The 57,671-nt window shown below is 60.9% G+C and carries 43 protein-coding genes and 2 rRNA genes (2 of these 45 running past the window's edge); 37 read left to right on the plus strand and 8 right to left on the minus strand.

Going from position 1 to position 57,671, the window contains the following annotated elements:
• The 8 genes from NWV16_RS04370 to NWV16_RS04405 all read left to right on the plus strand — a co-directional run.
• Positions 1–2,231: ribosomal RNA gene (locus tag NWV16_RS04370) — 23S ribosomal RNA — on the plus strand; it begins 660 nt to the left of the window's first position.
• Between the two features lie 150 nt (positions 2,232–2,381).
• Positions 2,382–2,497: ribosomal RNA gene (gene rrf, locus NWV16_RS04375) — 5S ribosomal RNA — on the plus strand.
• A gap of 153 nt (positions 2,498–2,650) precedes the next feature.
• Entirely contained in the window at positions 2,651–6,103 is a 3,453-nt protein-coding gene (gene recC, locus NWV16_RS04380; RefSeq protein WP_260522106.1) for an exodeoxyribonuclease V subunit gamma, read from the plus strand.
• A complete protein-coding gene (gene recB / locus NWV16_RS04385; protein ID WP_260522107.1) occupies positions 6,100–9,789 on the plus strand; it encodes an exodeoxyribonuclease V subunit beta in 3,690 nt (1,229 codons plus the stop codon). The genes recC and recB overlap by 4 nt, the downstream gene beginning before the upstream one ends.
• The gene (recD, locus tag NWV16_RS04390; RefSeq protein ID WP_260522108.1) at positions 9,786–11,894 is read left to right on the plus strand and encodes an exodeoxyribonuclease V subunit alpha; all 2,109 of its coding nucleotides are present in this window, start codon (positions 9,786–9,788) and stop codon (positions 11,892–11,894) included. The genes recB and recD overlap by 4 nt, the downstream gene beginning before the upstream one ends.
• 119 nt (positions 11,895–12,013) lie before the next feature.
• A complete protein-coding gene (locus NWV16_RS04395) occupies positions 12,014–12,589 on the plus strand; it encodes a YfiR family protein (RefSeq protein WP_260522109.1) in 576 nt (191 codons plus the stop codon).
• Entirely contained in the window at positions 12,586–13,854 is a 1,269-nt protein-coding gene (locus NWV16_RS04400) for a diguanylate cyclase domain-containing protein (RefSeq protein WP_260522110.1), read from the plus strand. Before NWV16_RS04395 ends, NWV16_RS04400 begins: the two co-directional genes overlap by 4 nt.
• Positions 13,855–13,906: 52 nt before the next feature.
• Positions 13,907–14,353 (plus strand): OmpA family protein, encoded by a 447-nt coding sequence (locus tag NWV16_RS04405; protein WP_404820986.1) that lies wholly within the window; start codon positions 13,907–13,909, stop codon positions 14,351–14,353.
• Here NWV16_RS04405 and NWV16_RS04410 read toward each other — a convergent pair.
• Positions 14,350–15,297, minus strand: coding sequence for a LysR family transcriptional regulator (locus tag NWV16_RS04410; RefSeq protein ID WP_260522111.1), 948 nt, complete (start codon positions 15,295–15,297; stop codon positions 14,350–14,352). The two genes, NWV16_RS04405 and NWV16_RS04410, sit on opposite strands and share 4 nt — an antisense overlap.
• A gap of 148 nt (positions 15,298–15,445) precedes the next feature.
• Here NWV16_RS04410 and NWV16_RS04415 point away from each other — a divergent pair, with 148 nt between their 5' ends.
• Both NWV16_RS04415 and mmsB read left to right on the plus strand, forming a co-directional pair.
• Complete coding sequence (locus NWV16_RS04415; protein WP_065261042.1) at positions 15,446–16,972, plus strand: CoA-acylating methylmalonate-semialdehyde dehydrogenase; 1,527 nt, start codon at positions 15,446–15,448, stop codon at positions 16,970–16,972.
• A 9-nt stretch (positions 16,973–16,981) separates the two neighbouring features.
• Positions 16,982–17,869, plus strand: coding sequence for a 3-hydroxyisobutyrate dehydrogenase (gene mmsB / locus NWV16_RS04420; protein WP_260522112.1), 888 nt, complete (start codon positions 16,982–16,984; stop codon positions 17,867–17,869).
• Between the two features lie 76 nt (positions 17,870–17,945).
• Here the strand turns inward: mmsB and NWV16_RS04425 are convergent, their stop codons facing one another.
• On the minus strand, positions 17,946–18,290 hold the full coding sequence (locus NWV16_RS04425) for a cupin domain-containing protein (protein WP_065261044.1): 345 nt from the start codon (positions 18,288–18,290) through the stop codon (positions 17,946–17,948).
• A gap of 523 nt (positions 18,291–18,813) precedes the next feature.
• On the opposite strand from NWV16_RS04425, the gene NWV16_RS04430 reads away from it, so the two are divergent.
• From NWV16_RS04430 to NWV16_RS04480, 11 genes are all read left to right on the plus strand, one after another.
• A complete protein-coding gene (locus NWV16_RS04430) occupies positions 18,814–19,383 on the plus strand; it encodes an acyl carrier protein (RefSeq protein WP_064382630.1) in 570 nt (189 codons plus the stop codon).
• Positions 19,384–19,391: 8 nt separating this feature from the next.
• Positions 19,392–20,666, plus strand: a complete 1,275-nt coding sequence (locus tag NWV16_RS04435; RefSeq protein ID WP_260522113.1) for a beta-ketoacyl-[acyl-carrier-protein] synthase family protein — start codon at positions 19,392–19,394, stop codon at positions 20,664–20,666.
• Between the two features lies 1 nt (position 20,667).
• Entirely contained in the window at positions 20,668–21,726 is a 1,059-nt protein-coding gene (locus NWV16_RS04440; RefSeq protein WP_260522114.1) for a beta-ketoacyl synthase, read from the plus strand.
• Positions 21,723–23,018, plus strand: coding sequence for a beta-ketoacyl synthase (locus NWV16_RS04445; protein ID WP_260522115.1), 1,296 nt, complete (start codon positions 21,723–21,725; stop codon positions 23,016–23,018). The genes NWV16_RS04440 and NWV16_RS04445 overlap by 4 nt, the downstream gene beginning before the upstream one ends.
• Positions 23,015–24,223, plus strand: a complete 1,209-nt coding sequence (locus NWV16_RS04450; RefSeq protein ID WP_260522116.1) for a beta-ketoacyl synthase N-terminal-like domain-containing protein — start codon at positions 23,015–23,017, stop codon at positions 24,221–24,223. The genes NWV16_RS04445 and NWV16_RS04450 overlap by 4 nt, the downstream gene beginning before the upstream one ends.
• 54 nt (positions 24,224–24,277) lie before the next feature.
• Positions 24,278–27,148, plus strand: a complete 2,871-nt coding sequence (locus NWV16_RS04455) for an aminotransferase class III-fold pyridoxal phosphate-dependent enzyme (RefSeq protein ID WP_260522117.1) — start codon at positions 24,278–24,280, stop codon at positions 27,146–27,148.
• A gap of 9 nt (positions 27,149–27,157) precedes the next feature.
• Positions 27,158–27,895 carry a 3-oxoacyl-ACP reductase family protein gene (locus tag NWV16_RS04460; protein ID WP_260522118.1) on the plus strand — a complete coding sequence of 246 codons (738 nt, stop codon included), beginning with the start codon at positions 27,158–27,160 and terminating at the stop codon, positions 27,893–27,895.
• Complete coding sequence (locus NWV16_RS04465) at positions 27,892–28,656, plus strand: SDR family oxidoreductase (protein ID WP_260522119.1); 765 nt, start codon at positions 27,892–27,894, stop codon at positions 28,654–28,656. Before NWV16_RS04460 ends, NWV16_RS04465 begins: the two co-directional genes overlap by 4 nt.
• Positions 28,657–28,658: 2 nt before the next feature.
• On the plus strand, positions 28,659–29,954 hold the full coding sequence (locus NWV16_RS04470; RefSeq protein ID WP_260522120.1) for a DUF1302 family protein: 1,296 nt from the start codon (positions 28,659–28,661) through the stop codon (positions 29,952–29,954).
• A gap of 70 nt (positions 29,955–30,024) precedes the next feature.
• Positions 30,025–30,861 (plus strand): outer membrane lipoprotein-sorting protein, encoded by an 837-nt coding sequence (locus tag NWV16_RS04475; RefSeq protein ID WP_260522121.1) that lies wholly within the window; start codon positions 30,025–30,027, stop codon positions 30,859–30,861.
• Positions 30,862–30,894: 33 nt separating this feature from the next.
• Positions 30,895–33,510 (plus strand): efflux RND transporter permease subunit, encoded by a 2,616-nt coding sequence (locus NWV16_RS04480; protein WP_260522122.1) that lies wholly within the window; start codon positions 30,895–30,897, stop codon positions 33,508–33,510.
• 69 nt (positions 33,511–33,579) lie between these two features.
• Here NWV16_RS04480 and NWV16_RS04485 read toward each other — a convergent pair whose 3' ends face one another.
• From NWV16_RS04485 to NWV16_RS04495, 3 genes are all read right to left on the minus strand, one after another.
• Positions 33,580–33,990, minus strand: coding sequence for a MerR family transcriptional regulator (locus NWV16_RS04485; RefSeq protein ID WP_260522123.1), 411 nt, complete (start codon positions 33,988–33,990; stop codon positions 33,580–33,582).
• Between the two features lie 199 nt (positions 33,991–34,189).
• A complete protein-coding gene (locus NWV16_RS04490; protein WP_260522124.1) occupies positions 34,190–34,765 on the minus strand; it encodes an NAD(P)H-dependent oxidoreductase in 576 nt (191 codons plus the stop codon).
• Positions 34,766–34,820: 55 nt separating this feature from the next.
• Positions 34,821–35,702: a LysR substrate-binding domain-containing protein gene (locus tag NWV16_RS04495; RefSeq protein WP_260522125.1), complete on the minus strand. Its 882-nt coding sequence runs from the start codon at positions 35,700–35,702 to the stop codon at positions 34,821–34,823.
• 82 nt (positions 35,703–35,784) lie between these two features.
• Between NWV16_RS04495 and NWV16_RS04500 the strand changes: the two genes are divergently transcribed.
• Entirely contained in the window at positions 35,785–36,549 is a 765-nt protein-coding gene (locus tag NWV16_RS04500) for a sulfite exporter TauE/SafE family protein (RefSeq protein ID WP_260522126.1), read from the plus strand.
• Here NWV16_RS04500 and NWV16_RS04505 read toward each other — a convergent pair.
• Positions 36,539–36,853 carry a putative quinol monooxygenase gene (locus tag NWV16_RS04505; RefSeq protein WP_065261059.1) on the minus strand — a complete coding sequence of 105 codons (315 nt, stop codon included), beginning with the start codon at positions 36,851–36,853 and terminating at the stop codon, positions 36,539–36,541. The two genes, NWV16_RS04500 and NWV16_RS04505, sit on opposite strands and share 11 nt — an antisense overlap.
• A gap of 204 nt (positions 36,854–37,057) precedes the next feature.
• Between NWV16_RS04505 and NWV16_RS04510 the strand changes: the two genes are divergently transcribed.
• The 9 genes from NWV16_RS04510 (at position 37,058) to NWV16_RS04550 (ending at position 46,301) form a co-directional block, all read left to right on the plus strand.
• Positions 37,058–37,648 carry an NAD(P)H-dependent oxidoreductase gene (locus tag NWV16_RS04510; protein ID WP_260522127.1) on the plus strand — a complete coding sequence of 197 codons (591 nt, stop codon included), beginning with the start codon at positions 37,058–37,060 and terminating at the stop codon, positions 37,646–37,648.
• A 60-nt stretch (positions 37,649–37,708) separates the two neighbouring features.
• The gene (locus NWV16_RS04515; RefSeq protein ID WP_007953823.1) at positions 37,709–38,620 is read left to right on the plus strand and encodes a LysR family transcriptional regulator; all 912 of its coding nucleotides are present in this window, start codon (positions 37,709–37,711) and stop codon (positions 38,618–38,620) included.
• Between the two features lie 103 nt (positions 38,621–38,723).
• Positions 38,724–39,617 carry an NAD-dependent epimerase/dehydratase family protein gene (locus tag NWV16_RS04520; protein ID WP_260522128.1) on the plus strand — a complete coding sequence of 298 codons (894 nt, stop codon included), beginning with the start codon at positions 38,724–38,726 and terminating at the stop codon, positions 39,615–39,617.
• A gap of 445 nt (positions 39,618–40,062) precedes the next feature.
• Positions 40,063–41,784, plus strand: a complete 1,722-nt coding sequence (locus tag NWV16_RS04525) for a carbamoyltransferase (protein ID WP_260522129.1) — start codon at positions 40,063–40,065, stop codon at positions 41,782–41,784.
• Positions 41,785–41,847: 63 nt separating this feature from the next.
• Positions 41,848–43,023 (plus strand): MFS transporter, encoded by a 1,176-nt coding sequence (locus NWV16_RS04530; protein ID WP_260522130.1) that lies wholly within the window; start codon positions 41,848–41,850, stop codon positions 43,021–43,023.
• 1 nt (position 43,024) lies between these two features.
• On the plus strand, positions 43,025–43,696 hold the full coding sequence (locus NWV16_RS04535) for an HAD family hydrolase (RefSeq protein WP_260522131.1): 672 nt from the start codon (positions 43,025–43,027) through the stop codon (positions 43,694–43,696).
• Complete coding sequence (locus NWV16_RS04540) at positions 43,693–44,331, plus strand: YdcF family protein (RefSeq protein WP_065261066.1); 639 nt, start codon at positions 43,693–43,695, stop codon at positions 44,329–44,331. Before NWV16_RS04535 ends, NWV16_RS04540 begins: the two co-directional genes overlap by 4 nt.
• A 26-nt stretch (positions 44,332–44,357) precedes the next feature.
• Positions 44,358–45,815, plus strand: coding sequence for an amidohydrolase family protein (locus NWV16_RS04545; RefSeq protein ID WP_260522132.1), 1,458 nt, complete (start codon positions 44,358–44,360; stop codon positions 45,813–45,815).
• A 117-nt stretch (positions 45,816–45,932) separates the two neighbouring features.
• Positions 45,933–46,301, plus strand: coding sequence for a VOC family protein (locus tag NWV16_RS04550; RefSeq protein WP_260522133.1), 369 nt, complete (start codon positions 45,933–45,935; stop codon positions 46,299–46,301).
• Here NWV16_RS04550 and NWV16_RS04555 read toward each other — a convergent pair.
• The gene (locus tag NWV16_RS04555; RefSeq protein WP_260522134.1) at positions 46,298–47,326 is read right to left on the minus strand and encodes an AraC family transcriptional regulator; all 1,029 of its coding nucleotides are present in this window, start codon (positions 47,324–47,326) and stop codon (positions 46,298–46,300) included. The genes NWV16_RS04550 and NWV16_RS04555 overlap by 4 nt on opposite strands.
• Before the next feature lie 211 nt (positions 47,327–47,537).
• On the opposite strand from NWV16_RS04555, the gene NWV16_RS04560 reads away from it, so the two are divergent.
• From NWV16_RS04560 to NWV16_RS04585, 6 genes are all read left to right on the plus strand, one after another.
• Positions 47,538–49,133 carry an FAD-binding oxidoreductase gene (locus tag NWV16_RS04560; protein ID WP_260522135.1) on the plus strand — a complete coding sequence of 532 codons (1,596 nt, stop codon included), beginning with the start codon at positions 47,538–47,540 and terminating at the stop codon, positions 49,131–49,133.
• Positions 49,134–49,138: 5 nt separating this feature from the next.
• Positions 49,139–50,734: a glycerol-3-phosphate dehydrogenase/oxidase gene (locus tag NWV16_RS04565; protein ID WP_260522136.1), complete on the plus strand. Its 1,596-nt coding sequence runs from the start codon at positions 49,139–49,141 to the stop codon at positions 50,732–50,734.
• Positions 50,735–50,754: 20 nt separating this feature from the next.
• Positions 50,755–52,323 (plus strand): FGGY-family carbohydrate kinase, encoded by a 1,569-nt coding sequence (locus NWV16_RS04570; RefSeq protein WP_260522137.1) that lies wholly within the window; start codon positions 50,755–50,757, stop codon positions 52,321–52,323.
• A 156-nt stretch (positions 52,324–52,479) separates the two neighbouring features.
• Positions 52,480–53,766, plus strand: a complete 1,287-nt coding sequence (locus NWV16_RS04575) for a phospholipase (protein ID WP_260522138.1) — start codon at positions 52,480–52,482, stop codon at positions 53,764–53,766.
• A 45-nt stretch (positions 53,767–53,811) separates the two neighbouring features.
• Complete coding sequence (locus NWV16_RS04580; protein ID WP_260522139.1) at positions 53,812–55,770, plus strand: DUF1302 domain-containing protein; 1,959 nt, start codon at positions 53,812–53,814, stop codon at positions 55,768–55,770.
• 147 nt (positions 55,771–55,917) lie between these two features.
• Positions 55,918–57,291, plus strand: coding sequence for a DUF1329 domain-containing protein (locus NWV16_RS04585; RefSeq protein ID WP_260522140.1), 1,374 nt, complete (start codon positions 55,918–55,920; stop codon positions 57,289–57,291).
• 131 nt (positions 57,292–57,422) lie between these two features.
• Here NWV16_RS04585 and NWV16_RS27790 read toward each other — a convergent pair whose 3' ends face one another.
• On the minus strand, positions 57,423–57,671 hold the end of the coding sequence (locus NWV16_RS27790; protein ID WP_371321019.1) for a methyl-accepting chemotaxis protein. It continues 615 nt past the right edge of the window; the window shows 249 of its 864 coding nt (coding positions 616–864); the start codon falls outside the window, past its right edge — the gene reads right to left on this strand; the stop codon is at positions 57,423–57,425.

Genomic DNA, 57,671 nt, shown 5'->3' on the forward strand with positions numbered 1-57,671 from the left:
ACCCGAAACCGGGCGATCTATCCATGGGCAGGTTGAAGGTTAGGTAACACTGACTGGAGGACCGAACCGACTACCGTTGAAAAGTTAGCGGATGACCTGTGGATCGGAGTGAAAGGCTAATCAAGCTCGGAGATAGCTGGTTCTCCTCGAAAGCTATTTAGGTAGCGCCTCATGTATCACTGCTGGGGGTAGAGCACTGTTTCGGCTAGGGGGTCATCCCGACTTACCAAACCGATGCAAACTCCGAATACCAGCAAGTGCCGAGCATGGGAGACACACGGCGGGTGCTAACGTCCGTCGTGAAAAGGGAAACAACCCAGACCGTCAGCTAAGGTCCCAAAGTTATGGTTAAGTGGGAAACGATGTGGGAAGGCTTAGACAGCTAGGAGGTTGGCTTAGAAGCAGCCACCCTTTAAAGAAAGCGTAATAGCTCACTAGTCGAGTCGGCCTGCGCGGAAGATGTAACGGGGCTCAAACCATACACCGAAGCTACGGGTATCACGCAAGTGATGCGGTAGAGGAGCGTTCTGTAAGCCTGTGAAGGTGAGTTGAGAAGCTTGCTGGAGGTATCAGAAGTGCGAATGCTGACATGAGTAACGACAATGGGTGTGAAAAACACCCACGCCGAAAGACCAAGGTTTCCTGCGCAACGTTAATCGACGCAGGGTTAGTCGGTCCCTAAGGCGAGGCTGAAAAGCGTAGTCGATGGAAAACAGGTTAATATTCCTGTACTTCTGGTTATTGCGATGGAGGGACGGAGAAGGCTAGGCCAGCTTGGCGTTGGTTGTCCAAGTTTAAGGTGGTAGGCTGAGATCTTAGGTAAATCCGGGATCTTAAGGCCGAGAGCTGATGACGAGTTGCCTTCAGGCGACGAAGTGGTTGATGCCATGCTTCCAAGAAAAGCTTCTAAGCTTCAGATAACCAGGAACCGTACCCCAAACCGACACAGGTGGTTGGGTAGAGAATACCAAGGCGCTTGAGAGAACTCGGGTGAAGGAACTAGGCAAAATGGCACCGTAACTTCGGGAGAAGGTGCGCCGGTGAGGGTGAAGGACTTGCTCCGTAAGCCCATGCCGGTCGAAGATACCAGGCCGCTGCGACTGTTTATTAAAAACACAGCACTCTGCAAACACGAAAGTGGACGTATAGGGTGTGACGCCTGCCCGGTGCCGGAAGGTTAATTGATGGGGTTAGCTAACGCGAAGCTCTTGATCGAAGCCCCGGTAAACGGCGGCCGTAACTATAACGGTCCTAAGGTAGCGAAATTCCTTGTCGGGTAAGTTCCGACCTGCACGAATGGCGTAACGATGGCGGCGCTGTCTCCACCCGAGACTCAGTGAAATTGAAATCGCTGTGAAGATGCAGTGTATCCGCGGCTAGACGGAAAGACCCCGTGAACCTTTACTATAGCTTTGCACTGGACTTTGAATTTGCTTGTGTAGGATAGGTGGGAGGCTTTGAAGCGTGAACGCCAGTTTGCGTGGAGCCATCCTTGAAATACCACCCTGGCAACTTTGAGGTTCTAACTCAGGTCCGTTATCCGGATCGAGGACAGTGTATGGTGGGTAGTTTGACTGGGGCGGTCTCCTCCTAAAGAGTAACGGAGGAGTACGAAGGTGCGCTCAGACCGGTCGGAAATCGGTCGCAGAGTATAAAGGCAAAAGCGCGCTTGACTGCGAGACAGACACGTCGAGCAGGTACGAAAGTAGGTCTTAGTGATCCGGTGGTTCTGTATGGAAGGGCCATCGCTCAACGGATAAAAGGTACTCCGGGGATAACAGGCTGATACCGCCCAAGAGTTCATATCGACGGCGGTGTTTGGCACCTCGATGTCGGCTCATCACATCCTGGGGCTGAAGCCGGTCCCAAGGGTATGGCTGTTCGCCATTTAAAGTGGTACGCGAGCTGGGTTTAGAACGTCGTGAGACAGTTCGGTCCCTATCTGCCGTGGACGTTTGAGATTTGAGAGGGGCTGCTCCTAGTACGAGAGGACCGGAGTGGACGAACCTCTGGTGTTCCGGTTGTCACGCCAGTGGCATTGCCGGGTAGCTATGTTCGGAAAAGATAACCGCTGAAAGCATCTAAGCGGGAAACTTGCCTCAAGATGAGATCTCACTGGAACCTTGAGTTCCCTGAAGGGCCGTCGAAGACTACGACGTTGATAGGTTGGGTGTGTAAGCGCTGTGAGGCGTTGAGCTAACCAATACTAATTGCCCGTGAGGCTTGACCATATAACACCCAAGCAATTTGCGCTTAAAAGCCAGATTGCGGTGTGTGAAGACGAAACGAACCGAAAGTTCGAGTTCACAAACACCGATGGCTGTCACATACCCGATTTGCTGAAGCGAGGCCATCTTGTCACGACTCGGCACACAGAATTTCTTGACGACCATAGAGCATTGGAACCACCTGATCCCATCCCGAACTCAGAAGTGAAACGATGCATCGCCGATGGTAGTGTGGGGTTTCCCCATGTGAGAGTAGGTCATCGTCAAGATTAAATTCCGAAACCCCGATTGCGAAAGCAGTCGGGGTTTTGTTTTGTCCGCAGGAAAGTTCGTACGGCATTCTCGGACGCCTTGCGGCTGCCCTCGCCAGCCGACAATGCTAAGGTTCAGACCTAGCTTTTGTATTTTTTCAAGGAAGCCTTATGCCGGACACTCAGTCCCTCAACGCTGCATTCATGGTAGTTCAGAGCAACAGCCTGGACGAACTGCGCAGCCTTGTGATCAGCATAATGCGGCGTTATCCGCTGGCTCCTCTGGAAAACGAAATTGCCCTCGTGCAGAGCAATGGCATCGCCCAATGGCTCAAACTCGCATTAGCCGAGGATCCTGAAGCGGATGAACTGGGTGGCTGCGGCATTGCTGCCGCCATCGATGTGCAATTGCCGGGCAGTTTCATGTGGCAGCTTTACCGCATGGTTCTGGGACGAGATGAGATTCCGGCCAAGTCCCTGCTCGACAAGGCCCCTTTGACCTGGCGACTGATGCGCTTGCTGCCACAGGTCATCAACCGGCCGCATTTCGAACCACTGCAACGATTCCTGACTCATGACACGGACCTGCGCAAGCGCTATCAGTTGTCCGAGCGACTGGCAGACCTGTTCGATCAGTATCAGGTGTACCGTGCCGACTGGCTCGAGGATTGGGCCGAGGGGCGTCATCAGCTACGTAATGTCAGAGGGGAAGTGAAACCACTCCCCAGCACCAGTTGCTGGCAGGCAGAGCTATGGCGTGCATTGCTTGAAGATGTCGGTGAGCAAGGCATGGCTCAAAGCCGGGCAGGCGTGCATCAGCGATTTATGGAATGCATCAACAACCTTGAAAATGCACCGGCAGGTTTGCCTTCACGAGTCATCGTTTTCGGGATTTCCTCACTGCCTGCACAAGTATTGGAAGCGTTGGCAGGACTGGCCCGGTTCAGCCAGGTCCTGCTCTGCGTCCACAACCCTTGCCGCTATCATTGGGCCGATATCGTTGCCGACAAGGATCTGTTGCGTCATCAATACAAGCGTCAGGCTCGCAAGAACGGCATGCCCGTGGTGCTGGATCCGGAATCTCTGCATCAACACGCCCATCCGCTGCTTGCCGCCTGGGGCAAGCAAGGTCGTGACTACATCAATCTGCTGGACAGCTATGACGATCCAGGCAGCTATCGCGGGGCATTTCGCAACGGCCGCATCGACCTGTTCAGCGAAACCCTTGCGCAAAACATCCTCAACCAATTGCAGGACGACATCCTGGAACTGCGCCCGCTCAGCGAGACGCGTGAGTTATGGCCCGATGTCGATCTGAAGCAGGATCAGTCGATCCGATTCCACATTGCTCACAGTGCACAGCGCGAAGTGGAGATTCTCCACGATCAGCTTCTGGCTCGCTTCAGTGCCAATCCGCAATTGCGACCCCGCGATGTGATCGTGATGGTACCTGACATCGACAGTTATGCACCGCATGTCCGTGCGGTATTCGGGCAGCTGGATCGCCATGACCCACGTTTCATCCCTTTCACGCTGGCAGACCAGGGACAACGCGGTCGCGATCCATTACTGATCGCTGTCGAGCATCTGCTCAAACTGCCAGACAGTCGTTTTCCCGTCAGTGAAGTCCTCGATCTGCTCGATGTTCCCGCATTACGCGCGCGGTTCGGTGTGCAAGAGCGAGATCTGCCGACACTGCATCGCTGGATCGAAGGCGCCGGTGTGCGCTGGGGGATGGACGCAGACCAGCGTGCCGGGCTGGGATTGCCCAATGAACTGGAGCAGAACAGCTGGCGTTTCGGCCTGAGGCGGATGCTTCTCGGATATGCGGTTGGCGATTTCGGTGCCTGCGCGGATATTGAACCCTACGATGAAATTGGCGGTCTTGATGCGGCGTTGATCGGTCCTCTGGTCGCACTTCTGGATGCCTTGGAGTACTCGCACCAGCAATTACTGAGGCCTGCGAGACCTCAAGAGTGGGGGAGCCGGTTACAGGTACTGATGCAGTTGTTTTTCAAGCCGAGCAATGAACACGATGACTACTTGTTGACTCAGCTCGAGGAACTGCGCGAGTCATGGCTGGAGACCTGCGAGTCTGTCGGACTGGAGGACGAGTTACCGCTGACCGTTGTTCGCGAGGCCTGGCTGGCCGGGCTGGACCAGGGGCGTTTGTCGCAACGATTCCTGGCCGGTGCGGTGAACTTCTGCACCCTGATGCCGATGCGGGCCATTCCATTCAAGCTGGTTTGTCTTCTGGGCATGAACGATGGCGACTATCCTCGGGCACAACCTCCCCTGGACTTTGACCTTATGGGGAGCGATTACCGGCCGGGAGATCGTTCCCGCCGTGAGGATGATCGCTACCTGCTGCTCGAAGCGCTGTTGTCTGCTCGCCATCAGCTTTACATCAGCTGGGTCGGGCGCAGCATTCGGGACAATAGTGAGCGACCACCTTCGGTGCTGATCGGTCAGTTGCGTGATCATCTCGCGAGCGGCTGGCGAACGACTGATGAAAAAACCAATATTCTGGAAGCCCTGACCCAGGAGCATCCACTTCAGCCATTCAGTGCGCGCTACTTTCATGAAGGCAACGAACTGTTCAGCTATGCCAGTGAATGGCAAGTGTTGCACCAGCATCATGAGCCTGCTGGGGTAGCATCCAGGCTTGAACCTCATGTGCAGGAAGAGCCACTGAGCCTCGCATTGCTGCAGGATTTTTTGCGTAACCCGGTTCGCCACTTCTTTACCCAGCGATTGAAGGTCTACTTCGAAGCGGCACAGGCTCCCCAGGCGGATGAAGAGCCCTTTGTGCTGAACGCGTTGCAACGATACGCCCTGAGCGAAAGCCTGCTCGAAGCAGCCTTGAGGCAACCTGAGAATGTCGATCAGGCGCTTGAGGCTCAAGCAAGACGTCTGCAAAACAGTGGACTGCTGCCCATGGCGGGATTCGGTGAGTGCCTGCAGCGAGAATTGATCGAACCACTGCCTGATTTGCTGCAACGCTATCAGCAGCTACTGACGCTTTGGCCGACGCCGCTGACCAGTGCGACACCGATCAGTCTGCAATGGCAAGGTTTACGTCTGGAGGGATGGCTGAGCGGTCTGCATCAACGAGCCGATGGCGGAGTGTTGTCGGTGACGACGATTCCCAACGGCATCGGTTCGGTCAAAAGCCGCAAGTGGCACCGTCTGACCAAACCATGGGTCAATCATCTGGTCGCTTGTGCGAGCGGGCTTTCACTGACGACTGCGCTGGTTGCCAGTGACGACACTCTTTTACTTGAACCGATGGAGCAGGATCGGGCCTGGGGAGTACTCGAAGATCTGCTGCTCGCCTGGCAGTCCGGGATGCGTCAACCACTCCCGATCGCGGTGAAAACTGCATTCGCGTGGCTGGGGCAGAGTGATTCGCTGAAGGCAGAATCGGCTGCCCGTAAAGCTTATGAAGGTGATGGTCTGACCAGCGAAGGTGAGCGACGCGAAAGCCCCGCATTGGCCCGTCAGTTTCCGGATTACGATGCACTGCTGGCCGACGAGACATTCTCCGATTGGTGCAACGCTTTATACCGCCCGTTACTCGAGGCTCCCTGGCAGTCCCTGGCCGATGCGGGAGTTCGTTCATGAGCGCAAAGCAACCTCTCGCCCTGGCGTTTCCGTTGAAGGGCAGTCAACTGATCGAGGCCAGTGCGGGCACGGGCAAGACATTCACCATTTCTGCGTTGTATCTGCGCCTGATCCTTGGTCACGGAGGTGAAGCGAGTGGTTTCGGTCGCGAGCTGCTGCCACCACAGATTCTTGTGGTGACCTTCACTGATGCGGCAACCAAGGAATTGCGCGAACGTATTCGCACACGCCTGGCCGAGGCCGCACGTTTTTTCCGTGACGAGACACCACCCCCTGATACGTTGATCGATGAGCTGCGCATGCAGTTCGAGCCTCAGCAATGGCCCGGCTGCGCCAACCGCCTGGACATTGCCGCACAATGGATGGACGAAGCCGCCGTTTCGACGATCCACAGCTGGTGCCAGCGAATGCTGCGCGAACATGCCTTCGACAGCGGCAGTCTGTTTACCCAGACACTGGAGACCGATCACAGCGAGTTGCTGGGCGAGGTGCTCCGCGATTACTGGCGTCTGTTCTGCTACCCGATGCATGGGGATGCTTTGAATTGGGTTCGCAGCCACTGGGGTGGACCGGCAGCGTTGTTGCCTCGCCTGCGAGGACTCTTCGGCACCGAACCTGTAGAGGCGGAGTACAGGACTCCGGCTGAGCTGATCGAAGCGTGTCTGCAGGAGCGCCGTGCGGCATTGATTGAATTGAAGAAGCCTTGGCATCAGTGGGCAGATGAACTGCTCGCCCTTTGTCATCAGGGCGTCGCGAGCAAGACTGTCGACGGGCGCAAGATGCAGGCCCGGTACTTCGAGCCCTGGTTCGAGAAGCTCAAGGCCTGGGCTGAAGATGAGTCCCAGGAACAACTGGACATCGGAACCGGATTTACCCGACTAACGCCTGATGGCATGGCCGAAGCCTGGAAAGGCGAGCCACCAAGCCATCCGGGGCTGGACGCCATGCAGGCACTCAAAACGAGCCTTGACGGACTGCCGACACCCGATACCGCTGTGCTGCAGCACGCCGCCAAATGGGTTGGTGAGCGCTTTGAAGAAGAGAAGCGTCGACGTGCCGAAATGGGCTTTGACGACATGCTGCTGCGTCTCGACGCAGCCTTGCAATCCGAAGGAGGCGAGCGCCTCGCCACTCTTATCCGGGAACAGTTTCCGGTTGCCTTGATCGACGAGTTCCAGGATACGGATCCGGTGCAGTACCGGATCTTCGAGCGCATTTACCGCATCGAGGACAACGATTCCGATATCGGGCTGTTTTTGATCGGCGATCCCAAGCAGGCGATCTATGCCTTCCGTGGTGCAGACATCTACACCTATCTGCGCGCCCGACAGGCCACGGCCGGTCGACTGCATACACTGGGCACGAACTTCCGTTCCAGTCACGGGATGGTGCGTGCAGTGAACCAGGTGTTCGAGCGCGCCGAGTCCCGGGAACAGGGACGGGGTGCGTTTCTTTTCCGAGAGAAAACCGGTGACAACCCGGTACCGTTTCAGCCTGTGGATTCGCAGGGGCGAAAGGAGCAGTTACAGATTTCGGGGCACGACGTCCCGGCACTCAACATCTGGCATTTCTCCACCGAGCAGCCGGTTTCCGGTGCGGTCTATCGCCAACAGTTTGCAGCTGCTTGCGCCAGTGAAATCACGGCCTTGCTCAATGGCGGACAAGGCGGCAGCGCTGGCTTCGTCCAGGACGGCAAGGCGTTTCGCGGACTGCAACCGGCAGACATTGCGATCCTGGTACGCGATGGCAAAGAGGCTCAAGCGATACGCGGCGAACTTGCCGCCAGGGGAGTGCGCAGCGTTTATCTGTCAGACAAGGATTCGGTTTTCGCCGCCCAGGAGGCCCATGATCTTCTGGCCTGGCTCAAGGCCTGTGCCGAACCGGATATCGAGCGCTCGCTGAAAGCTGCCCTGGCCTCTACCACGTTGAATCTGTCATTGGCCGAGCTGGAGCGATTGAATCAGGACGAAATGGTCTGGGAAGCCAGAGTCATGCAGTTCCGGGCTTATCGTGAGCTGTGGCGCAAGCAAGGCGTGCTGCCGATGTTGCGGCGTTTTCTGCATGACTTTGAGCTGCCGCAGACATTGATTGCGCGCACTGACGGTGAGCGGGTACTGACCAATTTGCTGCACTTGTCGGAGCTGCTGCAACAAGCGGCCTCCGAACTGGATGGCGAACAGGCCCTGATCCGGCACCTGGCCGAGCACCTGGCATTATCCGGTCAAGCCGGTGAGGAGCAGATCCTTCGTCTTGAAAGCGACGAGCAACTGGTCAAGGTGGTGACCATCCACAAGTCCAAAGGGCTCGAGTACCCGTTGGTATTTCTGCCCTTCATTTGTTCGGCCAAACCCGTTGACGGCAGCCGCCTGCCGCTGCACTACCACGATGAATCCGGTCAGGCCCGGATCAGTCTCAAGCCTGATGCCGAGCTGATTGCCCTGGCCGACAATGAACGTCTCGCGGAAGACCTGCGTTTGCTGTACGTCGCGCTGACCCGTGCGCAACATGCCTGTTGGCTCGGTGTGGCGGACCTCAAACGTGGTAATAACAGCAACTCGGTCCTGCATCTTTCAGCGCTAGGTTATCTGCTGGGAGGCGGCGCCTCCCTGGGTGATTCCAGCGGTCTGATCCGTTGGCTCGATGATCTGAAAGAGCATTGCCCTGCGCTGAACGTTCTTGAAATGCCACTGGCGACAAATGAGCGCTACCAGCCACCTCGCAACGTAGCGACCCCAAGTGCCACGTTGATTCCCGAACGCAAGGCCAGCGAAAACTGGTGGATCGCTTCCTATAGTGCATTGCGCATCAGTGACGTGTTGACCATGGGCAGCGACGAGGCACCAGACAGCCCGCAAGCGCAGAAGCTGTTCGACGACGAACGTCTCGAACCCGATGCCCCCCGTGAGATCATCCCCGGAGGCGCCGATATTCATCGTTTCCCCCGTGGTCCGAATCCGGGAACGTTTCTCCATGGCCTGCTTGAGTGGGCAGGTAATGAAGGGTTTGCGGTTTCGAGCGAAGCGCTGGCAGACGCGATCGCCCGGCGTTGCAATCGGCGCGGCTGGGAAGGCTGGATCACCACCCTTACCGATTGGCTGCGGCATCTGCTGCAGTCACCGATGCCGGCAGGTGCGGGTCGTCCGCCAATCATTTTGGCGCAATTGAAGCAGTACCGGGTCGAGATGGAGTTCTGGTTCGCCAGCCACAAGGTCGATGTGGTCAAGCTCGACGAACAGGTCTGCAAGTACACCCACAGGGGCACAGCCCGGGTCGCCGCGGAAGCGGTGCAGCTCAATGGAATGTTCAAGGGGTTCATCGACCTGACCTTCGAGCACGATGGCCGTTACTACGTGGCGGACTACAAATCCAACTGGCTGGGCATTGATGACGCTGCCTACACCGAACAGGCCATGGAGCAGTCGATTCTGGAAAACCGTTATGACCTGCAATACGTGCTGTACCTGCTGGCACTGCATCGCCAGCTCAAGGCGCGTCTCGCCGATTACGACTATGACCGGCATGTCGGGGGGGCGTTGTACCTGTTCCTGCGCGGTACCCGGGCCGACAGCGGTGGCGTTTATTTCGCGCGCCCGCCACGGGAACTGATCGAGCGCCTGGACCGGATGTTCCAGGGCAAACCGGAACCGAGAACCGAACCGGTGTGGGAACAGGGAGAATTGCTATGAGCCGCACCTTCGTGGATTTCCCACCGGTTTCGCTGGATGCCGAAGACCTCGGGCAACTCACACCGCTGACCCGGGCCCATGACCTGCTGCAACTACTGAACCTTTGGGTCGAGCGTGGATGGTTGCGGGCTCTGGACAAGGCATTCGTGGCGTTTCTTCATGAGCTGGCGCCTGATGTCGATCCGCTGGTATTGCTGGCCGCCGCGTTGACCAGTCATCAACTCGGTCATGGTCATGTCTGCCTGGATCTGTACGAAACCCTCAAGGCTCCGGACTTCGCCCTGTCCCTGCCACCGGAGGGGGATGTGCAATCCGGTGTATTGCTGCTGCCCTCGCAGTTGCTCGAGAGCCTTGACGGGGCGCATTGGTGCAAGGTTCTGGCCGGCAGTCCACTGGTGGCGCTGGCCGTCGACGACAGTGAGTCCGCGCGGCAATGCCCTCTGGTGCTGTCCGGTAAACGCCTGTACCTGCGGCGCTACTGGACCTATGAGCGCCGCATCGACATGGCACTGCGTCAGCGCCTGGCGGAGTGCGAACCGACACCGGATGATCTGTCGCAGCGGCTGGACGGGTTGTTTGGCGCGGCAAGGAAACCCGACGCAATCGACTGGCAGAAACTGGCCTGCGCACTGGCGACCCGAGGTGCCTTCAGCATCGTCACGGGCGGGCCGGGCACCGGCAAGACCACCACGGTCGTGCGTTTGCTGGCCTTGCTCCAGGCGCCTGCCGTCGAGGCTGGCCAACCTTTGCGCATTCGTCTGGCTGCGCCTACGGGGAAAGCCGCTGCACGGCTGACCGAGTCCATCAGTCAGCAGGTGCAGTCATTGAAGGTTGCCGAGGCCGTTCGGGAAAAGATTCCTTCCGATGTGACGACTGTGCATCGCCTGCTCGGCAGTCGTCCCGGCACCCGTCATTTCCGCCACCATGCCGGCAATCGCCTGCCACTGGATGTGCTGGTGGTCGATGAGGCGTCCATGATCGACCTGGAGATGATGGCCAACCTGCTTGATGCGTTACCGCCACACGCCCGCCTGGTGTTGCTGGGCGACAAGGATCAACTGGCCTCGGTTGAAGCCGGTGCGGTGCTGGGGGATCTGTGCCGCGATGCCGAGGCCGGCTGGTACAGTCCGCAGACACGTCAGTGGCTGGAGTCCGTGAGCGGGGAGTCCTTGCAGGGCGCCGGTCTGCACGAGGACTTGGAGGGTACGCATCCCCTGGCGCAGCAAGTGGTGATGTTGCGTCACTCGCGGCGATTTGGCGAGGGCAGCGGCATCGGCCAGCTTGCACGCCGGGTGAATCAGCAACTGCCGCATGAGGCTCGCCAGTTGCTGGCAGCGCGAAGCCATGACGACGTGTATTCGCTGGCGCTCAAGGGAGAGCATGATCACGCACTGGAACGCCTTGTTCTGGATGGGCATGGCGAGGGCCCACACGGCTACCGACATTATTTAAGCGTTTTACGCAATCAGCGCCCGCCTGCCGGAGCTCCCATTGAACATCCCGGTTGGCTCGAATGGGCGCGAGAGGTTTTGCGGGCGTTCGATACGTTCCAGCTGCTCTGCGCGGTTCGCAAGGGGCCGTGGGGCGTTGAAGGGTTGAACCGGCGCATCACCGAAGCGCTGCTCAAGGCGCGTCTGATCGACAGCGACCAGCAGTGGTATGAAGGCCGCCCTGTGCTGATGACCCGTAATGACTATGGCCTGGGGCTGATGAATGGCGATATCGGCATTGCGCTCAAACTGCCTGAACCTGACGGACGGGCCGTCGGTGAACCTGTCCTGCGGGTGGCATTCCCGCGCAATGACGGGCGCGGCGGCATCAGGTTTGTGCTGCCGAGCCGGCTCAATGATGTAGAAACCGTGTATGCGATGACCGTGCACAAGTCTCAGGGCTCGGAGTTCGCTCATACCGCACTGATTCTTCCGGATGCGTTGAATCCGGTGTTGACCAAAGAGCTGATCTACACCGGTATTACCCGAGCCAGGCAATGGTTCACATTGATCGAGCCGCGAAGCGGGGTGTTCGAGGAGGCCGTGCAGCGCAAGGTCAAGCGCTTGAGCGGTTTGATGCTTGAACTGGAGGACGGGGCGGGGACTCAAGAGTGAAGATGTCAGCGTTTTCCAGCACGATCTGACCAGTCGGTCAGCGGGGCTTGTATCGCTGGTGTTTCAACGCTGTGCTATCGTTGCGGCATCATTTCGTAACGATCCAAGAGAATCCCTGCATGAAGCTGGCTGTCTGGGCGACAGAGCGCGTAGTTGGCAGCAAACGAGTATTGCTTGCCATTCTGCTCTGCTTGCTCACGGGTGTGGCGGTTGCTCAGCCGGAACTGCCGGTGAGCATGGCTGAACAGAGGGCCAGGTCTGTCACTCAAGTGGTGCTGGGCATTCTCAGTTATGCGCGCTGGCCGGTCGAACCTGCACAGTTGCGTCTGTGTATCGTCGGCCCTACCGAATACACCGATGATCTGGTGAAAGGCACGACCCAGGCGACGGGCCGTCCTGTCGCTGTGCGTCGTCTGCTGGCAGACAACCCGACAGTCGCCAATGAGTGCGATGCGGTGTACATCGGCAAGCTTACCGCCGATGAGCGCAATCGGTTGTTCGCGTCGCTGATCGGCCATCCGGTCCTGAGCATCAGCGAGGGTGGCGATCAGTGTACGGTCGGCAGTCTGTTCTGTTTGCGGGTTGGCGACGAGCAGGTGTCTTTCGAGGTCAATCTCGACTCCGTCGCCCGTAGCGGCGTTCGTATCCATCCAAGCGTGCTGCAGTTGTCGCGCCGCAAACCGGCGGTCCCATGAAGCGCGACCCTTCCACCGGACGTCCGACCCTGGGCTCGGTCATCGGTCGCGGGCATTTGATTGTCGCGCTGGTCGCCGTAGCGATGGCCAGTGTGTCCCTGACCCTGCTCGGCGTGCTGGCGCTGCGGGTCTATGCCGATCACAACCTGCACCTTATCGCGCGTTCGATCAATTACACCGTGGAAGCCGCGGTGGTATTCAACGACAAGGCCGCGGCGACGGAAGCGCTCGCGCTGATCGCCTCGACCGAAGAAGTGGCTGACGCGCAGGTGCTGGACAGTCAGGGCCAGGTACTCGCCCGTTGGCAGCGACCGGAGAACGGTCTGTTTTCCGCGCTGGAAATGCAGGTGGCACGAGCGATTCTGGAAAAACCGATCAGCCTGCCAATCCTGCATCAGGATCGTGAGATCGGACGTATTCTGCTGACCGGCCACGGCGGGAGCCTGATGCGATTTTTGTTGAGCGGTCTGGCGGGCATCATTCTCTGCACCGCGATCAGCGCCTGGGTTGCGCTCTTTCTGGCGCGTCGCCAGTTGCTCGGCATTATCGGGCCATTGCACAGCCTCGCCAAAGTGGCCCACGCCGCGCGCAGCGAGCGCGCGCTGGATCGGCGCGTACCTCCGGCGAAAATCGCCGAACTCGACAACCTTGGCAACGACTTCAACGCCCTGCTCGATGAACTGGAGTCGTGGCAGACCCACCTGCAAAACGAGAACGAAACCCTTGCTCACCAGGCTACTCACGACAGTCTCACCGGATTGCCCAACCGCGCGTTTTTCGAGGGCCGGTTGATTCGTGCATTGCGCAGCGCCAATAAACTCAACGAGCGCGCAGCGGTGCTGTTTCTCGACAGCGACCGTTTCAAAGAGATCAATGACAATTTTGGCCACGCTGCCGGCGATGCGGTGCTGGTGGCGGTGGCGAACCGGGTGCGCGCGCAGTTGCGTGAAGAGGATCTCGTGGCGCGTCTGGGTGGTGACGAATTCGCCGTGCTGTTGACGCCGTTGCACAAGACCGAAGATGCCGAGCGCATCGCCGACAAGATTCTCGCCAGCATGGACACGCCCATTCCCGTACCGGGCGACACCAGTGTGGTGACCTCGCTCAGTATCGGCATTGCCGTTTATCCCGATCATGGTGCTACGCCGGGCACCTTGCTCGATGCCGCCGACGCCGCGATGTATCAAGCCAAGCGCCTGTCCCGTGGCGCCCAATTCACCGCCGGGTCGGAGCACCCGGTCGATCCCGTTCAAACCAGGAGCTGATGCCGTGTTCTCACTTTCCGTTCGACTGTTTTCCACTCTGTTGCTGACGGTCATGCTGACCCTCACCGGTTGCCAGACCGCTCCGCAAAAAGGCCTGACACCGGCGCAGATTGCCGTGCTCAAGCAGCAGGGCTTTGAACTGACCGACGATGGCTGGGAGTTCGGCCTGTCGGGCAAAGTGCTGTTTGGCAGTGATGTGGAAAGTCTGAACAAACAAAGCACCGATATCGTCGAGCGTATCGGCAAGGCTCTGCTCGGCGTCGGTATCGAGCGGGTTCGCGTGGATGGTCACACCGACGCCTCGGGCAAGGAAAGCTACAACCAGCAGTTGTCTCTGCGCCGGGCGAAAAGTGTCAGCAAAGTGCTGACGTCGGTTGGCATGAAAGAGGAGAACATCCAGCTGCAAGGCCTCGGCAGCCGCGAACCGGTGGCGTCCAACGATACGGCTGCCGGTCGCACCGAAAACCGCCGGGTCTCGATCGTGGTCAGTGCCGACTAGTCGGCGAACTGCATTTCCCGCGTCTGCCCCATCAGCAGACCCTGATTGCGCTCGGTCACTTCACGGATGTAATCCCACAGCAGGGTGATCCGCTTGAGCTTGCGCAAATCCTCCCGGCAGTACATCCAGAACTGCCGGGTGATATCGATTTCCTCCGGCAGCACCGGTAGCAGGCGCGGGTCCTGCGCCGCGAGGAAGCACGGCAGAATCGCCAGCGAACGTCCCTGCTGCGCCGCCACGAATTGGGCGATGACGCTGGTGCTGCGCAAATGGGCGTTGGCACCGGGCAACACGTTCGCCAGATACAGCAGCTCCGAGCTGAACGCCAGGTCATCCACATAACTGATGAATTGATGCTTGCCCAGGTCGGCGGGGCGGCGGATCGGTGGGTGCTTGTCCAGGTATTCCTGGGTGGCGTACAGCTGCAAGCGGTAGTCGCAGAGTTTGCAGCACACATACGGCCCGTGTTCCGGGCGCTCGAGGGCAATGACGATGTCCGCCTCGCGTTTGGACAGACTGATGAAGTGCGGCAGCGGCAGGATGTCTACCGAGATGGCCGGGTAGGCATCGACGAAATGGCTCAGCTGCGGCGTGATGAAGAAACTGCCGAAACCTTCTGTGCAGCCCATCCGCACGTGGCCGGACAGTGCGACACCGGAGCCGGACACCTGCTCGCAGGCCATGTGCAGCGTGCTTTCGATCGACTCGGCATAACTCAGCAGACGCTGGCCTTCGGCGGTCAGCACGAAGCCGCTGGTGCGGGATTTCTCGAACAGCAATGTGCCCAGCGCGGCTTCCAGCGAACTGATTCTGCGCGACACCGTGGTGTAGTCCACCGCCAGGCGCTTGGCCGCGGTGCTGGCCTTGCGGGTACGGGCGACCTCCAGGAAAAACTTGAGGTCGTCCCAGTTCAGCGAACCCAGAGACGTGATGTTTTTTTGCATGATGGACGGGCTTATATGTGCGTTCTTATTAGAAGTTTGCACATCTATACTCCAAAAACAGTCCGACAACCAATTCGTGACACACGCCTCATCTCAAGGCGAACCTTCGCCTTGGCTCCCAAGATAAAAACAATTTCCGGAGACCAGCATGAACGCATCGCTTACGCCCAACGAAACCACGGTCCAGAAGGTCAAGCTGCTGATCGACGGCGAGTGGGTCGAGTCGCAGACCACCGAGTGGCATGACATCGTCAACCCGGCGACCCAGCAGGTGCTGGCCAAAGTCCCGTTCGCCACCGCTGCTGAAGTCGACGCTGCCGTCAGTGCCGCCCAGCGCGCCTTCCAGACCTGGAAACTGACCCCGATCGGCGCGCGTATGCGCATCATGCTCAAATTGCAGGCCTTGATCCGCGAACATTCCAAACGCATCGCCGTGGTACTGAGCGCCGAGCAGGGCAAGACCATTGCCGATGCCGAGGGCGATATTTTCCGTGGCCTGGAAGTGGTCGAGCATGCCTGTTCCATCGGCAGCCTGCAGATGGGCGAGTTCGCCGAGAATGTGGCCGGCGGCGTTGACACCTACACCCTGCGTCAGCCGATCGGTGTCTGCGCCGGCATCACGCCGTTCAATTTCCCGGCGATGATTCCGCTGTGGATGTTCCCGATGGCCATCGCCTGCGGCAACACCTTCGTGCTCAAGCCGTCCGAACAGGATCCGCTGTCGACCATGTTGCTGGTGGAGCTGGCGATTGAAGCCGGCATTCCGGCCGGTGTTCTGAACGTCGTACACGGTGGCAAGGACGTGGTCGATGGCTTGTGCACCCACAAGGACATCAAGGCGGTTTCGTTCGTCGGTTCGACTGCCGTCGGCACCCACGTTTATGACCTGGCCGGTAAACATGGCAAGCGCGTGCAATCGATGATGGGCGCGAAAAACCACGCCGTGGTGCTGCCGGACGCCAATCGTGAGCAAGCGCTCAATGCCTTGGTCGGTGCCGGTTTCGGCGCGGCGGGCCAGCGTTGCATGGCCACTTCGGTGGTGGTGCTGGTAGGCGCGGCCAGGCAGTGGCTGCCGGACCTGAAAGCGCTGGCGCAGAAGCTCAAGGTCAATGCCGGCAATGAGCCGGGCACCGATGTCGGCCCGGTCATTTCGAAAAAGGCCAAGGCGCGAATTCTCGACCTGATCGAAAGCGGCATCAAGGAAGGCGCCAAACTTGAACTGGACGGTCGCGACATCCGCGTACCGGGCTACGAGAACGGCAACTTCGTCGGCCCGACCCTGTTCTCCGGGGTGACCACCGACATGCAGATCTACACCCAGGAAATCTTCGGCCCGGTGCTGGTGGTGCTGGAAGTCGACACCCTCGATCAGGCCATCGCGCTGGTCAACGCCAACCCGTTCGGCAACGGCACCGGCCTGTTCACCCAGAGCGGTGCGGCAGCACGTAAGTTCCAGAGCGAAATCGACGTCGGCCAGGTCGGCATCAACATCCCGATTCCGGTGCCGGTACCGTTCTTCAGCTTCACCGGTTCGCGCGGTTCGAAACTCGGCGACCTCGGCCCCTACGGCAAGCAAGTGGTGCAGTTCTACACCCAGACCAAAACGGTCACGGCGCGCTGGTTCGATGACGACAGCGTCAACGACGGCGTGAACACCACCATCAACCTGCGCTGAGGAATGGCCATGAAAATCGCATTTATCGGTCTGGGCAACATGGGCGCGCCGATGGCGCGCAACCTGATCAAGGCCGGGCATTCACTGAACCTGGTAGACCTGAACAAAACCGTGCTGGCGGAACTCGAGCAACTGGGCGGCACCATTCGCGCCTCGGCTCGCGAAGCGGCAAAGGATGCAGAGCTGGTCATCACCATGCTGCCGGCGGCGGTGCATGTGCGCAGCGTCTGGCTCGGTGAGGACGGTGTGCTGGCCGGAATCGGCAAAGGTGTGCCGGCAGTGGATTGCAGCACCATCGATCCGCAGACCGCTCGCGACGTGGCAGCGGCGGCGGCCAGACAAGGCGTGGCCATGGCCGATGCGCCCGTGTCCGGCGGTACCGGCGGCGCCACGGCCGGGACGCTGACCTTCATGGTCGGCGCCACACCGGAACTGTTTGCCACCCTGCAACCGGTGCTGTCGCAGATGGGCCGCAACATCGTGCACTGCGGTGAAGTCGGCACCGGGCAGATCGCCAAGATCTGCAACAACCTGTTGCTGGCGATCTCGATGGTCGGCGTCAGTGAGGCCATGGCGTTGGGCGATGCGCTGGGGATCGACACCGGCGTGCTTGCCGGGATCATCAACAGCTCGACCGGGCGTTGCTGGAGTTCGGAAATGTACAACCCGTGGCCGGGCATCGTCGAAACGGCACCGGCCTCGCGCGGTTACACCGGTGGTTTCGGTGCCGAACTGATGCTCAAGGATCTGGGGCTGGCCACCGAAGCGGCGCGCCAGGCCCATCAGCCGGTAGTGCTGGGCGCCGTGGCGCAGCAGTTGTATCAGGCGATGAGCCAGCGTGGGGAAGGTGGCAAGGACTTCTCGGCGATCATCAACAGCTATCGCAAGCCGCAGTAATCGTCGACAGGCCTGTGCGCGGCACAGGCCTTTATTGCCGGGAAATCACGTCGGGTGGTTTCCCGGCTTTTTTGCATCAGGCGAACACGAAATATTTGCGCACGGTCTCGACCACTTCCCAGGTGCCCTTCATGCCCGGCTCAACGACGAAAATGTCGCCGGCACGCAGATGGATAGGCTCCATGCCATCCGGGGTGATGACGCAGTAGCCTTCCTGGAAATGGCAGTACTCCCATTTCACGTAATCCACCCGCCACTTGCCGGGGGTGCAGATCCAGGTGCCCATGATCTTGCTGCCATCTTCGCTGGTGTAGGCGTTGAGGTTGACGGTGTGCGGGTCGCCCTCGAGCTTTTCCCATTTGCAGGCGTCGAGTACGGGCAGCGGGTGGGTGTCGCGCAAAACGGTAACAGGTGCGGTCATTGGTGAGTTCCAGAGCAGGCCTTGAAGCGGAAGCTGCACCCTATAGCGCCGGGTACTTTGCCAATTGTCAGGGTTCGACATTCAGTTGCTCATAAACGCAACAACGGATTGCACTGAACGGTTAGTCAATAACCCCTGGAACTTTAATTAAGGGAATGTACTGATCTGGAACAAAGGTTATGAACTTATAACAAAATTACTTGCTTTAATTTGGCTGGTGATACGCCAGAGGTGTCGTCGCTAAGTTGCTTTCCATAGTTGAACATGAGTGCGGCGGGCGCTCCACCCTACGCAGACATTGTTAAGTAAATATGTCGCTCCGACCAAACGCTTGCACCAATCGAGTGCAGCATTTACGGGCTTGTGCACGTTCGTCTCAGATCAATAAAAAACTTTGAACAGTTCGTTGACTCTCCCCTTAAGGGCAGAGTTTAGATTTCCGCCGCGTGAGAAGTTGCTGTGGGAAAAGTTACTTCTCGAATACGGAAAATATGAGTCAGACACGACATATAGGGAGATAGAAATGAACAATCCATTGGACTTGGAACAGGTCATTGGCAGCACTCGCGCCATTCTCGCGCAGTTGTTGGTAATGAGCGCTGACGAAATCGATGAACACAGCAGCATCGTCGAAGATCTGGGAGCGGACTCGCTGGACATCGTCGACCTCAGCTTCCAGCTGGGTCGCCAGTATGGCTGCACCTTGCCCAAGACCAGCGTGCTGGACCACGCGGTGGCTGTCTGCGGGGACGCCAGCGAGTTTCTGGCCAATGGCCGGATCACTGAAAACGGCAAGGCCCTGCTGGAGCAAAGCCTGAGCGCCTACGCACCGGACCAGCTCAAGGCCGGCATGCAACCAGCGCAGGTGTTCGCGGCCACCACGGTTCTCAACTGGGCGCAGCAGTGCCGCAATCTGTTCAATTACCTGCCATCGAGCTGCCCTGACTGCAACGCCCATCAAGCCGTGCTCAACGAGCGTCAGCAAGTGGTCTGCGGTGCCTGCAGCGCACGCCTGGTGCCGGCCGATGGCGACGAAGTCTCCCGTCAACTGGTCGAGCAGTTTGTCGCCACTCACGTCAAAGAGACGGTGTAGGAGCTCACATGCGGGCACGAGAAGTCTATGTGAGCGGGTTCGGCCTGGTGGCGCCCATGGCGCTGGACGCCGCCACGTTGTTCGAGCGCATCAGCCGGAAACAATCCTGTGTCCGCGAACATCCCCGGTTCCAGGCATTGGGGTTTCGCAACAGCGCGGCCGGGTTTATTGATGAAGCACAGTGGCAGAAGATCGCCGCCGGATTCGGTGGCAATGCAGCGTTGCACCCGCGTCAGAGCGTGCTGGCCGAGTACGTCGCGCGTCAGGCGTTGCAGCACGCCGGTCTGACACCGGTCGACTTTGCCCACAGCCGCAGCGGTCTCTTTCTGGGGGCCAACAAATATTGTGCCGACAGCGACGATCTGCAGCGGGTCAGTCGATGCATGGATGACGCAGGAAGAGTCGATCTGGATCGCCTGCTGGACCATCCGGCACCGTCGGGCTCGGCCTTCGTGCGTCGGGTCGATCAGCAGACCCAGCATCTGGCGGACTGGCTCGGTATCCGCGACTGCATCTCGACCCACTCTGATGCCTGCGCCGCCGGCACCATGGCCATCGGCAGCGCTTTCCGGGCGATCGAGCGCGGTGAAGTGGATCTGGCGATTTGCGGCGCCGTGGAACTGATGGCCAATGAGCTGCCGTATTACATGTTCAACAGCCTCGGCGCGTTGTGCCAGGCCGACCTGCCGGCAGGCGAGCAGAGCCGCCCGTTCATGCCCGATCGCAGTGGTTTTGTGCTCAGCGAAGGCGCGGCACTGGTGATTCTCGAATCCGCCGAGCATGCCCGGCGCCGCAAGGCCAGGCCATTGGGACGAGTGTTGGGCTACGCGAATGTCTGCGAAGCCCAGAAGATGACCTCCAGCAGCCGGGATGGCAGCAAGTACGAGGAATGCATGGACGCAGCAATCGAAGATGCCGGGCTGCTGCGCAGTGCCGTGCAACACGTCAACACCCATGGGACTTCCACCCAGGCCAACGACAGTTGCGAGGCCCTGGCTCTGCAACGACTGTTTGGCGAATGTCAGGACTTCATGACCTTCACCGCCAACAAATCGGCCATGGGTCACTCTCTGGCGGGCAGCGGTGCCATTGAAGCCGTGCTGTCGTTGATGACCTTGCGCGACGGTGTGCTGTTGCCGACCTTGAACTATGAGCCTGAGCGCGCCGAATACCCTTCACTGAAGTTCCTCAGTGAGCCAATGCGTCAGTCGATCAACGTGGTGATGTCCAACTCCTTCGGTTTCGGCGGCGTCAACAGCTCGCTGGTTCTGGGGAGGGCATGACATGAACAGACCCCTCTACATCAATGCCGCTGCCGTACTCAATGCGGCCGGCAGCGAATGCGCCGATCTGCTCGGCACACCGCCGGTGCCACAACCGCTGGCCTTCGACCTGCAACGCAAGGCTCTGGCGTTGCCCGTGCCGCGCCTGGCCAGTGATCTGTTCGATCGCAAGATCCAGCGCAGCGTCGAACCCCAAGGGCTGCGTCTGCTGCATTGCGCTGCACGGCTGGCACCCGCGCTGGCGGCATTGCAACTGCCTGCAGCGCGCATTGCCCTGACTGCCGCGATCCCGGAGGTGGACGCACCAAGTCCTTGCTGGGATGCCGTGCAGGCGATCCTCGAACAACCGCACAAACAGCTGTCGCAACTGTTGGCCAACACCCCGCCATTGCATGCGCTGACACTGCTCAACAGCAGCGTGATGGCTTACGTGGCCGAGGCGCTGAATTGCCATGGCCCGATGGGCGGCTTCTGCTCCCAGGACAATGCCGGGCTCGATGCGTTGATCGAGGCCTGCCAGCAAATTGCCGAACGACACGCCGATGCGGCGCTGGTGGTCAGCAGCAGTCCGAACCTGACACCGGCCCTGTACCTGCGCGAGCCCGCTCTGGCGGACGAGCCGGTTTACGGTGAAGGCGCTGCGGCGCTGTTGCTCAGTTCGAAACCGCTGCAGGACGCCACGCAGGTCTTGCGTGTGGCCGGGTTTGCCCGAGGCTACAGCGCGGATCCGCAGCGTACGCTGGCCGTCGGCAAACGCGTGATCGAGCGCGCCCTGAGCAAGGAAAAACTCTGTGTGGGCGACGTTGCCAATCTGGTGGCCAATCCCGCCGACCGGCAACTGATGAGCCTGTTTGAATCGAAGCCTCAATGTCTGCGCAGTGTCAGCGCAATGACCGGCGAACTGGGCGCCAGCGGATTGCTGACCGAGGTTGCCATGGCTTTGCACCACAGTCGCGAAGCAGGCGCTGTGCCTGGTTACACCTTGCTCGTCAGTCATGGTCGCGCCGGTCACTGGGGCGCATTGCTGTTGGCCAGTGAAACCCTGGAGAAGTACGCATGAGTGCGACACGGATTGTGATCACCGGAATGGGCGCGGTAACCGGATTCGGTTTCGAATGGCAGACCCTCTGGGAAAAAATGCTCGGCGCCGAACACTGCGTGCGCCCGTGGCAGCCGCAAGACCTGCAGGACAATGAATTTCCGGTTCGCTACGCGGCGCCCGTGGACATGGCGTTATTGCCCGGGCATTTGCAGAACCACCCGGCCTGGACGCTGCCCCTGGAAAAACGCAGTCGCTTTGGCTGGGTGGCTGCCAGCCAGGCCGTCGCCGACAGTGGGCTGAATCCCGGGCAATTGCGCGAGGCTGCCGTGCTGTGTGCTTCCGGGGCACCGCAACACATGCTCGCCGACATGCTTCTGACTCAGGCGCCGGACGGCGATGCACCGGACTGGCGACACCTGATGGCGCGGGCCACGGAAGTCAGTGCCGAAGGCTCCCTGCGTCAGGCGAATGACCGGCTGGCGCGAGTGATTGCCGACGACCTCGGTTGTGAAGGTCCGGTGATCAATATCAGCAGTGCCTGTGCCGGCGCGTCCCAGGCGATCGGCAATGCGTTCCGGATGATTCGTCGCGGCGAAGTGGACGTTGCCGTGGCCGGTGGCGCCGACTCGGTGCTCAACCTCGACACCATGGCGGCGTTGTACCTGCTGGGTGCCGCCTCGGGCGAGCAACGCTGGGGCGCTGATCTGTGCCGACCGTTCGATCGTGACCGCAGCGGTCTGATCGCCGGCGAAGGCGGCGGATTCGTTGTATTGGAAAGTCTTGAGCATGCCCTGGCGCGAGGGGCGACCCCGTATGCCGAAGTGCTCGGTTACGGCAGCAGCCTGGATGCCTACAAGGTCACCGCGCCGCAGCCGGAGGGCCGGGGCGCCGCGTTGGCCATGCAAGCGGCGCTGGACGATGCCGGGTTGCAGCCGCAACAGATTGACCTGATCAATGCTCACGGCACCTCGACACCACTCAATGATGTCGCCGAGACCCTGGCCATCAAGCAGGTGTTCGCTCGGCACAAGCATTTTCAGACGCTGGCCGTCAGTGGCAACAAATCACAATTCGGTCACCTGATCGCGGCGGCCGGGGCGCCGGAGTGCATTGTCACTGCACTCGCCTGTCTGAACGATCTGGTCACGCCCACCGTGAACCTGCACGAGGCCGATGAGCGCTGCGATCTGGATTATTGCGCCGGTCAGGCCGTCAGCCGTCGTGTGGATTACGCCCTCAGCAACTCCTTTGGCTTCGGCGGGCTGAACACCTCGCTGGCACTTGGCAAATATCGGGAGCACGGACAATGACTAGCGCCACTGCACGCATTGCCATCGCTGGCAGCGGTTGTGTGTTGCCCACGGGCTGGGGTGTCGAGGGATTCTGGTCGGCAGCCCGGGAAGGTCGCAGTGCGATTGCGCCTCTGCAAACGCCGCTGTTTCACAGTGAACGCATCGCCGCATTCGGACAGATCGATGACGCCACGCACCAGCGCAGTCGCCAGGACGTAGCGCAAAACCTGCAGCGTTACTGCCCGCCGGCGGTGATCTGGGGCGTGAGCGCGGCACGCCAGGCGCTGGCCGAGGCTGGCGTCGAACCCGGTCGGGACGGTTTGCGGTATGGCCTCTATTGCTGCCAGGGCGGGTATACCCATCCGTCGGTGGCTTCCTATGGAGAACTGCTTCAAGAGTCCCGGACCGACAGCGCAGCCGACATGAACCGCCTCGCTCGACAAGTGTTGCAGGAGCGTGCGCTCGATCCGTTTCTGGTGCTCAAGAGTCTGAGCAACGGCTTGCTCGGCGTGGTCAGCCTGGCGTTGAAACTGGAGTGTGAGTGCAACGCCTACATGCAAGGCGTGGCCGGCAATCTGGCGGCATTGCGTCAGGCGCACAGTGCCTTGCAGAGTGGACGCATCGACGTGGCCATCGTGGTCGGGGCCGGCAGTGAGCTCGACCCGCTGGCGCTGGCCGCGCTCGCCGAGGCCGGTGTGATCGGTACCGACGGTTCCCGGCAGATGCTCGCCTTCGACCGAAAAGGTTCGGGCGGCATTGCCGGTGAAGGCGCCGCTGCGCTGGTGCTGCGACGGGCCGCGGATCTGCCGCCGGAACCGCAGATTTGCCTGACGGCGCTGTTCGCGCACCCGCGTCTGGACGCTCTGAGCCTGCCGGACAAACAGGTCGATCTGCTGATCAGCAGCGCCACCGGCACGGCGCACAAGGACGCCGATCTGGCCCGCACGCTGGCCCGTACCGGCGCCGCACACATCACCAGCAGCACGGCGTTGACCGGCATCCTCAGCGGTGCGCCGAGCCTGGTCGACCTGATCCTCGCCCGCCGGATGCTGCAGGCCCAAAGCATCGCGCCGATTGCCGGGCTGACGCAGCCGGTGGATACGCATCTGCCGTTTGTCTCGGGCGAACCACGGGATGCCGTTCTGCACGATTGCCTGGTGATCAACCGCGACGACAACGGCTTCAGCGCCTGTTACCAACTCGACTTGCAGGCGGACGACTGACCGCTTGAAGGCAATACATCGCTTCTGAATTTTTACTCAAGGGATATGACTGTCATGGATTACCGCGATTACGTTCGGCCAAAATTCGTTGAATTGATGCAGGCCCTGGGCCTGGAGTGCCAGTTCCATCGGGCGCAGGGCAGCAAGCTGTTCTACCGCGACAAAAAGGGTGACGAAGTGACCGTCACCGATTTTCTCGGTGGCTACGGTGCTGCGCTGTACGGCCACAACGATCCGCAATTCGTCGATCAGCTGTGCGGCCTGTTGCGTGCGGATGTGCCGTTCAACGCGCAAATGTCGGTGCGCAGCGCGGCGGGGCAGTTGGGGCGCGAACTCAGCGAAGCGTTCAACCGTGAGCTGAACAACACCGAGCGCTACATTTCCACGTTCTCCAACAGTGGCGCCGAGTCGGTGGAAATCGCCGTCAAGCATGCCGAGTACCGTCGGCAGAAAAACCTGCAGAAGCAGTTCGACGAGCATGATTTCGAACTGGCGAACCTGATGACCAGCGACAAGGCCTATGTCGAGCTGGAGGTCGATGATCTCGAACTGCCAGCCGGCCTGTTGCCGCCGCACCTGACCAGCGTGACCGTGCGTCAGGTGGCCGAGGCGGTGCGTCAGCACAACCTCGCGCAACTGCATGTCGAGCCGGTCTTCCTCGCGGTGCGGGGCAGCTTCCACGGCAAACTGGTGAACACCGTTCAACTGACTTACGGCAAGCAATACCGCAAGCCATTTGCCCGTTTCGGGCTCAACGTCGAATTCATCGACCCGGATCAACCGCAGCAGTTGCAAGACCTGCCGGCCCGCCATCAGCATCACTGGCTGAGCCTGGAGTGGAGCGGCGAAACCCTGCACGTGCGCCGTGAAGCGTTCAGCGCAATCACTGCCGTGCTGCTGGAACCGATCCAGGGTGAGGGCGGGATCAACGAGTTTGCCAAAGAGTTCTATCTGGGCCTGCGTCGCCTGTGCAACGAGCAGCAGTGCCCGCTGGTCATCGACGAAGTGCAGTCGGGTTTCGGCCGCACCGGCACCTTGCTCGGCGCCACCCATTTCAACCTGCAGGGCGACTACTACTGCCTGTCCAAGGCACTGGGCGGCGGCTTGATGAAAATCGCCGCCACCGTGATTCGTGCCAGTCATTACGAAAACGATTTCAGCTACATCCACAGCTCGACCTTCGCTGAAGACGATGCGTCGTGCCACATCGCGCTGTCGGCCCTGCGCCGGTTGTTCGAGAACGACAGCGCCATGCTCAAGGATGTGAACAAGAAGGGCGAATACCTCAAGGCTTCGCTGCTGGAGCTCAAGGCGGCCTATCCGGACGTGATCGCCGATGTGCGCGGGCGCGGCCTGCTGCTGGGCTTCCAGTTGCATGACCTGACCGGTGCCAGTTCGCTGGTCCAGGCGTCGGCGCAGTACAACGAAGCGCTGGGCTACATCATTGCCGGCTACCTGTTGCAGTTCGAGTCGTTGCGTGTGGCGCCGTCGGGCAGCAACGCCAATGTGATTCGCCTGGAACCCCCGGTGTGCATCACCTTCCAGGAGATCGATGGCCTGATCGCTTCGCTGCAAAAAGTCTGCGACATGCTGCGTCGCCGCGATGCATTCCCGCTGGCCGCCGGCGTGTGTGCCGACAGCATCGACCATGTGCCGGCACGCGAGGTCAGCTTTACGGAGACCGACAGCCTCCCAAAGTCTGACGAGAACGTGCGCGTGGTAGCACGCGTGGCGTTCATCAATCACCTGATCGATGCGGACATGCTCAGTGACGTCGACCCATCGCTGTCGACCCTGAGCCCGGAGCAGAAGCGCGAGTTCATCAAACGCATGGCCCCCGAGCGCCGCGCGGCGCCCATCGGCCCGGTGCAGATCCGCTCGAAACTGGGCACGGCGGTGGAATTCACCCTCTATCCGCTGTGCATGGATTCCGATGCGATGGCGGCTTACATCGCCAGCGGTGATCTGGAAACCATCCGCGAGGAGGTCGGCAATCGCATCAAGGATGCCCGCGCCGACGGCTACAGCGTGGCCGGCCTGGGCATGTACACCTCGATTGTCACCAACAACTGTCAGGCGCTGAAAATTCCTGACATGGCGCTGACTTCGGGCAACGCGCTGACCATCGGCATGGGGCTGGAGGCAATCGAGCAGGGCTGCAAACAGCAAGGACTGGAACTGAGCCGGCAGACCGCTGCCGTGGTCGGTGCGGCCGGCAACATTGCTTCGACCTACGCCTCGCTGCTGTCGACCCGTGTCGAGCACCTGATCCTGATCGGCAGTGGTCGTGACGGCTCGCTGCGACGCCTGGAGAAAACCGCTCACCAGATTTACGCCGAGGCTGCCCGCGCCCTCCTCAAGGGGGTTGCCGAGCACGATCGTCTCGCCAGTCGCCTGCAGCAGCTGCAGGGTATCGACGCCCTGCTGCAAGCCCACGGCAACAGTGTCGATCTCGGTCAGCGCGTGGCACAACTGGTCGATGAGCAACTGGGAAGCCACGCGTTCATCACCGTCAGCAACGACCTGGATGTCTTGAAGCAAGCGCGCATCGTGCTGTGTGCGGCGAATGCACCGCAGGCGTTTCTCGGTGCCGGACACTTTGCCGAGAACAGCGTGATCTGTGACATCGCCGTTCCGCTGAACGTGGACCAGAACCTCGCCGGTCAGCGCTCCGACGTGCTGTACATGCACGGCGGGATTGTCCAGACGCCGCTGGGCGATGGCCTGGCCCCCAACGTTCGCGCCTACCTCAAACAAGGGCAGTTGTATGCCTGCATGGCGGAGTCGGTACTGATGGGGTTGTCGGGCATGAAACAGCACTATTCCTACGGCGACATCAGCCGTGAGCAAGTGCAGCAGATCCGCGCACTGGCCGCGACCCACGGGTTCAGCCTCGCGCAGTTCAAAACCGACAACTCGCTGTAAGGAACGGTCATGCCGAACAAAGTAGCAGTAGTGACCGGCGGCAGCCGTGGCATCGGCCGGGCCATCGTCCTGGCGCTGGCGGGTGCCGGTTATCAAGTGGCGTTCAGTTATGTGCGTGATGAAGTAGCGGCGATGGCCCTGCGTGATGAGGTGCAGGCGTCGGGCGTGGATTGCCTGGCGCTGCAATGCGACATCAGCCGTGGCGACAGCATCGAGTCATTCTTCGGGCGGGTCGAAGCGCATTTCCAGCGCGTCGACCTGCTGGTCAACAACGCCGGCATTACCCGTGACGGCTTGTTGGCGACGATGCCGGCCGGCGACATCCTGGACGTGATCCAGACCAATCTGGTCGGCACCTTGCTCTGCTGTCAGCAGGTGTTGCCGGGCATGCTGCGCCAGCGCAGTGGCTGCATCGTCAATATCAGTTCGGTCGCCGCGCAAAAGCCCGGCAAGGGCCAGAGCAACTATGCCGCGGCCAAGGGAGGGGTCGAAGCCTTGACCCGCGCCCTGGCGGTCGAACTGGCACCGCGCAATATCCGGGTCAATGCGGTGGCGCCGGGGATCGTCAAGACCGAGATGAGCACCGCACTGATCGGCAGTCAGGAGGAGCAGATCCAGTCGCGGTTGCTGATCAAGCGTTACGCCGAACCCGAGGAAATTGCCGAGGCGGTGCTGTACCTCGCCGACCGTGGCCTGTACTTGACCGGGGAGGTCCTGCCGGTGAACGGCGGGTTGAAAATGCCATGAGCCGCACGATTCTGATTACCGGTGCGGCCAAAGGCATCGGCCGCGCCGTGGCCGAGGACTTCGCGGCCAATGGCGACAATCACCTGATTCTGCTGGACCTGGATTTGCCGCAACTGCAGGGCTGGGTAGACGAACAGCAGGAGCGGATCAAGGCGCGGGTCGAGACCTATGCGGCGAACATCGCCGACCTGCCGGCCATGGAGGCGTTTTTCAAGCAGCTCGGCACCCGGATCAAGCAGGTCGACGTGCTGGTCAACAGTGCCGGTATCTGCAATGAAAACGAGCCCGAAGATCTGCACAACTGGCACAAGGTGATTTCGGTCAACCTCAACGGTACGTTTTACGTGACTTCGCTGTGTCTGGCGCTGATGCCGGATCGGGGACGGATCATCAACATGTCCTCGATCCTCGGACGGGCCGGCAAAGTACGCAATACCGCGTACTGTGCCTCCAAGCACGGCATCGTCGGGATGACCAAGGCCCTGGCGCTGGACCTGGCGTCGCGGCAGATCACGGTCAATGCGATTTTGCCGGCCTGGATCGATACACCGATGCTCCAGGGCGAGCTGGCGACGCAAGCGGCGATCGCCGGTCTGACCCAGGAACAGATCGTGCGCAACGCGAAGAAAAAACTGCCGATGCGCCGCTTCATCCAGAGCGAAGAAGTGGCCGCGATGGTGCGGTATCTGGCCAGTCCTGAAGCCGGCGGGGTCACGGCCCAGAGCCTGGTGATCGATGGCGGCGTCGGATTGGGAATGTAGCGATGCCAGGATCTATCAACCGCATCGCCTGGGCGGTGTGGGCGTGCGTGGCCGCTCCGGCGGCTGTCGCGGCCCTGGAAGTCGATGATCTCAAGCCCGATTACGCCGACGCCGAAATCGGCGTGGCCACGGCGCTGCGCCTGCACGGTGACGATCAGGTCACGCAGAAGGCCGTGTATTTCAAAGCCAATCTGGAGGACAACTGGGACGGCGGTTATTACAAGGCCAAGGGCCGCGTACGGTATGACGCCCGCTACGACGGCAACAACCCGTACAGCGAACGCGCCCGGGACAAATATCGTTTCGACGCCGACTGGCGGCATCTGTATGTCGGTCATTCGCTGGGCGACGGTGAAGTGACGGTCGGCTGGCAGCAGGTGGTCTGGGGGCGTGCGGATGAACTGCGTGTGCTGGACCAGATCAACCCGCTGGACTATCGCGATGGCCTGACCCCGTTGCTCGAAGACAGCCGCATCGCCGTGCCGATGGTGCGCGTGACGCAGCCCGTGGGCGAGTGGGAGCTGGAAGCGCTGTGGATCACCGACTTCGTCAAGAACCGGCCGCCGGTGGCGGGCAGCGAGTTCGCCGCACCGCTGTTTGCGGCGCCCGATCCCGAGTATTTCCTGCTGGATTCCAAACCCGGTTATGACGGTGACAAGGGCTACTCCTATGGTCTGAGCGCCAATGGCCGGATCGGTGCGGTGGACACCAGTTTCGTGGCGCTGAGCGCACGTCAGCAGGACCCGGTGTATGCCGTCGAAGGTCTGGCCGATGACGGTCGTACGCGCCTTGAGCGCCAGTTTCCCCGTTACACCATGGGCGGTGCAGGGCTGGCGATCGACGCCGGCCACAGCATCGTGGTGCGCAGCGAGATCGCGTGGTTCGACAATTGGCGCGTGACCAATCCGACCCGCGCCTATGGTGCCGACAGCACTTCGATGGTCAAGTCGCTGCTGGGTGTCGACTATCTGTGGCGCGACTGGCTGATTTCGGCGCAATGGCAGGAACAGGTGTTGCTCGACTGGCAGGACGGGATGCTGCAGGACAAGCGCGAGCCGCTGTTCACCCTCTCGGCCGAGGGCACTCACTGGCAGGACCGGCTCAAGAGCCGACTGGTGGCCGCCGCCTCGCCACCGTACAAGGACAACGCTTTGTTGCAGGGCATCTTCACCTACAAACCCGTGGACTACATCAAGCTGGGACTGGAAGTGGACGTGTTCTTCGGCAAACCCGACAGGGCCTTCGGCGAGTACAGCAAGCACGATCAAGTGCGCCTGTCCGCCGGCTATCTGTTTTAACCCCGCGACGCCTGCCTGCCGTCGATGGCGCAGGCCCGCATGTACTCATCCGACGAAAAGGGAAATTCCGATGTTGCCGCTTTTGAAAAGTCTGACCGCCACCGCGTTGATCCTCAGTGGCGTCTGCGCCAGCGCTGCCGACGGCAGCAATGCCGATGAAATCATTCGTCAGGTGCGTGATCGCAATGACGGTAAAAGCTTCATGTCCCAGGTGTCGTTGATCCTCCACGACAAGAAGGGCAATACCCGGGTTCGTGAATTCACCTACCTGCAGAAGGACTATCCGGACAGCGACAAATTCAGCATGTATTTCTCGGCACCGACCGATGTGCGCGACGTCGCGTTCCACATTGAAAACCCGCATGAGCCTCTGGGCCTGGAAGACAGCCAGTGGATGTACCTGCCGGTCAGCCGCCAGACCCGCCGGATCTCCACCACCGACAAGCGCGGCTCGTTCATGGGCAGCGAATACTCCTATGCCGACCTGGACAAGATCCGGGTCAAGGATTACTCGCAGAAATTGCTGGGCGAAGAGCAGATCAAGGGCCGTGACTGCTATGTGATCGAACGTGAGCCTGCGTCCCCGGAAGTGCTGGCCAAGACCGGTTACAACCAGCTCAAGGTGTGGATCGACAAGCAGAACTTCCTGGTCATGCGTCAGGATTTCTTCGACGTCAAAGGTGTGCTGATCAAGCAGATGCGCACCCAGAAGGTCGAGACCATCGACGGAATCGACAGCATCGTGCTCAGTGAAACCGAGCACTTCATCGACGGCACGCGCTCGGAAATGCGCTTCAACCAGTTGCAGTACAACGTTGCGCTGGAAGACCGACTGTTTACCCAGACCGCCATCAAGCGCGGACTGAAAACCGGTGACATACCGGAATTTTCCGTGTCTGCCCGTTAAGCGCCGCTCCCGACGACCCTGGAACACATGATCATGGAAAGATACCTGAACTTCGTCGAGCGTCATGCGCGGGCGATCGTTTTCCTGCTGGTGGCGATCACCGCGTATTTCACTTATACGCTGGGCGCGCTGATCTCGGACACCAACCCTTATCTGCTCAAGGACAGCCATCCGGCGCGCAAGACCATCATCGATTTGCAGGGTGAGTTCACCGGCACCTTCGACTCGGTGATGGTGGCGTTGAACAACCCGCAGACGGTCTTCAACAAACAGACGCTCAATGCGCTGTTTTCGATGTCGCAGTCGGTGCGCAAGATGATTCTGGCCAACGACGCCGACAAGGAGCAACTGACGCAGATCGTCGCCCGCTACCCGAATGACAGCCGCGCGCAGTTATTGACCCGGGACATTCTGGAGGACGGTTTTTCCCAGAATGATTACGCTCAGGCCAAGGCCCTGCGCGATCATGCCCAGCGTCAGAACTGGGATGCTCATGATCAGTTGTTCCTGACCTTCCTCGCCGAGCGGATCAACCCGATTCGCGAAATGGCGTCGATGGGCGACCTGGAAAACATCGTGTTGACCGACGGTGGCGAGTTGTTGATCCACAAGACCCTCAACGCCTATGACATGGACCCGGCCGTGGTCGAGTCGCAGATCATGGGCAACGAGCTGATGGTCGACGGGGTGGTGTCGAAGGACAAGAAAGTCGCGATGCTGGTGGCCGAACTCGGCACCAAGCAGGATGACGCCCAGGCGCAACTGCGCGCCTATCAGATCGTGCGGGGCATCGTCGCCAAGTATCAGGCAGAGCATCCGGAATACAAGGACGAGATTTTCATTGCCGGCATGCCGATCTTCATCGCGGCCCAACAGGAAATCATCGACCATGACCTGGCGGTGCTGTTTCCGATCGTGTTTCTGCTGATCACCCTGCTGCTGACGTTCTTCTTCCGCAAACCGCTGGGCGTGCTGTTGCCGCTGTTCAACATTCTGTTCTGCACCATCTGGACGCTGGGCCTGATGGCATTGCTGCGGGTGCCGTTCGACCTGTTGACCAGCGTGTTGCCGGTGTTTCTGTTCACCATCTGCTGTTCGGACGCCATCCATGTCATGGCCGAATATTACGAGCAGAAAAACGCCGGCAAGAGCAACCGTGACGCCAACCGCGAAACCCAGCGCCTGATGGTTGTACCGGTGGTGTTGACCACAGTGACGACCATCGCCACGTTCATGATTTCCACCACCAACAACATCGTCAGCATCCGCAATTTCGGCGTGTTCATGTCCATCGGCCTGACGGCGGCGCTGATCATTTCGTTGTTGTTGATACCGGCCTGGATCTCTCTCTGGGGCAAGGATCAACCGGCGCAGGCCAGGGTGGCTGCGCACAAGGAATCGATCATTTCGCGTTATCTGGTGGCGTTCTGCGCCTGGATGATCCGCTTTCGCAAACCGATTCTCATGGTCATGTTGCCGCTGCTGGCGCTGGCCACTGTGTTCACCTTCCGCGTCGATATCGAAGACTCGGGCATTGCCTATTTCAAACCCGAAAGCCATATCCGCATCTCGGACCAGTTCATCAACCACGCCAACGTGGCGGGGACGGCGCCGGGCTGGATTGCCATCGACAGCAAGGAGCCACGTGGGGTGCTGACCACGGAGGTGGTGCAGTTCATCGACAGGCTCGACCACTTCATCAAGCAGCAGCCGAACGTGAGTTACGGTTACTCCCTGGCCACTTACGTCAAGCGCATGAACCTGGTGCTCAACGACATGAACCCTGATTACCTGCGCGTTCCCAACGCCATGGAAAAGGTGAGCTCCGTCAATGATGACGGGCAGGTCGAACAATTCGAAGTGCCGGGCAATTCGCTGATCGAGCAGCACGTGATGCTGTTCGAAAACGGTGGCGGCTCGGACTTGAACAACGTGCTCAACGCTGACTTTTCCAAGGCCTTGACGCTGTACACCATGACCTCGTCGGTCGCCAGCGATTATCAGGGCATGCTTGATCGCCTCGACGCCTGGCTGCTGGTGAACAAGCCGGCCAATCTGGAGGTGACGCATGCCGGTACGCCGTTGATCTGGACCGGTGTGTTGCAGGAAATCACCCAGGGCCAGGTCCTGAGTTTTTCCCTGGCGTTGCTGGTCGTCACGCTGATGATGATGTACTGGCTCAAGTCGGTGCGGCTGGGCATTCTCGGCATGTTGACCCTGCTGACCACCTCGGTCACGGTCTACGGCTTCATGTACCTGTTCGAGATCCAGCTGAACATCGGCACGACGCTGGTGACTTTCCTGGTGGTGGGCGTGGTCGATTACGCGGTGCACCTGTTGTCGCGCATCAAATGGCTGGTGCAGCAGGGCATTGAAGTCGACGCGGCGATTTTGCAGGCGATGCACAGCGTCGGTCGCTCGACGGTGATCAACGTGGTGATTTTCTCCGTGGGCTTCATGGCGCTGCTGTTTTCTGACTTCAAGCCGATTGTCGACCTGGGGGCACTGGTGGCCATGGCGTTGTTCTCCAGCGGGGTCATGACCATCATTCTGGTGACGCTGGTTTCGCCATGGTTCTTCGGCGCAATTGAGCCGGTTGCACAGCCCGCTCGGGCGCAACGCCTCGACGCAGAGGCAGTACCGGGCTGAACAGGCCTGAGCCGGTTCCGCCTGCCCTGATCCGACAGGCGAACCGGCCCATGCGCCGCAGAAGGGTTTTCAGTTCAGCGTAGCGGCCGGGGTTTTTTCCCCCTGCCGGGCGATGCGCTCGAACTGACATTCCTGCCTTGCCTCGTGGAGGTTGTTTTCAAACGCTTCAAGACCATCGTACAACTGCTGCAAATCGCCGATCTGGGCCACCAGCTCGGCTTTTTTTCGGGCGATGGCATTCTGTGCCATGTCCCAGGGGAATTCGTCGCCGCGGTAGTTGTTCAGGATGACTTGCAACTCCTTGAGCTTGAAGCCCAATTGCTGAGCGCATTTGATGAACGTCAGGACCTCGACGCTCTCCTGACTGTAGATTCGGTATTTGCCTTCACGCTTGGGCTCGGGCAACAGGCCGATTTCTTCGTAATGGCGAATGCTTTTGACTGTGGTGCCCGACAGCTGGGCGGCTTTGCCGATATACATAAAGATCCATCTCGATGATAAAACAGGGCGTAGCGTGGCCAGGCTCGAGGCCTGGCCGGCGGGCGATTATAGGGTGAATACCATCGGCAGGTTGCAACTGTGCGTAAATGACGCGCACAGCTGACGGACGGGCTTGTGGGAGAGCCCGTGGAAGGCTGACGGCGTCGGCAGCGCCGTCAGTTGGACAGTGGCGTCGGATTCAGATCGCGGCGCTGGCTCGCGCCTGTTTCAGCCATACGTCGCGCTGCTCCGGTTTGGAGCCGAGCATGGGACCGAACGTCAGGGTCTTGATAGGCTTGACCCCGCAGAACTCCAGCGTGGTCTTGCGCACCTGATGCAGGCCCGGCATACCGTAGAACCACTTGTAGTACCAGTACGGCGTGTCCATGGTCACCAGCAAATGGGCGGTGCGACCTTTGAGCAGTTTGTCCGGGAAGGCTTTGCCCTCGCGGTACTTGAACGCAAAACCGGGCAGGAAGATGCGGTCCAGAAAGCCTTTCATCAACGCCGGAATCCCGCCCCACCAGATCGGGTAGACGAAAGTCAGGTGCTCGGCCCAGGTGATGTCGGCCTGCGCTTGCAGCAGATCGGGCTCCAGCGGCTGAATCTTGTTGTAACCCTCGTGCAGGACCGGGTCGAAATCCAGCGCATCCAGGCGCATCAACCGTACCTCATGCCCGGCGTCCTTGGCCGCCTGAACGTAGGTTTCACTCAGTGCTCCGCAAAAACTCTCGGTGGAGGGGTGTCCCAGAATCACGAGCATTCGTTTGCCCATAGTGTGTACTCCTGAAAAGAAGCTCACAGGATAGAGTCTGCCCCTAGCGGTAGAGTCAAGGCGTCAGTGCCTCCAGCAAGGCTTGGGTGTAGGCCGGCAGATGGGCGAAATTTCTTGAACACAGGTGCAGCGTCCGCCTGGCCCAGGGGTCGTCCAGCGGCACACAGGCAAATGAGTTCGCCCGGGGCCAGCGCTCAACCGCCACTTTGGGCACGATCGCCAGCCCCGCCCCGCGCGCAACCATGCGCATGAGGCCATCGAAACCATCGGCGCGGATGCGGATCGCCATGCGCTGGCCGATGTGCAGCGCCTGTTCTTCCAGATGAATCGCCAGGGCACTGTCGGCACCCAGCGCCACGTAGTCATGGGCCAGGGTTTCTGCAAAGGTCAGCGAGAGACACTCTGCCAGCGCATGCCCCGGCGGCACGAGCAGCACCAGCGGGTCGTCGCGAAAGATCCGGGTCTGCAAATCGTGGGTGTCCACGGCGTCGGAGACGATGCCAAGGTCTGCCGTTCCCTGGCGCAAGGCGTGGGTGATGCGCGCGCTGGGCAGTTCCTGCAAGTCGATGTCGAGGTTGGGATGTTCGCTCAGGAAATCCGCCAGCACTTCCGGCAGGTATTCGCTGATGGCCGTGGTGTTGCACAACAGACGCACCTGGCCCTTGGCACCGCGGGCGTATTCGTTCAGGTCCTGCTGCATGCGCTCGGCTTGTTGCAGCAAGAGCCGCGCATGTTGCGCCAGGGCCTTTCCGGCCGGCGTCGGCGTGACCCCGCGACGTCCACGCTCCAGGAACGCCGTGCCCAGCGAAGCTTCCATGGCACGGATCCGTGCACTGGCCGCCGCCAGCGACAGATGACTGCGGGCGGCACCGGCGGTGATGTTGCCGCTGTCGAGAATGTGCAGGTACAGGCGCAGGTCGGTGAGGTCGAAGTGCATCGGTCGTGACTCTTGCTGAAAGAGAGGCTGCCTCAGTGTAAGACAGATTTTCAGTTCACCCGCGCCGGCGCACAGTATCGCCATGAACGCACTCGCAGATTTCTATCAGAACCTCGGTCTGGCGCTGTCCTTACTGGTGCTGATGACCTTCGTTCTCGCCGGCCTGGTGAAAGGCGTGATCGGCCTCGGCCTGCCCACTGTCGCCATGGGGCTGCTCGGTCTGGCTATGGCGCCGGCGCAGGCTGCGGCGTTGCTGATCATTCCGGCGACGCTGACCAATGTCTGGCAACTGGCGTTCGGCGGGCATCTACGCGCACTGGTGAAACGGCTGTGGCCGATGCTGCTGACGATTGTCCTCGGTACAGCCATCGGTACGTTGTGGATTGGCATGGCGGGCGGGCACTGGGTGGTGCGCGGCCTCGGTGTGGCGCTGTTGCTCTATGCGGCGAGCGGATTGTTCCTGCCGACGCTGAATGTCAGTCGTCGCCGTGAACCGTGGCTGGGGCCGCTCTGCGGTTTGATCACCGGCGTCATCACTTCGGCCACTGGCGTGTTCGTGATTCCCGCCGTCCCCTACATGCAGGCATTGGGTTTGAGTCGCGATGAACTGGTTCAGGCCCTGGGCCTGTCCTTCACCGTGTCGACCCTGGCGCTGGCCGCCGGACTGCTCTGGCGCGGCTCGCTGGGTGGCGCGCAATTGAGCGCTTCGCTGCTGATGCTGATTCCGGCCATGCTCGGCATGTGGCTCGGGCAATGGCTGCGCCAGCGCATCAGCACCGTGTTGTTCAAGCGGGTGTTCTTCATCGGTCTGGGCGCGCTGGGCGCCCATCTGCTGATCAGCGGCTAGCGGACGATGCGCTGAGCATCTCGATCGGACGGATATCGAAATCCCGCTCCAGGTACTCCATGCGATTGGCGAGAAACTGCTGCATGTGCGGCAGGTTCGAGTGCACGTCCAGATGCGCCTGGCTTTCCCAGATCTCGTAGAAGATGAACAGGCTCGGGTCTTCCTTGTCGCGCAGCATGTGGTACTCGATGCAGCCAGGTTCTGCGCGGCTCGGTTCGACGTAAGCGCGGAAAAACGCTTCGAAGGCTTCGGCTTTTTCCGGGCGGGTCTTGGCGTGCAGGATGAAACCCTGGCGTTCGCTCATGGCAAAAAACTCCATTCAGATTCAGATGACGGCCAATCCTACGGCAATAATCGACGTTCTATTCGTGCGTTTTACTCAAATGAATTTTGCGCAACCGACGCTTATTCCGCGCGAGTGGCATCGTTAATCTGCCGCCATTCAATTTCTTCCCCTTGTCCATCCGGCGCTTTGCGCTGTGTATCGGCATCCGATCGAGGCTGTCTCATGAAAAAAGTGCTGTTGCTCAATGGCGGTAAAAAATTCGCCCACTCCGACGGTCGCTATAACGCCACCCTGCACGAAGCGGCGCTCGGTGTGCTGGATCGTGGCGGCGTCGACGTCAAGACCACTTTCATCGACGAGGGCTATGACATCGCCGAAGAGGTGGCCAAATTTCTCTGGGCCGACGTGATCATTTATCAGATGCCGGGCTGGTGGATGGGCGCGCCGTGGACCGTGAAAAAGTACATCGACGAAGTCTTCACCGAAGGCCATGGCAGCCTCTACGCCAGTGACGGTCGCACCCGTTCCGACGCCTCGCAGAAGTACGGCAGCGGTGGTCTGATTCACGGCAAGCAATACATGCTGTCGCTGACCTGGAACGCGCCGCAGCAGGCGTTCGACGATCCGACCGACTTCTTCGAGGCCAAAGGCGTGGATGCCGTGTACTTCCCGTTCCACAAGGCCAACCAGTTCCTCGGCATGACCGGTCTGCCGACTTTCCTCTGCGTGGACGTGATGAAACGCCCGAACATCGAAGCGGACGTGGCGCGTTACGAACAGCATCTGAGCGAGGTGTTTGGCCTCAAGGCCTGACGCTCGGCTACTATCGAAGGCCTGAGCCTGTATCGCAGGCCTTTCGATTCGAGGACACCCGTGAAAGCCAGATCCGATGAGTTGCAGATTTTCGTCTGCGTGATCGAGTGCGGTTCGATTTCCGCCGCCGCCGAGCAGGTCGGGCAGACGCCCTCGGCGGTCAGCCGCACGTTGTCGCGACTGGAAGCCAAGCTCGACACCACGCTGATCAACCGCACCACGCGGCGCATGGACCTGACTGAAGAAGGCAAGTATTTCTTCGAACAGGCCAAGCTGATTCTCGACCAGATGGATCAACTCGAAGAGCGCCTCTCGTCACGCCAGCAGACCCCGTCCGGACGTTTGCGCATCAACGCCGCCTCGCCCTTCATGCTCCATGCCATCGTGCCGTACATCGACGAGTTCCGGCGGCTGTACCCGGACATTCAGCTCGAACTCAACAGCAACGACCTGATCATTGATTTGCTGGAACAAAGCACCGACGTCGCCATCCGCATCGGCACCCTGGCCGATTCGACGTTGCATGCGCGTTCGTTGGGCTGCAGCCCGCTGTTGATTGTCGCCAGTCCCGCGTATCTGGAAAAACACGGTGCGCCGCTCCAGGTCGCTGATCTGAGCGAACACACCTTGCTCGGCTTCACCCAGAACGAAGGCCTCAACCAGTGGCCGCTGCGTTACGTGCACGGTGACCGTTGGCCGATCACCCCGGCGATCAGCGCTTCCAGCGGCGAGACGGTCCGGCATCTGGCGCTGGAAGGCCAGGGCATTGCCTGTCTCTCGCATTTCATGACCATCGACGACATTCGCGCCGGGCGCCTCAAGGTGCTGCTGGCGGAATTCAACAGCGGCTATCGCCAGCCGATCAACGCGGTGTACTACCGCAACTCACAATTGGCGCTGCGCATCCAGTGCTTCCTGGATTTCATCCAGAGCAAACTGGCGGCTTACGCCAGCGCTGATTTCAAAGGCTGATTCGTGACCCCTGCGCAACAGTGATTTGGTTGTCGACGGGTTTTTCCACCGGGTTCTGCGGTCGATACTCGTTGCATCACTTATTCACGCAGGGAGTTTCTCCATGAACGTATTCGTCACCGGCGCTGCCGGTTTTATCGGCGGCTCCATCGCCACCGGGCTGGTCAAGGCCGGCCACAGCGTCACCGGTCTTGTGCGCAGCGCCGAGCAGGCCGATGAGTTGAAAGCACTGGGCATCACCCCGGTGATCGGTACCCTCGACGACAACGCGCTGCTGGCTCAACAGGCCCGTGCCGCCGACGCGGTGATCAACGCAGCCAGCAGCGACCATCGCGGCGCAGTCGAAGCTTTGCTCGACGCCCTGCGCGGCTCGAACAAAGTGTTCCTGCACACCAGCGGTTCGAGCATCGTCGGCGATGCCTCGGGCGGTAAATCCAGCGATGTCATCTACTTCGAAGACAACCTGCCCGAGCCGACCGTCGACAAGGCCGCACGGGTGGCCATCGACAACCTGATCCTCGCGGCAGCGAAGGACGGCGTGAACTCGGCCGTGATCTGCAACACCTTGATCTACGGCCACAGCCTGGGCGTCCATCGCGACAGCGTGCAGTTGCCGCGCCTGCTGAAACAGGCACGCAAAAGCGGTGTGGTGCGTCACGTCGGTACCGGGCAGAACATCTGGTCCAACGTGCACATCGAAGATGTGGTGGCGCTGTACCTGCTGGCCCTGAGCAAAAATGTTCCGGGCACGTTCTACTTCGTTGAAAGCGGTGAAGCGTCGTTCATCGACATGACCACCGCCATGGCCGAGGCCCTGAATCTGGGTGAGCCACAAGACTGGCCGCTGAAAGACGCCGAGGCAGAGTGGGGCTATGAAATGGCCAATTATGGCCTGGGCTCCAACAGCCGGGTGCGCGGCAAACACGCCCGTGAACTGTTGGGCTGGACGCCGAAGCGCACGTCGGTCATCGAGTGGATTCGCAACGAAATGCTGTGAGTCCACACATTCACACCGCACTCGAACCTGTGGGAGCCCTTCGGCTCCCGCAGGTTTTTTTATGCCCCGGAAAAGAAGGACAGCCCACCGAGGCTCATCGAAACGTTCAGAAAATTCCTACTAGCCTGATCCCCGCACAGCCATGGCCACGTGTCATGGCCAGCTTGCAGGATATCCGGAACCCGCTGGTGGTCTGGCCATGAGGCCAAGTCAGTGGGGCACTGCCCGTGGAGTTTTTTTGCAAAGGGAATTGGCGATGGCAAGACGCAACTCTGCTGCCTTCTCGTAAAGGCACGTCTCGGGCGAACGAGTCGGGTTCGCCTCCTTACCGTTCATGACATTCGGCCATTGAGGGCTGAACGGCGACACAGGCCAGGACCGGCGCACCGAGCGCTTTGGTTGTGGACGAACTCATCCGCGAAATTGGCAAGAACAAGGAGTAGTTATGATCATTTTGGGCATTACCAATAATGACTTGTCGGGTGCCTGCCTGGTACGTGACGGTCAGATTCTCTCGGCGGTCAGCGAAGAGCGATTCACCCGCATCAAGGACCACAAGATCTGGCCTGCGAAGTCCATCGATTTCGTGTTGAACCAGGCCGGCCTGTCGCTGGAGGATGTCGATTACGTGGCCTATGGATGGAATGCCGGTTTCAGCGCCGACAAGCACCTTGAGTTGTATTTCGACCGGATCGTCGAAGAAGTCAGGAACAACCCCGATGGCCTGGCGCAGTTCCGCCAGCGTGTCACCGATGAAGTCCGCAACGACAAAGAAAAACGCGCCGAATTCGACCAGTACATTGCCGCCAACGGGCTGACCGGCAAGGCGTATTACATCGATCACCACGAGTGCCATGCCCTCGGTGCCTATGTCTGCTCGCCATTCGATGAAGCCTTGACCCTGACCTGTGACGGGCGCGGTGATTTCCAGTCGTTGACCGTGACCTGGTACAGCCCGACCGAAACCACGGTGCTGCAGCGCGAAACCAGCATCGACAGCCTGGGTTATTTCTACGGCCGGATCACTCACTTGCTGGGTTACAAACCCAACCGTCATGAAGGCAAGGTCACGGGCCTGGCCGCGTTCGGCGACCCGCAGAAGTTGCTGGGGGTGATGCAGCAGATGATCCGTTTCGAAGACGGACGCATCAGGGCGAATTGCGGTGACCTGTTCCTGCCGTCCTACCACAACTACAGCGAATCCCTGCAGACCCTGTTCTCCCGGGAAACCCCGGAAGACATCGCCGCCGCCGTGCAGCGTCACTCCGAAGATTTGCTGGTGGCGGTCGTCAAGCATCATCTGGCGCAACGCGGCAGCGCCAACCTGTGCCTGGCCGGCGGAGTGTTCGGCAACGTCAAACTCAATCAGCGCCTGCGCGAGATTCCGGGGGTGAAAAACGTCTATGTGCTGCCGTGCATGGGCGATGGCGGGCTGGCGCTGGCGGCGGCCGTCGGGGCGGCATACCTGGAAAACGGCACCCGCTTCAGGAACCCGGCCATGACCCTCGGCCCGGAGTCGCGCAGCGTTTCGCAGAACATCAACCTGATCCAGCGCGACTACCCCGAACTCGGTTATCACGCGCCGTCGAACATCATCGACGTGTTGACCGACGCACTGATGGAAAACCAGGTGCTGGGCATGTTCAAGGGCAAGATGGAGTTCGGCCCGCGCTCGCTGTGCAACCGCAGCATCGTCTACCACGCGCAGGATGCCGAGGTGAACGACTGGCTGAACAAGCGCATGCACCGCACGGAGTTCATGCCTTTCGGACCGGTCACCGCCATTGAGCAGGCGGCTGCCTGCTACGTCGGCTGGGATGAGGATCAAGTGGCGGCAGACACCATGACCATGACCTACGATTGTCATCCGCCGTTCAGCGAAGCCAGTCCGGCGGTGGTGCACATCGACGGCACGGCGCGGCCACAGATCATTCGCCCGGAGCGTGACGCGTTCATGCATCGCCTGTTGAATGCCTGGTACGAGCGCACGGGTCAGGCGGCGTTGATCAACACGTCGTTCAACCGTCATGAGGAGCCGATCGTGTGTTCGCCACAGGATGCACTGGATGCGTTGAAAGAAGGGATGGTCGATCTGGTGGTCATGAGTGAAGCACTGATCGTCTGGCGCAAGGGCAAGAACAGCTTCACCCGCCAACGCTTCGAATAAGGGATGGTGTATTTCAGGGCTCCCCGGAGCCCTGTTCAGGAGTGTCGAGCGTATGGTTGACCCATGTATCTGATCTTTTTCGGGTTCTTTGCCGCGGAGGGGATCATCTATCCGTTCTGGCCGACCTGGCTGGACTCGCTGGGCTTCAGCGCCAGCCAGATTGGCTTGCTGATCGCGGCGGTCTATTGGCCCCAGGTCGTGACCGGCGTATTGATGACCTACGTGGCCGACTGGCGCGTGGACCAACTTCGGCTCGCGGCTTTTCTCGGTTTTTCGGCAGCGTTGTGTACGTTGCTGTTCTATTTCATGCCGGTGCACCTGTGGGGATTCGTGTGCCTGAGCATTGTCTTCGGCGGGCTGTGGATGGTGGTACTGCCATTGTCCGAGTCCTATCTGCTCAAGCGTGACAAGCAGGCCCTGCAGAACTATGGCCGGGTCCGCGCAGTGGGCTCTTCGGCGTTCATCCTGACCTCGACGTTCGGCGGTCTGTTGTTCGCGCACTACGGCCAGACTTGGGTGCCGATCGTGATTGCGACGAGCATGCTGTTCACTGCCCTGGCGTGTCTTTGGTTGAAACGTCAGGTCACGCTGGCGCCTTTGCAACCGCCCGAGCGTGTGACGAAGCGGCCCGACTGGAAGGCGCTGTTTGCACACAAGGGCCTGCTGATCGCGATTGCCGCCGCCAGTTTCATTCAACTGAGCCACACCCTGTACTTTTCCACGGCGTCGATCGGCTGGGGCGCCAAGGGCTACCCGGCCACCGCGATCGGCATGTTCTGGGCCGTGGCGGTGATTGCGGAAATCACCTATTTCGCGATCTCCAACAAAGTTCTGGCGTATTGTTCACCGCTGTCTATCGTGATGGTTTCCAGTGTCTGTGCGTCGATACGCTGGGCGCTGTTTTCCGACAGCGATGCGCTGGCGGTGATTCTGCTGGGGCAATGCCTGCACGCCTTGAGTTTTGCGGCTTACCACTCGGCAATCATGCGCTGCATTCGCGACCATGCGCCGGCGCAGCTGCAGGTGTTTACCCAGGGCGTCTATTACTCGCTGGCGGTTGCCTTGCCGATGGGCATGGCCACACCCTTCGCCGGGTATCTGTACGACACGCAGCCACAGTGGGCCTGGTACGTCATGGCGCTGTTTGCGTTGACCGGCACTGTCCTGGCATTCATTGCTTATCCGAAAATGCGAAGTGCTACCGATGACTCAACGAACCTTTACAGCCGTTTGCTTTGATATGGATGGCGTGCTGATCCAGTCGCGTCAGGTCATCGAACGGGCCTGGACCACGGTGGCACGCCAGTACGGCGTGGCGGTCGATCAGGCCTTCATCGACGAACACATTCATGGTCGCCCCGGCGGCTACACCCTGCAGGCGCTGTTCGGCCAGTTCGACGAGCAGCAGCGTGTGCTGATCAAGCAGGAAGTCGACGCCATCGAAGAGGTTTCGATCTGCCCGCTGGTGCCGGGCGTCGCTTCGCTCATCGAGCATCTCGCCGGGCACGTGCCGCTGGCGCTGGTCACCAGCAGCTGGCGCGCGCGGGTCGATCACGTCCTGCAGCAACATGACCTGACGCAGGTGTTCGACTGCATCATCTGCCGCGACGATGTGCGCAGCGGCAAACCGGCTCCCGATCCCTATCGTCTGGCCGCCGCCCGACTGGATCGCCAGAGCGATGAATGCCTGGTCTTCGAAGACTCCGTCAGCGGCGTGCAGTCGGCGGTCAGCAGTGGCGCGCTGTGCATCGGCATTGGCGACGATCCCACGCTGAGCGCTCACGGGGCACTGCGGACGTACACGGATTTCACGGCGCTCCCGGTCTCGCAGGGCGGGGTGGATACGCACCTTTATGCCGACGGTGGATTGTTTATCAGCGGGCAGGTTACCCAGAGGTTCGCACACTCATGACACCGACCTTGCGACACGCGACCGTCCTGTGGAATTTCCTCGGAGCAGGGCGCCAACACAGCGATTGTGAGCTGATCGTGGTGTGCGGCTCCTACGACCTGCGGGTCTGCGATTACGCCTGCCAGTTGCTGAAAAAAGGCGTCGCCCCGCATCTGCTGTTTACCGGCAACACCGGCAACTGGACGAAGCATTTGTGGGAACGCACCGAAGCCGATGTTTTTGCGCAACGGGCCATGATCCAGGGTGTTTCGCCGGATCAATTCACCCTCGAATCCCGCGCCACCAACTTCGCCGAGAACATCGCGTTTGCCAGGGCATTGTTCCCGGACGTGCGCCGGGCGACGTTCCTGACCAAGCCCAATTCGATCCGGCGCGTGGCGTTGACCCTGCCCGTTCAATGGCCGGGGCTTGAGGCCTGGGTGGATGCGCCGTCGTTCGGTTTTCCGGGTGAGGTGAGTAATCTGATCGGGGTCCTGGGATTGATCGACGAAATGGTCGGAGATATCCACCGGATCATGGTTTACCCTTCGCTGGGCTTCCAGGTCGAGCAGGTGATTCCCGATGAAGTCGAGGTCGCCTGGCGCTACCTGATCGAGCAAGGATTCGATCACCATTTGATCAAGGGCAGACACTGACGCCCGAGCTGCCGCCGGAGACTGACATGCAGTACGACACCCTGATCCGCAACGCCCTGGTCATCGACGGCAGCGACACTCCGGGTTATACCGCCGACGTGGCGATTCTCGATGGCCGCATCGCACGCATCGGTGACTTGCGCGATGCCGGCGCCACCGACGAAATCGACGCCGCCGGCCGCGTGCTGGCGCCGGGTTTCATCGACGTGCACACCCACGACGACACCGTGGTGATCCGTCAGCCGCAGATGTTGCCCAAGCTCAGCCAGGGCGTGACCACGGTGATTGTCGGCAACTGCGGCATCAGCGCCGCACCGGTCAGTCTCAAGGGCGACCCGCCGGATCCGATGAATCTGCTCGGCACTGCCGCCGCATTCGTCTATCCCCGTTTCAGCGATTACCGCGCGGCGGTGGAAGCGGCCAACACCACCCTGAACGTCGCGGCGCTGGTCGGCCACACGGCACTGCGCAGCAATCACCTCGACGATCTGTTTCGCACCGCGACCGACGATGAAATCGCCGCGATGCGCGAGCAACTGCGTGAAAGCCTGGAGGCCGGGGCGCTCGGTTTATCCACAGGGCTGGCCTATGCGAGCGCGTTTTCGGCGTCCACCGATGAGGTGATGCAACTGTCCGAAGAGCTGACGGCATTCGGCGCGGTGTACACCACGCATCTGCGCAGTGAGTTCGAACCGGTGCTGGAGGCCATGGACGAAGCGTTTCGCATCGGTCGCCACGCCCGCTCGCCGGTGATCGTTTCCCACTTGAAGTGCGCCGGCGTGGGCAACTGGGGGCGCAGTCCGCAGTTGCTCGCGTCGCTGGAGGAAGCGGCGAAAACCCACCCGGTCGGCTGTGATTGCTACCCCTACGCGGCGAGCTCTTCGACGCTGGATCTCAAGCAGGTGACCGACGCTCACCGCATTACCATCACCTGGTCGACGCCGCACCCGGAAGTCAGCGGTCGCGACCTGAGCGCCATCGCTGCCGAATGGACCATGCCACTGCTCGATGCCGCCAGACGCCTGCAACCGGCAGGCGCAGTGTATTACGGCATGGACGAGAAGGACGTGCGGCGCATCCTTGCCCATCCGCTGTCGATGGTCGGTTCCGATGGCCTGCCGGAAGACCCGTTTCCCCATCCGCGTCTGTGGGGAGCTTTTCCCCGGGTGCTGGGCCATTACAGTCGCGATGTCGGTCTGTTTCCGCTGCACACTGCCGTGCACAAGATGACCGGTCTGTCGGCGGCACGTTTCGGCTTGAAGGGGCGGGGCGAGATTCGTCAAGGCTATTGGGCGGATCTGGTGCTGTTCGACCCGGCAACCGTGCAGGACGTCGCGGATTTCAAGGATCCCCAACGGGCGGCGCAAGGTATCGATGGCGTGTGGATCAACGGCGTATTGAGCTACCGCGACGGTCAGGCCAACGGGCAGAGGGCCGGGCGATTTCTGGCCCGTGAAGGTGATCTGCGTGACAACTTTCGCTGAGTTTCGCGGAGTGCGTCACAGTGATGGCACATTGCGATTAAAGAAAGCCATCACCAAGCCGAATTGCTGACATCTGCCCCGGCTACACTGCGGGGCCAATCAGTCAGGGAGCACCCCATGAGCTTCGGCAAAACCACCCCGATCCTGCGGATCTTCGATGAAGCCAAGGCGCTGGAGTTCTACATCGACTTCCTTGGTTTCAAGATCGATTGGCAGCATCGTTTCGAAGCGGATTTCCCGTTGTACCTGCAAGTCTCCCGAGGTGAATGCGTGCTCCACCTGTCCGAGCATCACGGCGATGCGACACCGGGTTCGGCCCTGCGGATCGAGACCGATGAACTGGAGGCGTTTGAGCAGCAACTGCTGGCGAAGAACTACAAGTTCTCGCACCCGGGCATCCAGGCCATGCCATGGGGCAGCCAGGACATGACCATCGTCGACCCGTTCGGCAATCGCCTGGTGTTCACCAACGCGATCAGCCTCTAACTGTCGCTCGACACCCGGTGAGTCTGCCGAAACTCACCAGGCGGCATGCCGCGCCGGCTCTTGAAGGTGCGGTGAAACGAGCGCGGTTCGGTGAAGCCCAGATACTGGGCGATGTCCTGAATCGGCAAGGTGCTGTTGAGCAGGTAGTGCTCGGCCAGCTCCTGACGCAGCTCATCGAGAATCTGCTGATACGACGTGCCGGCCTGATGCAGCTGGCGTTGCAGCGTGCGCACGGACACCGCGAGATGTTCGGCCACCTGTTCCTTGCGCGGCAGACCTTCCTTGAGCAACTGACGCAGGATGCCCTTGACCCGTTGTTCCAGCGACGCATCCTCCAGCGTCGCCATCAGGCTTTGCGCGTGTTCTTCCAGGGTACGCAGCAAATGCGCATCGGCCTGGCGCAACGGCAACTGCAAATACGGCAGCGGCACGATCAACGCCGAATACGGTTGATCGAACAGCACCGGGCATTCAAAAAAACGTTCGTACTGTTCCAGCGTCGTGTCCGCCGGGATCGAGTGTTCCAGCCACACCGCGGCCGGCGACAACCGGGTGTCGGCGATCCAGCGTGCGTAGTGCAGCCAGGAGCCCAGCACGTTTTCCACCAGATGCCGGCGGATCCGCGGGCGTTCGAATCGGCAGTTCCAGATCAGGTGCACATGCTCGCCCTGCACCTCGGCACGGCTGACGCCCATGTCGCCCACCAGTTTTTCGAACGGCATGATGCGGCTCATGGCATCGCCCAGCGTCGCGCAGTTCATGGTGATGTAGCCCAACACGCTCCAGGAGTTGGGCAGCACGAAATTGGCGGCGTTGAGACCGAAAAGCGGATCGCCCGAATGCTCGCAAAAGTAGTCGAGCAAGCGCTCGTGGGTTTCACCGGGCAGGCGCAGGCTGTTGTCGCTCAGCTGTTGCGCCTGCAACCCGGCCGCCGCCAACGCCGGCTCGATGGCCAGACCCAGATGCTCGGCATGACGCAGGTACTTGAGCAGTGGCGGAACAGAGGTGAAACCGAGCGATTGCATGACCGAATTCCCTTGATCGAGACCGCCACGGGCGGATGAGCGCCCTGAAAGGTAATTTGAATCCACGACTAAAGTAAATGGCTGACGCTTGTGCGACGTTTGACTCAATTGGCTACTCGAACTGGCCGGATGCGACCGTGACACTTTTGGCCGGCTGACTAGTATGAGGGCCTGAAATCTCACTGATCGGACTGCACAGAAGGACACACGCATGCGACGCTGGAACGGCTGGGGCGATGCAACCACGGTGGTCGAACTGCCGGCCCGGGGCGCAGGTTTTCTCCATGAGCGACTGGGGGAGGGACGCACGCTGCCCGATGCGACACTCGAAGCGGCGCTGGCCCGGGTGCCGGTCTCACGGCTGGCGGAACACGCGTTGTACAGCATCGATGCCCATGACCGTCTGCTGCATGCCCGGGGCCAGAGCCTGCCGGACTGGCTGGCGTTGCGCGAAGGCGCGCCGGGCAACTATCCCGACGCCGTGGCGTTCCCCGAAACCGCCGAACATATCCGCCAGTTGCTGGCGCTCGCCCAGTCGCAGGACCTGTGCCTGATTCCCTACGGCGGCGGCACGTCGGTGGCCGGGCACATCAATCCGCCGGACTCTGCGCGGCCTGTGGTGACGGTGTCGCTGGCGCGGATGAATCGCTTGATCGACCTCGATGAACAAAGTCTGCTCGCGACTTTCGGCCCCGGCGCCAGCGGCCCGCAGGTCGAGAGCCAGTTGCGCGCCCGTGGCTACACGCTGGGACATTTCCCGCAGTCGTGGGAACTGTCGACGCTGGGCGGTTGGGTGGCCAGCCGTTCCAGCGGCCAGCAGTCGTTGCGCTATGGACGGATCGAGCAACTGTTTGCCGGCGGCACCCTGGAAACCTTTGCCGGGCCGCTGCAGATCCCGAGCTTCCCGGCCTCGGCAGCCGGGCCTGATCTGCGTGAAGTGGTGCTGGGTAGCGAGGGACGGTTCGGGATCATTTCCGAGGTCAAGGTGCGGGTCAGTGCGTTGCCGGCCGACGAGCGTTTCTACGGTGTGTTTCTGCCCGACTGGAGCAGGGCACTTCAGGCGATCCGGCAACTGGCCCAGGCGCGGGTGCCGCTGTCGATGCTGCGCTTGTCCAACGCGGTGGAAACCGAAACCCAACTGGCGCTGGCCGGCCATCCGCAACAGATTGCCTGGCTGGAAAAATACCTGAGCCTGCGCGGCGCGGGCGAGGGCAAGTGCCTGCTGACCTTCGGCGTGACCGGCAATCGCAAGCAGAATGCGCTGTCCCTGAGTCAGGCCCGTCAGCATCTGAAGGCGTTTGGTGGTGTGTTCACCGGTACGCTGCTCGGCAAGAAGTGGGCACAGAACCGCTTTCGTTTTCCCTACCTGCGGGAGAACCTGTGGAACGCCGGTTATGTGGTCGACACCCTGGAAACCGCCACCGACTGGAGCAACGTCGACAACCTGCTCAACCGCATCGAAAACAGCCTGCGCGATGCCCTGGCGGCCGAGGGCGAACGGGTGCATGTGTTCACCCATTTGTCCCACGTCTATGGCGAAGGCTCGAGTATCTACACCACCTACGTGTTTCGCCCGGCAGCGGACTATCCCGCGACCCTGGCCCGCTGGCAGGCCCTCAAGCACGCGGCCAGCCAGACCATCGTCGACAACCACGGCACCATCAGCCACCAGCACGGCGTGGGCAAGGACCACGCGCCGTACCTGCCGCGCGAAAAGGGCGTGCTGGCGATGGACACCTTGCAGGCGCTGAGCCGGCACTTCGACCCGGCCGGGCGTCTGAACCCCGGCACGCTGTTGCAGGAGTGACCGCCATGAGCACGGACTGGAACGCCGAATGGCGTCGGCAAGTCCTGCCGACGCTGGCGGGTGAGAACTGGGATCTGATCGTCATCGGCGGCGGCATCAGTGGCGCCGGCATCCTGCGTGAAGCCGCACGGCGTGGCTGGCGTTGCCTGCTGCTGGAGCAGCGGGATTTCGCCTGGGGCACGTCCAGTCGATCCTCGAAAATGGTTCATGGCGGTTTGCGTTACATCGCCAAGGGCCAGTGGCGCCTGACCCGGGATTCGGTGCACGAGCGCCAGCGTCTGCTCGACGAAGCGCCGGGGCTGGTGGAACCGATGAGTTTCATGATGCCGCACTATCGCGGCGGCTTTCCCGGGCCGCGTGTGCTGGGTGGCTTGTTGTCGGTCTATGACGCATTGGCCGGGCGTCGCGCCCATTGTTTTCATGACGCGCAGCAACTGCGTTTTCTCGCGCCGGGCGTCAAAGAGCATGACTTGCTGGGCGGCACCTGTTTTGTCGATGCGCTGACCGATGACGCAAGGCTGGTGATGCGCGTCTTGAGCGAAGCCCGGGCCGATGGCGCGGTGGCGCTCAACGGCATGCGCGTCGAACACCTGCTGCGGGAAAACGGGCGGGTGTGCGGGGTTCAGGTCGAGGATTGCGAGGCCGGCGCATCGCTGCAATTGCGATGTGGTGTGCTGGCGGTGGCCACCGGGGCCTGGGCCGAGCGCTTGCGTCCGCCCGAGGCGCCGCGTCAGTTGCGACCCTTGCGTGGCAGCCATGTGCTGCTGCCGGGCTGGCGCTTGCCGGTGGCGCAGGCGTTCACGTTTTTGCACGAGCGGGACCGGCGACCGGTGTTCGTGTTTCCGTGGGAAGGCGCCACGGTGATCGGCACCACGGACCTCGATCACCGCGAGAATCTGGACCAGAGCGCGAGCATCAGCGGCGAAGAACTCGACTATCTGCTGGCCGCCTGCCGACAACAGTTTCCCGGCGCTGAAGTGACAGCCGCCGATGTACTTTCAACCTGGTCCGGCGTGCGCCCGGTGGTGGGCAGTGCGGCGGGTGAGCATCAGGACAAACCGTCGAACGAAACCCGTGAGCATGTGCTGTGGCAGGAGCCGGGTTGCGTCACGTTGGCCGGCGGCAAACTCACGACGTTCCGCCCGCAGGCCATCGAAGTGCTCAAGGCCTGCGCCGACATGCTCGGCCGATCTTTCGAGTACGATGCCGCGCCAGTATTTGCCGTCGTGCCGCCACTGACGATCCCCGGCCTCAGCCCTGGTCAGTGGCGACGTCTGGCCGGGCGACATGGCCGAGACCTGCCGAGGCTGGCGCAACGGCTCGCCGAACTGGGCCATGAAACAGTCGGCGTCACCGACACCTTGTGGGCCGAACTGGCCTTCGCCTGCGAAGCGGAAATGGTCCTGCATCTGGATGACCTGCTGCTGCGCCGCACCCGTCTGGGCCTGTTGCTGCCTCATGGCGGCGCGGAGTATTTCCCGGCTATTCGCCAACTCTGCCAGTCACGACTGGGCTGGAGCGACGAGTACTGGCAACAGGAACAGCAACGCTACCAGGCCTTATGGCAACGCCATCACGGCCTGCCGGAAATCGCGCAGTGATGCCCCCCGAAGAGAGCTCCATGGACAACCACCCGAACAAGCGTTACCTGCTGGCCATCGACAATGGCACCCAGAGCGTGCGCGCGCTGCTCTTCGATTTGCAGGGCAATCTGCTCGGCAAGGGCAAGGTCGAGTTGCAGGCCTATTACTCGACGCAACCGGGCTGGGCCGAACAGGATCCGGAATACTACTGGGCGAAACTGGGCGAGGCTTGCCAGCAGGTGTGGGCGCAGACCGGTATCGATCGTTCGCGGATCGCCGGGGTGTCTCTCACGACGCAACGCGGTACGGTGATCAACGTCGACGCTCAGGGCAAACCGCTGCGTCCGGCGATTCTCTGGCTCGATCAGCGTCAGAGCGAAGTCGAAGGCGGGATCAAGGGGCCGTGGGGCTGGCTGTTCAAACTGGCCGGCGCGCAGGCCACGGTGGATTACTTTCGCGCCCAGGCCGAGGCCAACTGGATCGCCCGCCATCAACCCGAAGTGTGGGCGGCGACCGACAAGTTTCTGCTGCTCTCGGGGTTTCTTACGCATCGCTTGTGCGGACGCTTTGTCGACTCCGTGGGCTGTTGCGTCGGCTACCTGCCGTTCGACTTCAAGCGCCTGCGCTGGGCCGCACCCCGTGACTGGAAATGGCAGGCGCTGGCGGTGCGTCCGGAGCAACTGCCGACCTTGCACAAACCCGGTGAAACCCTCGGCCACATCAGCGCCGAAGCCAGTCGTCACACCGGCATTCCCGAAGGCGTTCCGTTGATCGCGGCGGGGGCCGACAAGGCCTGTGAGGTACTCGGTTCCGGCGTCGTCGACTCGGGCACGGTGTGCCTGTCCTACGGCACCACCGCGACGATCACCAGCACCCGCTCACGCTATCTGGAAATCGTCCCGCTGATTCCGCCGTACCCGTCAGCGGTGCCGGATCAGTACAACTGCGAGGTGATGATTTATCGCGGTTACTGGATGGTCAGCTGGTTCAAGAACGAGTTCGGCCTGCGGGAAATGCAGCAGGCCAGAGAGCAGGGCATCGAGCCTGAGCAACTGTTCGATGCGCTGGTCGAGGCGGTGCCGCCGGGCTCGATGGGATTGATGCTGCAGCCCTATTGGTCACCCGGTATTCGCGAACCGGGCGTGGAAGCCAAAGGCGCGATGATCGGCTTCGGCGACGTGCACACCCGTGCGCACATTTACCGGGCGATTCTCGAAGGCCTGGCCTACGCCTTGCGCCAAGGCATGGAGAAAATCGAGAAGCGCTCGAAGATCTCCGTCACCCGTTTGCGGGTGGCTGGCGGTGGCTCGCAAAGCGATGCAGCGATGCAACTGACGGCGAACATCTTCGGCCTGCCGGCGGAGCGCCCGCACGTCTATGAAGCGTCGGGTCTGGGCGCGGCGATCTGCTGTGCGGTGGGGCTCGGGCTGCACGCGGATTTCCCCACGGCAATGGCGGCGATGACCCGAGTCGGTGCGGTTTTCATGCCCCAGCCCGAGGCGCAAAAGATCTATGAACGACTGTACAGGGACGTGTATCTGCGCATGTACCGGCAGCTCAAGCCGTTGTACCGGAGCATCCGCAAGATCACCGGTTACCCGGCCTAGAAAAACTACACATTCCCTTGTGGGGACGGAGGCGTTTTTTTTGCGCCCTGCGCGTGGCGCTATCGGAGAACTTTTCTGGTGAGATCGGACAGTGTCAGGGGCGGGGTCGATTGTTAGGCTCGATCTCCACGGCACACCTGACAAGAACCACAAGCAATGAAGCTGATCACCCTCCTGCTGCTTTGCGCAATGGCCCCGACGGCGTGGGGCTGGTCGAACCATACGGTGGGCAGCTACCTGGCGTTGCAGGATCTGCCGGCGTTGCGCGATGCATCGCCCGTCGAGGTCGAGCCGCTGGAGCAGTTTCTCTCCGGGCAATACCCGGCCATCGTCGCGTTGCTCGATGAGCAGGAGCGCTTCGCCCGTGAACACTTCAAGCAGTACCCGCCGCGCCCCGACAACCTCCGGTTGCCCGCCGTGCCGAGCGACAATCTGCGCCACGATTTCCTGACCGCGTTGCGGATCAATCCGCTGATTCATCTGGCGATGGTCATTCAGCCGTTGCCGGGCAAGGACCTGCCCGAGCGCGAGCATCTGCAGGCCGATCAGGTGATGGTCGAGCAGACGCTTTCACCGTGGAATCGCCAGCGTTTCATTCGCGTGGCCGATCACGAAAAAGTCGCGCCCCTGGCCGTGCTGGCGAGCGCCGCCGATGAGCCGGACTACGGCCACGACATCAACCTGTTCAGCGACAACCCCGGCGAAGTCGCCGCGTTGTACGGCTTCGGCCCGCAGCCGTTTGGCGATGCGCGCTTTCAGTACAGCTCCCAGGCGCCGTTCCACATGGGCTTTTTCCATGAAAACCCGGTGGTGTACGCAGCCGCCGGATTTCTCGAACGCAGCTGGCCGGACTGGCGTGCGTATCAATACATGGGGCTGGCGCGGCTGGCGTTTGCCACTGGCCATTCCTACTGGGGTTATCGCTTTCTCGGCTGGGGCCTGCACCATGTTCAGGACTTGACCCAGCCGTATCACGCCAAGCCGTTGCCGGGCGTCGAGTTGCCGAGCCTTTTGCTGCTGGAAGGCAAGGCCCTGGTCGGTTTTGCGCAGGACAAACAGGCGTCCATCGAACGGGTTGCGACCCGCCACATGGAAGTCGAGAAATACCAGTCCACCTGGCTGCGTCGCGTGCTGCGCGCCGGTCAGCCGCATCCGATGCTCGACGCTTATGCCGATGCCACCGGGGACGCGCATTACCCACCGTACTCCGTGGACTACCTGCGCGAAGTGGTGAGTGCCGAGTCCGTCGACGACTCCGCCGCCTTCGACGAAGCCATCGGCCAATGGCTGGAAACGGCCCCGGTCACCAGCGATTTCAGCGCGGGCAATCAGTTGCAGCGCGAGACCTTCGAGCACCCGGAGCTCAATAGACAATTGCTCAAACTGCTCGGTCATTTCGGCGCCCACAGCCGGATCTATGTCAGCGCGGGACTGGCGCCCTGAGCATCGCGGCAACACACAACAATAAGAACAGGGAAGGAGGAACAGATGATCAACACTCGATTGCGCCTGTCTGGCGTAGCGCTCCCCGGTGTCGGTCTGGCAGGGCTGCTGCAACTCTGCGCAGTCGACGCGGTGCAGGCCGCCGAGTTCAGCGTGCTGGACAACCAGGTCACCGGCTCGCTCGACACGACTCTGTCCTATGGCCGCCTGTGGCGGGTGCAGGGCCGGGACAAGCACAACGATGACGTCAACACCAACGACGGCAATCGCAACTTCGACACCGGGCTGGTTTCTGAGGTGTACAAAATCACTTCGGAGCTGGAGGCCAACTACCAGAACTACGGGATGTTCCTGCGCGGCACCGCGTTCTACGACACGCAGTTGATGGACAAGCGCAACGACTATTACCACAACAACAGCCCGTCGCAGCCGAGCCAGAGTTATCCCCAGGACGACCGTTTCACTGGCCAGACCCGCGACATCGCGGGCAGCCGGATCGAGATGCTTGATGCCTACGTCCATGGCAGTTGGGATGTTGCGCAGATGCCGGTGACGGCACGGGTGGGGCGTCAGGTGTTCAACTGGGGCGAGGGGATTTTCTATCGCGGCGGGATCAACACCACCAACCCGGTGGACGCCGCCAAGTACCGCTTGCCCGGTGCCGAGGTCAAGGAAGTGCTGATGCCGGTGGAGGCGGTCAGCTTCAACATCGGCCTGACCGACAGCCTGACCATGGAAAGCTTCTACCAGACCAACTGGAAAGAAACCCGCATCGACCCGGTCGGCACCTTCTACTCGCAGACCGACCTGTTCGCCGACGGCGGCAACACCGCCTACAACAACTTCAGCGGCACCGCCCTCGATACGCCGGTGCCGGGGTTCGGCAACGTCATCGGGCTGTACAGCGCACTGGGCAACAACCCGCTGCTGGGGCCGGCGCTGAAATCCACTGGCCTCTACGCTAACGGTGTGACTCCGGCCTATGGCAACACCCTGAAAGTGGCGACCATCGGCAAGGACTACAACGCGCGCAACGACGGTCAGTTCGGCTTTGCCTTTCGCTACATCGCCGAAGCACTCAACAGCACCGAGTTCGGCCTGTACATGGTCAACTACCACGCCAAGGAGCCGACCATCGCTGCCGACCTCGGCGGTTACAAGGGCATCGACATGAATGCCCTGACCAACAGGCTCTCCAGCGTCGCCGGCAGTCAGGCCGGGGCTCTTGCCAACGGGCTGGCGACCGCCGATGTGATGGGCAACATCCAGGCCCATCGGCGCTATGCCGAAGACATCCGCATGTACGGCTTCAGTTTCAACACCACCTTGGGCAATGCCTCGGTGTTCGGTGAACTGGCCTATCGGCCGAACCTGCCCATCGGCATCGCCGCCACCAACGACTTGATCGGCGATCTGGCCAATGGCGCTGCGGCGGCGGTGTCCGGCAAGGCCATCAACGTCGGCGGGCAAATGGTCACCCTCGACAGTCAGATCAACAACGCCGAGCGGGTGGAAGCGTTCAACACGTCGTTGGGCAGCATCTACAACTTCGGCCCGACCCTGTCGTTCGACTCGATGTTCGGCATCTTCGAGCTGGCCTCCGAGCACTTGCGCGGCAGCAGCCTGCAATACACCGCCTACGACGGCAGCACCCGCTACTACGCCGGCACCGGCAACACGTCGTACGTGTCCGGCGGTGATCGTGACGATCAGGTCAACCGCAATTCCTACAGCTACACGGTGATGTTCAACGGCACCTGGAACGACGTGTACGCCGGGGTCAACGTCTCGCCTTACGTCGTCTACAAGGACGACTTCAAGGGCAACAGCTACCAGGCCGGCAATGCCATCGACGGGCGCAAGGCCTATACCCTCGGGGTCAAGGCCAACTACCAGAACAGGCTCGAAGCCGAACTGCAATACACCGAGTTCTGGGGAGGCGGGCAGAACAACGGCATTCGCGACCGCGACAACGTCGGGTTCAACCTCAAGTATTTCCTCTGATTTTCGAGTGTGGTCTTCAGGGCACTCATCCCCCTGTGGGAGCGGGCTTGCCCGCGATGACGGCAGCACTTCCAACATCAATGCAGGCTGATCCACCGCAATCGCTGGCAAGCCAGCTCCCACAGTTTTTGAATTCGGAGAACGAACATGTTTCCTGCATCACGACTGACCAAGACCACACTGGCGTTGCTTTTGAGCCTTACCGCCGCAAGTGCACTGGCCGCCATCTCGCCCCAGCAGGCCGAACAACTGAAAACCTCGCTCACCCCCATGGGCGCCGAGCGCGCCGGCAATGCTGCCGGCACCATTCCGGCCTGGACCGGCGGCATCACCCAGGCCCCGGCGGGCTACAAACCCGGCCAGCATCACCCCGATCCCTACGCGGCGGACAAACCGCTGTTCACCATCACCAAGGCCAATCTCGACCAGTACAAGGCGCATCTCACACCGGGCCAGATCGCCCTGTTCAACAGCTACCCCGACACCTTCCAGATGCCGGTTTATCCCTCGCGCCGGTCCGGTTCGGCGCCGCAATGGCTGTATGACAACACCCTGAAAAACGCGACCTCGGCCAAACTGCTGGAGGGCGGCAGCGGGTTCGCCGATGCCTATGGCGGCGTGCCGTTCCCGGTGCCCAAGGATGGTGTCGAAGTGTTGTGGAACCACATCACCCGCTATCGCGGCATCTACGTCGTCCGTCGCGCTTCCGAAGCGCCGGTACAACGCAACGGCAGCTTCGCGCTGGTGACCTCGCAGCAGGAGGGCTTCTTCAACTACTACCGCCCGGGTGGCCAGTTCGCCGACCTGAAAAACATCCTGTTCTACTACCTCGCCTTCGTGAAAAGCCCGGCGCGTCTCGCCGGTGGTGCCGCACTGGTTCATGAGACGCTGGACCAGCTCAAGGAACCCCGTCAGGCCTGGATCTACGACGCCGGCCAACGCCGCGTGCGCCGTGCACCGAACCTCGCCTACGACACGCCGATCGCCTCATCCGATGGTCTGCGCACCGCAGACGACACCGACCTGTTCAACGGCTCCCCGGATCGTTTTGACTGGAAGCTCAAGGGCAAGCAGGAAATCTACATCCCCTACAACAACTACAAAGTCGGCAGCCCCGAGGTGAAATACGCCCAATTGCTCACCCCCGGCCACCTCAACCCGCAATACACCCGCTACGAACTGCACCGGGTCTGGGTGGTGGAAGGCACGCTCAAACCGGGTGCGCGGCATGTCTATTCCAAGCGAGTGCTGTTTCTGGACGAGGACAGCTGGGGCGCCGCGCTGGTGGACCAGTACGACGGGCGAGGGGAGCTGTGGCGCGTGTCGATGGCCTACCTGAAAAACTTCTACGACCTGCCCACCACCTGGAGCGCACTGGACGTCTTCCACGACTTGCAGGCGCGTCGGTACTACGTGCAGAACCTGGATAACGAAGAGGCTTCCACCGTCGACTTCTCGCAACCGATGCCGGAGGACGCGTATTTCATGCCGTCGGCGTTGCGGCAGCGGGGGACGCGTTAAGTGATCTGACGCAATCGCGGGCAAGCCCGCTCCCACAGGTAAAGAGTCGAACACAGTCTCTGTGTACGCCTCAGAATCTTGTGGGAGCGGGCTTGCCCGCGATTGGATTTCGCTTCAGCGCTGGTTGTAGGTCAGACGCGGAAATGACTCACCATCTGCTGCAACTGCCCACCCAACCGCGCCAGTTCAACGCTGGACTTGGCCGTTTCATCACTCGCCGCAGCGGTCTGTTCCGACACGTCGCGGACGTTGATGATGCTGCGGCTGATTTCTTCGGCCACGGCGCTTTGCTGTTCGGCGGCCGCGGCGATCTGCTGGTTCATCGACTGGATGTTCGACACCGTGCGGGTGATGTTTTCCAGGGAGTCGCCGGCCTTGCG

This window comes from Pseudomonas sp. BW7P1 (genome assembly GCF_024981055.1).
GTDB lineage: Bacteria > Pseudomonadota > Gammaproteobacteria > Pseudomonadales > Pseudomonadaceae > Aquipseudomonas > Aquipseudomonas bananamidigenes.

Coding starts and splice junctions, on each gene's coding strand:
- NWV16_RS04440 (WP_260522114.1), top strand. CDS start 20,668: ATGAACAGACCCCTCTACATCAATGCCGCTGCCGTACTCAATGCGGCC.
- NWV16_RS04560 (WP_260522135.1), top strand. CDS start 47,538: ATGCGACGCTGGAACGGCTGGGGCGATGCAACCACGGTGGTCGAACTG.
- NWV16_RS04565 (WP_260522136.1), top strand. CDS start 49,139: ATGAGCACGGACTGGAACGCCGAATGGCGTCGGCAAGTCCTGCCGACG.
- NWV16_RS04485 (WP_260522123.1), bottom strand. CDS start 33,990: ATGTATATCGGCAAAGCCGCCCAGCTGTCGGGCACCACAGTCAAAAGC.
- NWV16_RS04530 (WP_260522130.1), top strand. CDS start 41,848: ATGTATCTGATCTTTTTCGGGTTCTTTGCCGCGGAGGGGATCATCTAT.
- NWV16_RS04470 (WP_260522120.1), top strand. CDS start 28,659: ATGCCAGGATCTATCAACCGCATCGCCTGGGCGGTGTGGGCGTGCGTG.
- NWV16_RS04540 (WP_065261066.1), top strand. CDS start 43,693: ATGACACCGACCTTGCGACACGCGACCGTCCTGTGGAATTTCCTCGGA.
- recB (WP_260522107.1), top strand. CDS start 6,100: ATGAGCGCAAAGCAACCTCTCGCCCTGGCGTTTCCGTTGAAGGGCAGT.
- NWV16_RS04555 (WP_260522134.1), bottom strand. CDS start 47,326: ATGCAATCGCTCGGTTTCACCTCTGTTCCGCCACTGCTCAAGTACCTG.
- NWV16_RS04525 (WP_260522129.1), top strand. CDS start 40,063: ATGATCATTTTGGGCATTACCAATAATGACTTGTCGGGTGCCTGCCTG.
- NWV16_RS04395 (WP_260522109.1), top strand. CDS start 12,014: ATGAAGCTGGCTGTCTGGGCGACAGAGCGCGTAGTTGGCAGCAAACGA.
- recD (WP_260522108.1), top strand. CDS start 9,786: ATGAGCCGCACCTTCGTGGATTTCCCACCGGTTTCGCTGGATGCCGAA.
- NWV16_RS04550 (WP_260522133.1), top strand. CDS start 45,933: ATGAGCTTCGGCAAAACCACCCCGATCCTGCGGATCTTCGATGAAGCC.
- recC (WP_260522106.1), top strand. CDS start 2,651: ATGCCGGACACTCAGTCCCTCAACGCTGCATTCATGGTAGTTCAGAGC.
- NWV16_RS04410 (WP_260522111.1), bottom strand. CDS start 15,297: ATGCAAAAAAACATCACGTCTCTGGGTTCGCTGAACTGGGACGACCTC.
- NWV16_RS04400 (WP_260522110.1), top strand. CDS start 12,586: ATGAAGCGCGACCCTTCCACCGGACGTCCGACCCTGGGCTCGGTCATC.
- NWV16_RS04580 (WP_260522139.1), top strand. CDS start 53,812: ATGATCAACACTCGATTGCGCCTGTCTGGCGTAGCGCTCCCCGGTGTC.
- mmsB (WP_260522112.1), top strand. CDS start 16,982: ATGAAAATCGCATTTATCGGTCTGGGCAACATGGGCGCGCCGATGGCG.
- NWV16_RS04500 (WP_260522126.1), top strand. CDS start 35,785: ATGAACGCACTCGCAGATTTCTATCAGAACCTCGGTCTGGCGCTGTCC.
- NWV16_RS04520 (WP_260522128.1), top strand. CDS start 38,724: ATGAACGTATTCGTCACCGGCGCTGCCGGTTTTATCGGCGGCTCCATC.
- NWV16_RS04425 (WP_065261044.1), bottom strand. CDS start 18,290: ATGACCGCACCTGTTACCGTTTTGCGCGACACCCACCCGCTGCCCGTA.
- NWV16_RS04475 (WP_260522121.1), top strand. CDS start 30,025: ATGTTGCCGCTTTTGAAAAGTCTGACCGCCACCGCGTTGATCCTCAGT.
- NWV16_RS04460 (WP_260522118.1), top strand. CDS start 27,158: ATGCCGAACAAAGTAGCAGTAGTGACCGGCGGCAGCCGTGGCATCGGC.
- NWV16_RS04415 (WP_065261042.1), top strand. CDS start 15,446: ATGAACGCATCGCTTACGCCCAACGAAACCACGGTCCAGAAGGTCAAG.
- NWV16_RS04465 (WP_260522119.1), top strand. CDS start 27,892: ATGAGCCGCACGATTCTGATTACCGGTGCGGCCAAAGGCATCGGCCGC.
- NWV16_RS04490 (WP_260522124.1), bottom strand. CDS start 34,765: ATGGGCAAACGAATGCTCGTGATTCTGGGACACCCCTCCACCGAGAGT.
- NWV16_RS04575 (WP_260522138.1), top strand. CDS start 52,480: ATGAAGCTGATCACCCTCCTGCTGCTTTGCGCAATGGCCCCGACGGCG.
- NWV16_RS04405 (WP_404820986.1), top strand. CDS start 13,907: ATGCTGACCCTCACCGGTTGCCAGACCGCTCCGCAAAAAGGCCTGACA.
- NWV16_RS04585 (WP_260522140.1), top strand. CDS start 55,918: ATGTTTCCTGCATCACGACTGACCAAGACCACACTGGCGTTGCTTTTG.
- NWV16_RS04430 (WP_064382630.1), top strand. CDS start 18,814: ATGAACAATCCATTGGACTTGGAACAGGTCATTGGCAGCACTCGCGCC.
- NWV16_RS04445 (WP_260522115.1), top strand. CDS start 21,723: ATGAGTGCGACACGGATTGTGATCACCGGAATGGGCGCGGTAACCGGA.
- NWV16_RS04570 (WP_260522137.1), top strand. CDS start 50,755: ATGGACAACCACCCGAACAAGCGTTACCTGCTGGCCATCGACAATGGC.
- NWV16_RS04435 (WP_260522113.1), top strand. CDS start 19,392: ATGCGGGCACGAGAAGTCTATGTGAGCGGGTTCGGCCTGGTGGCGCCC.
- NWV16_RS04480 (WP_260522122.1), top strand. CDS start 30,895: ATGGAAAGATACCTGAACTTCGTCGAGCGTCATGCGCGGGCGATCGTT.
- NWV16_RS04545 (WP_260522132.1), top strand. CDS start 44,358: ATGCAGTACGACACCCTGATCCGCAACGCCCTGGTCATCGACGGCAGC.
- NWV16_RS04510 (WP_260522127.1), top strand. CDS start 37,058: ATGAAAAAAGTGCTGTTGCTCAATGGCGGTAAAAAATTCGCCCACTCC.
- NWV16_RS04495 (WP_260522125.1), bottom strand. CDS start 35,702: ATGCACTTCGACCTCACCGACCTGCGCCTGTACCTGCACATTCTCGAC.
- NWV16_RS04505 (WP_065261059.1), bottom strand. CDS start 36,853: ATGAGCGAACGCCAGGGTTTCATCCTGCACGCCAAGACCCGCCCGGAA.
- NWV16_RS04450 (WP_260522116.1), top strand. CDS start 23,015: ATGACTAGCGCCACTGCACGCATTGCCATCGCTGGCAGCGGTTGTGTG.
- NWV16_RS04455 (WP_260522117.1), top strand. CDS start 24,278: ATGGATTACCGCGATTACGTTCGGCCAAAATTCGTTGAATTGATGCAG.
- NWV16_RS04535 (WP_260522131.1), top strand. CDS start 43,025: ATGGATGGCGTGCTGATCCAGTCGCGTCAGGTCATCGAACGGGCCTGG.